55 protein-coding genes (1 of these 55 cut by a window edge) are annotated in these 55453 nt (G+C 73.0%); 34 read left to right on the forward strand and 21 right to left on the reverse strand.

Annotated features, from left to right (window positions below; all coding sequences use genetic code 11):
• Window positions 1-90: 90 nt before the first annotated feature.
• Both ACFYX4_RS38860 and ACFYX4_RS38865 read right to left on the reverse strand, forming a co-directional pair.
• Window positions 91-783, reverse strand: coding sequence for an ABC transporter ATP-binding protein (locus ACFYX4_RS38860; protein WP_389344289.1), 693 nt, complete (start codon window positions 781-783; stop codon window positions 91-93).
• A 151-nt stretch (window positions 784-934) separates the two neighbouring features.
• Window positions 935-1381: an anthrone oxygenase family protein gene (locus ACFYX4_RS38865; RefSeq protein WP_389344291.1), complete on the reverse strand. Its 447-nt coding sequence runs from the start codon at window positions 1379-1381 to the stop codon at window positions 935-937.
• Window positions 1382-1472: 91 nt separating this feature from the next.
• Here ACFYX4_RS38865 and ACFYX4_RS38870 point away from each other — a divergent pair, with 91 nt between their 5' ends.
• The 5 genes from ACFYX4_RS38870 to ACFYX4_RS38890 all read left to right on the forward strand — a co-directional run bounded on the left by ACFYX4_RS38870 (window position 1473) and on the right by ACFYX4_RS38890 (window position 4854).
• On the forward strand, window positions 1473-2051 hold the full coding sequence (locus ACFYX4_RS38870; RefSeq protein ID WP_389344293.1) for a TetR/AcrR family transcriptional regulator: 579 nt from the start codon (window positions 1473-1475) through the stop codon (window positions 2049-2051).
• A 333-nt stretch (window positions 2052-2384) separates the two neighbouring features.
• Window positions 2385-3851, forward strand: a complete 1467-nt coding sequence (locus ACFYX4_RS38875; RefSeq protein ID WP_389344295.1) for an RICIN domain-containing protein — start codon at window positions 2385-2387, stop codon at window positions 3849-3851.
• Between the two features lie 7 nt (window positions 3852-3858).
• Window positions 3859-4110: a hypothetical protein gene (locus tag ACFYX4_RS38880; RefSeq protein WP_389344297.1), complete on the forward strand. Its 252-nt coding sequence runs from the start codon at window positions 3859-3861 to the stop codon at window positions 4108-4110.
• Between the two features lie 306 nt (window positions 4111-4416).
• Window positions 4417-4689 (forward strand): hypothetical protein, encoded by a 273-nt coding sequence (locus tag ACFYX4_RS38885; RefSeq protein ID WP_389344299.1) that lies wholly within the window; start codon window positions 4417-4419, stop codon window positions 4687-4689.
• A 6-nt stretch (window positions 4690-4695) separates the two neighbouring features.
• Window positions 4696-4854 (forward strand): hypothetical protein, encoded by a 159-nt coding sequence (locus ACFYX4_RS38890; protein WP_389344301.1) that lies wholly within the window; start codon window positions 4696-4698, stop codon window positions 4852-4854.
• Window positions 4855-4878: 24 nt separating this feature from the next.
• Here the strand turns inward: ACFYX4_RS38890 and ACFYX4_RS38895 are convergent, their stop codons facing one another.
• Complete coding sequence (locus tag ACFYX4_RS38895; protein WP_389344402.1) at window positions 4879-5418, reverse strand: hypothetical protein; 540 nt, start codon at window positions 5416-5418, stop codon at window positions 4879-4881.
• A gap of 294 nt (window positions 5419-5712) precedes the next feature.
• On the opposite strand from ACFYX4_RS38895, the gene ACFYX4_RS38900 reads away from it, so the two are divergent.
• From ACFYX4_RS38900 to ACFYX4_RS38915, 4 genes are all read left to right on the forward strand, one after another.
• On the forward strand, window positions 5713-7590 hold the full coding sequence (locus ACFYX4_RS38900) for a sensor histidine kinase (protein WP_389344303.1): 1878 nt from the start codon (window positions 5713-5715) through the stop codon (window positions 7588-7590).
• Window positions 7591-7733: 143 nt separating this feature from the next.
• Window positions 7734-8396: a response regulator gene (locus ACFYX4_RS38905; protein WP_389344305.1), complete on the forward strand. Its 663-nt coding sequence runs from the start codon at window positions 7734-7736 to the stop codon at window positions 8394-8396.
• Window positions 8397-8522: 126 nt separating this feature from the next.
• Window positions 8523-9587 carry a cation diffusion facilitator family transporter gene (locus ACFYX4_RS38910; protein ID WP_389344307.1) on the forward strand — a complete coding sequence of 355 codons (1065 nt, stop codon included), beginning with the start codon at window positions 8523-8525 and terminating at the stop codon, window positions 9585-9587.
• Between the two features lie 12 nt (window positions 9588-9599).
• Window positions 9600-10256, forward strand: coding sequence for a class I SAM-dependent methyltransferase (locus ACFYX4_RS38915; RefSeq protein WP_389344309.1), 657 nt, complete (start codon window positions 9600-9602; stop codon window positions 10254-10256).
• Between the two features lie 33 nt (window positions 10257-10289).
• Here ACFYX4_RS38915 and ACFYX4_RS38920 read toward each other — a convergent pair whose 3' ends face one another.
• The 3 genes from ACFYX4_RS38920 to ACFYX4_RS38930 all read right to left on the reverse strand — a co-directional run bounded on the left by ACFYX4_RS38920 (window position 10290) and on the right by ACFYX4_RS38930 (window position 13464).
• Window positions 10290-12167 (reverse strand): SpoIIE family protein phosphatase, encoded by a 1878-nt coding sequence (locus ACFYX4_RS38920; protein WP_389344311.1) that lies wholly within the window; start codon window positions 12165-12167, stop codon window positions 10290-10292.
• Window positions 12168-12231: 64 nt separating this feature from the next.
• On the reverse strand, window positions 12232-12585 hold the full coding sequence (locus ACFYX4_RS38925) for an STAS domain-containing protein (protein WP_389344313.1): 354 nt from the start codon (window positions 12583-12585) through the stop codon (window positions 12232-12234).
• Window positions 12586-12690: 105 nt separating this feature from the next.
• Window positions 12691-13464, reverse strand: coding sequence for a maleylpyruvate isomerase family mycothiol-dependent enzyme (locus ACFYX4_RS38930; RefSeq protein ID WP_389344315.1), 774 nt, complete (start codon window positions 13462-13464; stop codon window positions 12691-12693).
• 89 nt (window positions 13465-13553) lie between these two features.
• On the opposite strand from ACFYX4_RS38930, the gene ACFYX4_RS38935 reads away from it, so the two are divergent.
• Both ACFYX4_RS38935 and ACFYX4_RS38940 read left to right on the forward strand, forming a co-directional pair.
• Window positions 13554-13889 (forward strand): ArsR/SmtB family transcription factor, encoded by a 336-nt coding sequence (locus ACFYX4_RS38935; RefSeq protein ID WP_389344317.1) that lies wholly within the window; start codon window positions 13554-13556, stop codon window positions 13887-13889.
• A complete protein-coding gene (locus ACFYX4_RS38940) occupies window positions 13889-14608 on the forward strand; it encodes a cation transporter (RefSeq protein WP_389344319.1) in 720 nt (239 codons plus the stop codon). The genes ACFYX4_RS38935 and ACFYX4_RS38940 overlap by 1 nt, the downstream gene beginning before the upstream one ends.
• A gap of 18 nt (window positions 14609-14626) precedes the next feature.
• Here the strand turns inward: ACFYX4_RS38940 and ACFYX4_RS38945 are convergent, their stop codons facing one another.
• The gene (locus ACFYX4_RS38945) at window positions 14627-15163 is read right to left on the reverse strand and encodes a hypothetical protein (protein WP_389344321.1); all 537 of its coding nucleotides are present in this window, start codon (window positions 15161-15163) and stop codon (window positions 14627-14629) included.
• Window positions 15164-15525: 362 nt separating this feature from the next.
• Between ACFYX4_RS38945 and ACFYX4_RS38950 the strand changes: the two genes are divergently transcribed.
• The 3 genes from ACFYX4_RS38950 to ACFYX4_RS38960 all read left to right on the forward strand — a co-directional run bounded on the left by ACFYX4_RS38950 (window position 15526) and on the right by ACFYX4_RS38960 (window position 18194).
• Window positions 15526-17025: an APC family permease gene (locus ACFYX4_RS38950; RefSeq protein WP_389344323.1), complete on the forward strand. Its 1500-nt coding sequence runs from the start codon at window positions 15526-15528 to the stop codon at window positions 17023-17025.
• A 1-nt stretch (window position 17026) separates the two neighbouring features.
• Window positions 17027-17443 (forward strand): universal stress protein, encoded by a 417-nt coding sequence (locus tag ACFYX4_RS38955; RefSeq protein ID WP_389344325.1) that lies wholly within the window; start codon window positions 17027-17029, stop codon window positions 17441-17443.
• 70 nt (window positions 17444-17513) lie between these two features.
• Window positions 17514-18194, forward strand: coding sequence for a hypothetical protein (locus ACFYX4_RS38960; RefSeq protein WP_389344328.1), 681 nt, complete (start codon window positions 17514-17516; stop codon window positions 18192-18194).
• Here the strand turns inward: ACFYX4_RS38960 and ACFYX4_RS38965 are convergent.
• Window positions 18183-19592, reverse strand: a complete 1410-nt coding sequence (locus ACFYX4_RS38965; protein ID WP_389344330.1) for a Tat pathway signal sequence domain protein — start codon at window positions 19590-19592, stop codon at window positions 18183-18185. The genes ACFYX4_RS38960 and ACFYX4_RS38965 overlap by 12 nt on opposite strands.
• Window positions 19593-19891: 299 nt before the next feature.
• Here ACFYX4_RS38965 and ACFYX4_RS38970 point away from each other — a divergent pair, with 299 nt between their 5' ends.
• A complete protein-coding gene (locus ACFYX4_RS38970; protein ID WP_389344404.1) occupies window positions 19892-20824 on the forward strand; it encodes a hypothetical protein in 933 nt (310 codons plus the stop codon).
• A gap of 26 nt (window positions 20825-20850) precedes the next feature.
• Here ACFYX4_RS38970 and ACFYX4_RS38975 read toward each other — a convergent pair whose 3' ends face one another.
• The 6 genes from ACFYX4_RS38975 to ACFYX4_RS39000 form a co-directional block, all read right to left on the reverse strand.
• The gene (locus tag ACFYX4_RS38975) at window positions 20851-21450 is read right to left on the reverse strand and encodes a hypothetical protein (RefSeq protein ID WP_389344332.1); all 600 of its coding nucleotides are present in this window, start codon (window positions 21448-21450) and stop codon (window positions 20851-20853) included.
• 122 nt (window positions 21451-21572) lie between these two features.
• Window positions 21573-22322 carry a DUF1775 domain-containing protein gene (locus ACFYX4_RS38980; RefSeq protein ID WP_389344334.1) on the reverse strand — a complete coding sequence of 250 codons (750 nt, stop codon included), beginning with the start codon at window positions 22320-22322 and terminating at the stop codon, window positions 21573-21575.
• A 52-nt stretch (window positions 22323-22374) separates the two neighbouring features.
• The gene (locus tag ACFYX4_RS38985; protein ID WP_389344336.1) at window positions 22375-23070 is read right to left on the reverse strand and encodes a hypothetical protein; all 696 of its coding nucleotides are present in this window, start codon (window positions 23068-23070) and stop codon (window positions 22375-22377) included.
• 168 nt (window positions 23071-23238) lie between these two features.
• On the reverse strand, window positions 23239-23967 hold the full coding sequence (locus ACFYX4_RS38990) for a metallophosphoesterase (protein WP_389344338.1): 729 nt from the start codon (window positions 23965-23967) through the stop codon (window positions 23239-23241).
• Window positions 23964-24179, reverse strand: coding sequence for a BON domain-containing protein (locus tag ACFYX4_RS38995; RefSeq protein ID WP_389344406.1), 216 nt, complete (start codon window positions 24177-24179; stop codon window positions 23964-23966). The genes ACFYX4_RS38990 and ACFYX4_RS38995 overlap by 4 nt, the downstream gene beginning before the upstream one ends.
• Window positions 24180-24310: 131 nt before the next feature.
• A complete protein-coding gene (locus ACFYX4_RS39000) occupies window positions 24311-25003 on the reverse strand; it encodes a nucleotidyltransferase domain-containing protein (RefSeq protein ID WP_389344340.1) in 693 nt (230 codons plus the stop codon).
• Between the two features lie 165 nt (window positions 25004-25168).
• Here ACFYX4_RS39000 and ACFYX4_RS39005 point away from each other — a divergent pair, with 165 nt between their 5' ends.
• Window positions 25169-25477, forward strand: coding sequence for a hypothetical protein (locus ACFYX4_RS39005; RefSeq protein ID WP_389344342.1), 309 nt, complete (start codon window positions 25169-25171; stop codon window positions 25475-25477).
• 43 nt (window positions 25478-25520) lie between these two features.
• Here ACFYX4_RS39005 and ACFYX4_RS39010 read toward each other — a convergent pair whose 3' ends face one another.
• Both ACFYX4_RS39010 and ACFYX4_RS39015 read right to left on the reverse strand, forming a co-directional pair.
• A complete protein-coding gene (locus ACFYX4_RS39010) occupies window positions 25521-26171 on the reverse strand; it encodes a TetR/AcrR family transcriptional regulator (RefSeq protein ID WP_389344344.1) in 651 nt (216 codons plus the stop codon).
• A gap of 85 nt (window positions 26172-26256) precedes the next feature.
• Window positions 26257-27033 carry a hypothetical protein gene (locus ACFYX4_RS39015; RefSeq protein WP_389344346.1) on the reverse strand — a complete coding sequence of 259 codons (777 nt, stop codon included), beginning with the start codon at window positions 27031-27033 and terminating at the stop codon, window positions 26257-26259.
• A 388-nt stretch (window positions 27034-27421) separates the two neighbouring features.
• Here ACFYX4_RS39015 and ACFYX4_RS39020 point away from each other — a divergent pair, with 388 nt between their 5' ends.
• The 5 genes from ACFYX4_RS39020 to ACFYX4_RS39040 all read left to right on the forward strand — a co-directional run bounded on the left by ACFYX4_RS39020 (window position 27422) and on the right by ACFYX4_RS39040 (window position 33690).
• On the forward strand, window positions 27422-28060 hold the full coding sequence (locus ACFYX4_RS39020; protein WP_389344348.1) for a TetR/AcrR family transcriptional regulator: 639 nt from the start codon (window positions 27422-27424) through the stop codon (window positions 28058-28060).
• A 65-nt stretch (window positions 28061-28125) separates the two neighbouring features.
• Entirely contained in the window at window positions 28126-29103 is a 978-nt protein-coding gene (locus tag ACFYX4_RS39025) for a DMT family transporter (protein WP_389344350.1), read from the forward strand.
• A gap of 164 nt (window positions 29104-29267) precedes the next feature.
• Complete coding sequence (locus tag ACFYX4_RS39030; RefSeq protein ID WP_389344352.1) at window positions 29268-29753, forward strand: RpiB/LacA/LacB family sugar-phosphate isomerase; 486 nt, start codon at window positions 29268-29270, stop codon at window positions 29751-29753.
• A 169-nt stretch (window positions 29754-29922) separates the two neighbouring features.
• Entirely contained in the window at window positions 29923-32307 is a 2385-nt protein-coding gene (locus ACFYX4_RS39035; RefSeq protein WP_389344354.1) for a phosphoketolase, read from the forward strand.
• A 354-nt stretch (window positions 32308-32661) separates the two neighbouring features.
• Complete coding sequence (locus tag ACFYX4_RS39040; RefSeq protein ID WP_389344356.1) at window positions 32662-33690, forward strand: RimK family alpha-L-glutamate ligase; 1029 nt, start codon at window positions 32662-32664, stop codon at window positions 33688-33690.
• Here ACFYX4_RS39040 and ACFYX4_RS39045 read toward each other — a convergent pair.
• A complete protein-coding gene (locus tag ACFYX4_RS39045) occupies window positions 33674-35602 on the reverse strand; it encodes a PAS domain S-box protein (protein WP_389344358.1) in 1929 nt (642 codons plus the stop codon). The genes ACFYX4_RS39040 and ACFYX4_RS39045 overlap by 17 nt on opposite strands.
• Before the next feature lie 205 nt (window positions 35603-35807).
• Here ACFYX4_RS39045 and ACFYX4_RS39050 point away from each other — a divergent pair, with 205 nt between their 5' ends.
• A complete protein-coding gene (locus ACFYX4_RS39050; RefSeq protein ID WP_389344360.1) occupies window positions 35808-36680 on the forward strand; it encodes a fructosamine kinase family protein in 873 nt (290 codons plus the stop codon).
• A 26-nt stretch (window positions 36681-36706) separates the two neighbouring features.
• Here the strand turns inward: ACFYX4_RS39050 and ACFYX4_RS39055 are convergent, their stop codons facing one another.
• Window positions 36707-37072 carry a DUF6479 family protein gene (locus ACFYX4_RS39055; protein ID WP_389344362.1) on the reverse strand — a complete coding sequence of 122 codons (366 nt, stop codon included), beginning with the start codon at window positions 37070-37072 and terminating at the stop codon, window positions 36707-36709.
• Window positions 37073-37296: 224 nt separating this feature from the next.
• On the opposite strand from ACFYX4_RS39055, the gene ACFYX4_RS39060 reads away from it, so the two are divergent.
• From ACFYX4_RS39060 to ACFYX4_RS39070, 3 genes are all read left to right on the forward strand, one after another.
• A complete protein-coding gene (locus ACFYX4_RS39060; RefSeq protein WP_389344364.1) occupies window positions 37297-37671 on the forward strand; it encodes a ferredoxin in 375 nt (124 codons plus the stop codon).
• A 103-nt stretch (window positions 37672-37774) separates the two neighbouring features.
• Complete coding sequence (locus ACFYX4_RS39065; RefSeq protein WP_389344366.1) at window positions 37775-38989, forward strand: acyl-CoA dehydrogenase family protein; 1215 nt, start codon at window positions 37775-37777, stop codon at window positions 38987-38989.
• Window positions 38990-38998: 9 nt separating this feature from the next.
• Entirely contained in the window at window positions 38999-39844 is an 846-nt protein-coding gene (locus ACFYX4_RS39070; RefSeq protein ID WP_389344368.1) for an oxygenase MpaB family protein, read from the forward strand.
• Between the two features lie 66 nt (window positions 39845-39910).
• Here the strand turns inward: ACFYX4_RS39070 and ACFYX4_RS39075 are convergent, their stop codons facing one another.
• Window positions 39911-40765 (reverse strand): NUDIX domain-containing protein, encoded by an 855-nt coding sequence (locus ACFYX4_RS39075; RefSeq protein ID WP_389344370.1) that lies wholly within the window; start codon window positions 40763-40765, stop codon window positions 39911-39913.
• Window positions 40766-40981: 216 nt separating this feature from the next.
• Here ACFYX4_RS39075 and ACFYX4_RS39080 point away from each other — a divergent pair, with 216 nt between their 5' ends.
• Genes ACFYX4_RS39080 through ACFYX4_RS39095 form a run of 4 tightly spaced genes read left to right on the forward strand, consistent with a single transcriptional unit; the run spans window position 40982 to window position 46493 of the window.
• Entirely contained in the window at window positions 40982-42628 is a 1647-nt protein-coding gene (locus tag ACFYX4_RS39080) for a phytoene desaturase family protein (protein ID WP_389344372.1), read from the forward strand.
• Entirely contained in the window at window positions 42625-43737 is a 1113-nt protein-coding gene (locus ACFYX4_RS39085) for an ABC transporter substrate-binding protein (RefSeq protein ID WP_389344374.1), read from the forward strand. The genes ACFYX4_RS39080 and ACFYX4_RS39085 overlap by 4 nt, the downstream gene beginning before the upstream one ends.
• A 54-nt stretch (window positions 43738-43791) precedes the next feature.
• Window positions 43792-44916: an NAD(P)H-dependent flavin oxidoreductase gene (locus ACFYX4_RS39090; RefSeq protein ID WP_389344376.1), complete on the forward strand. Its 1125-nt coding sequence runs from the start codon at window positions 43792-43794 to the stop codon at window positions 44914-44916.
• The gene (locus ACFYX4_RS39095; protein ID WP_389344378.1) at window positions 44913-46493 is read left to right on the forward strand and encodes an acyl-CoA synthetase; all 1581 of its coding nucleotides are present in this window, start codon (window positions 44913-44915) and stop codon (window positions 46491-46493) included. Before ACFYX4_RS39090 ends, ACFYX4_RS39095 begins: the two co-directional genes overlap by 4 nt.
• Before the next feature lie 3 nt (window positions 46494-46496).
• Here ACFYX4_RS39095 and ACFYX4_RS39100 read toward each other — a convergent pair whose 3' ends face one another.
• Window positions 46497-48929, reverse strand: a complete 2433-nt coding sequence (locus ACFYX4_RS39100) for a penicillin acylase family protein (protein ID WP_389344380.1) — start codon at window positions 48927-48929, stop codon at window positions 46497-46499.
• 325 nt (window positions 48930-49254) lie between these two features.
• Between ACFYX4_RS39100 and ACFYX4_RS39105 the strand changes: the two genes are divergently transcribed.
• Both ACFYX4_RS39105 and ACFYX4_RS39110 read left to right on the forward strand, forming a co-directional pair.
• Window positions 49255-50760 carry an acyl-CoA synthetase gene (locus ACFYX4_RS39105; RefSeq protein ID WP_389344382.1) on the forward strand — a complete coding sequence of 502 codons (1506 nt, stop codon included), beginning with the start codon at window positions 49255-49257 and terminating at the stop codon, window positions 50758-50760.
• 85 nt (window positions 50761-50845) lie between these two features.
• Complete coding sequence (locus tag ACFYX4_RS39110) at window positions 50846-51709, forward strand: alpha/beta fold hydrolase (RefSeq protein ID WP_389344384.1); 864 nt, start codon at window positions 50846-50848, stop codon at window positions 51707-51709.
• Between the two features lie 61 nt (window positions 51710-51770).
• Here the strand turns inward: ACFYX4_RS39110 and ACFYX4_RS39115 are convergent, their stop codons facing one another.
• Window positions 51771-53381 carry an acyl-CoA synthetase gene (locus tag ACFYX4_RS39115; RefSeq protein ID WP_389344386.1) on the reverse strand — a complete coding sequence of 537 codons (1611 nt, stop codon included), beginning with the start codon at window positions 53379-53381 and terminating at the stop codon, window positions 51771-51773.
• Window positions 53382-53566: 185 nt separating this feature from the next.
• Between ACFYX4_RS39115 and ACFYX4_RS39120 the strand changes: the two genes are divergently transcribed.
• The 3 genes in view from ACFYX4_RS39120 to ACFYX4_RS39130 are tightly spaced (at most 31 nt apart) and all read left to right on the forward strand, a layout consistent with a single transcriptional unit that may run on beyond the window.
• Window positions 53567-54367 carry a crotonase/enoyl-CoA hydratase family protein gene (locus tag ACFYX4_RS39120; RefSeq protein WP_389344388.1) on the forward strand — a complete coding sequence of 267 codons (801 nt, stop codon included), beginning with the start codon at window positions 53567-53569 and terminating at the stop codon, window positions 54365-54367.
• 31 nt (window positions 54368-54398) lie between these two features.
• Window positions 54399-55340: a Zn-ribbon domain-containing OB-fold protein gene (locus tag ACFYX4_RS39125; protein ID WP_389344390.1), complete on the forward strand. Its 942-nt coding sequence runs from the start codon at window positions 54399-54401 to the stop codon at window positions 55338-55340.
• Window positions 55337-55453 carry the 5' end (the start) of a thiolase domain-containing protein gene (locus tag ACFYX4_RS39130; RefSeq protein ID WP_389344392.1) on the forward strand. 945 nt of this gene lie beyond the right edge of the window, so 117 of the gene's 1062 nt are visible here — the first part of the coding sequence; the start codon lies at window positions 55337-55339; its stop codon lies beyond the right edge, outside the window. The genes ACFYX4_RS39125 and ACFYX4_RS39130 overlap by 4 nt, the downstream gene beginning before the upstream one ends.

Consider the following 55453-nt stretch of genomic DNA (forward strand, 5'->3'; position numbering starts at 1 on the left):
AACTACAGACACTCCTCGCCGTCTGGACCGGCGCCTGCCCCACCTGCCATCGCGACATACCCACACCACTACGAACCTGACCAAGCCCTACTAGGACTCGGTGATCTCGCCGTCGCTCAACTCCAGCACCCGGTCGGCGAGATCGAGAAGCGTCGTGTCATGGGTGGCCACGAGAGCCGTGATCTGTTCGCTGCGGACGACCGCGCGCAGCAGTTCCATCACCGAGTGCCCTGTCTCCGCGTCCAGTTGGCCGGTCGGTTCGTCGGCGATGAGGATCGAGGGGCTGTTGGCCAAGGCGCGGGCGATGGCGACGCGTTGGCGCTGCCCGCCCGACAACTCGCCGGGGCGCTGGGCGGCATGGTCCGCGAGACCCACGAGCGACAACAGCAGCTCGACTCGCTCTTGCCGCTCGCGCGGGTCCGCCCTGCGCAACCGCAGGGGTACGCCCACGTTCTCGGCGGCCGTGAGGATGGGGATGAGCCCGAACGACTGGAAGACGAAGCCGATGCGCTCCCGGCGCAGCGCGAGGAGTGCGTCCTCACCCTGGTCCCGAAGGTCCAGCCCGTCGATGGTGACGTGTCCGCTGTCCGGTTCGTCCAGGCCGCCGACGATGTTGAGCAGAGTGGTCTTGCCCGAGCCCGAACGTCCCTTGAGGGCGACGAGTTCACCCCGGGGGACCTCGAAGGAGACGCCGCGCAGGGCATGGACGGCGCCGGCGCCCCGACCGTACGACTTGTGCACGTCCGCCACCCGCAGCATGGCCGCGGTCACCGCCTGGCTCATCACGCCCCCGTATGCTCCGCTGATTCCGCAGCGCGCCAGTATCTCACCCGGCCGAACACCCGGCAAAGCCGTTCGGACGAGCGGGAGTCGATAGCTCGGTTGCCCGGTTGCCCGCTGCACTCTTGCTCTCGCGCGGTCGCGGTCCGTCGACTCAGGCGAGGGCGGCGGCCAGCAGGGCGAAGGCGGCGATGATGACGGCGACGCGGACGTAGTGGAAGCGATCCCAGCGCTTCGTCTGTTGCTTCCAGTCGGCCGGCAGGCTGTCGGCGGTCCACGTCTTGACCCGGTTGTTGATCGGGACGAGCAGCAGGATCGACATGACCACGCTGAGGATCAGCAGCGCGGCGGCGGTGACGACGAGGCCGGCGCCGTCGTGGTGCCGTCCGGCGACGGCCCAGACCGCGACGAGGACGAGCGAGCCGATGTACCAGAACGGCATCACGGCGCCGAGTAACCGGGCGCCGTGAGTACGGCCGCGCAGGCCGTCCTCGCCGGGGAGGCCGGCGAGGATCGCGCTGACGAAGACGGCGACGCAGAACTCCACTCCCACCATCACGCCGACGACCACGGTGGTGAAGACCTCGAGTGCGTTGAGCATGATGACCTCTCCCTGAATCTAGCGTTGCTAGCTGGTAAGGCGACGCTAGTTCTTCTACTGCTCGCTTGTCTAGCAGTGCTAGGGTCGAATCATGTCGGTCCAGCAACGCAAGGAACGCGAACGGGCGGTCCGCGAACGCCTCATCGTGGCGACGGCCCGCGAACTCGCCGAGCAGCAGGGCTGGGACGCGGTCACCACCCGCCGGCTCGCCGAGCGCATCGAGTACAGCCAGCCCGTCCTCTACAGCCACTTCCGCGGCAAACGCGAGATCATCGGCGCCGTCGCACTCCAGGGCGCCGCCGAGATGGCCGTCGCGCTACGGGCCGCGACCTCCGCCGCGGACGGCCCACGTGCCCGGGTCACCGCCCTCGCCCGCGCCTACCTCGACTTCGCCGAGGGCAACCCGGCGGTCTACGACGCCATGTTCCAACTGGACGGCGGCCTGGCGTTCGCGCGGGACGACACCCCGGAGCCGCTGAAGGACGGCTTCGCCGCCCTGCTGGAGACCCTCACCGAGGTCGCCGGCGACGACGTCCACCCGGCGCTGTTCACCGAGCTCTTCTGGGCGTCCCTGCACGGCCTGGCAACCCTGACCCGAGCGGGCCGGCTCCCCCCGGGGGAGGCCGACCGGAGGACGGAACTGCTGGTGGACCGGCTCGCGATGCTCTGACACCCACTTCTTTCCTCTCGATGCCTCTTGTTGCGCGTCTGGCCTGTGTGACAGGGTGGTTCACGATTAAAACGCTCTGCAATCGAACCGTCGGCGCACGGGCCATCGCGTTGTCGGCCACCCCAGAGGTCCTCGCGCGACATCACCCTGGCGGCCCCCACCCCGACGCCGCCTCTCCGCACCGCCACGGCCAGGTCCGCGCTGCCGCTGTACGGCATCGGCCCGGGTCGAGGCTGCCCGGTGCGCCCTGGCAGAAGGGAAGCCCCTGTGTCCTTCGCTCACCCGCTTCCCACAAGCCCCGTTCCCGGACCCGACCCCGAGACCGCTCCGGGGATGTCCGACGACGCCCTCGTCGCCGCGCTGAGGATGTCCCGGACCATCGAGGGCACGACTCCCGTCGCGGCGCTGATCGCACGGCACGGGCCGTCGGTCTCCGACTTCGCGGAGATCTGTGCCCCCGGTTCACCCGCACCGGCGCGAGCGCTCGCCGCCGCGGCGTTCCGTCAAGTGGTGCAGGCCCTGCACAAGGCCGGCTCCACCGGCGCCCTGCGCCCGCGTCTGCTCGTCGCCGTGCGGGACGCCGCGTATCCGCGCCCGCGGGACGGCGTCGACTCGGGGCCGGCGTACGGCCGGGCGGCCGGGACCGCCGACGGCGACGCGCCGCCACCGCATCCGGTCGCCGAGAACCGGCGTCTGGGCCGCGCCGCCTTCCTGCGGCTGCCGAGGACCACGCAGTACGTGCTGTGGCACATGGAAGTGGAAGCCGAACCGTCGGCCGTCCCCGCGGCCCTGCTCGGCGTCGAAGGGGACATCCCGTTCGTCGAGTGGGAACGGGCGCGCGAGCAACTGCGAACAGCCCTCCTGCGCACGCATGTCGAGGGATCGGCCGGCAGGGAGTGCCGCGACTACAGCCGCCTCCTCGACGCGCCCTCGCACCGTGCCGGTTCCACCCTGCCCGAGGTGCAACTGCATCTCGACCGCTGCCCGTACTGCCGGGACGCCGCAGAACAGCTCAGGCTCTGCGCCGCCGAGCCGGGCGTCCTGCTGGCGGAGGCGCTCCTCGGCGAGGGCGCTCACCCGTATCTGGCCGCGTGCCGTGAACGCCCCGCGCGGACGGCATCCGTCGCCACGGCCACCGCTGGAGCCGACGCCCCTGACACGGACGACCCTCAGACGCCACAGGGCTCGGCGAGGAGAAGAAGCCATGGCGCCCGCCGCAGCGGTGGGAAGGTCTTCGCCGTCGCCGGGATCGCCGTCAGTGCGGCCGTGGTCGCGGCAGCGGTCGTCTTGACGGGCGGACCTTCGTCCGACGACGCCGCGCCCTCTCCTGGGACGCAGCCACCCGCGCCGTCCGCCCCGCCGTCCTCCGCCCCCGCCGGGTCGACAGCTCTCCCCGTTCCCCCGGGCAGCGGCAGGCTGCGCAACGCGGCAGCCGACCTGTGCATGGACGTCCGCGGAACGCCGCCCAGGCGCGGCGCGGAGGTCACCCTGTCCACCTGCTCGACCGCCGGCACGCAGCGATGGACCCACCTCGAGAACGGCATGCTGCGCAACTTCGCCCGACAGGACCTGTGCCTCGACGCCGGAGGCGATGACGAGGTGCTGGATCTGGAGTTCTGCGGGTCCTCGGGCGACCTGTCGTTCGGGCTCCGCTTCGAGCTGAGTCCCAAGGGGGAGCTCCTGACCCGCGACGAGGGGAACCTCGCGGTCGCCCCCGCGTCACCCGAGGGCGGCAGCGTCCTGGTGCCCAGCCCCCGGAACGGGGAGTCGGACCAGAGGTGGCTGGTCGAGCCGGTCTAGAAGGCTCATGAAGAATCTCGACCTGGACGACGATCTTCCGCAGCGCGTCCGCGGTGGCCAGGCACTCCGCACTGCTCAACGGGGAGGCGACGAAGGCCTCTTCGGCGTTGAACTCGGGGAACAGGCGCTGCATCAGCGCCTCACCCGCGTCGGTGAGGCCGAGCAGGACCCGGCGGCCGTCCGAGGGATGCTCGATGCGCCGGACGAGCCCCCGGGACTCCAAGGTGCGCGCCACACCGAGGCCAAACGGTTCATTTGAGGCTAAACGGTAGATCCGATCTGTCTGTGCGGCAAGGGCTTGCTCCGGCGCAAGAGGGCTCGGAGATCAACTTGCCGCCGGCCTGCGGGACTTGGTCACGAAGGCCGCGAGGACCGGGACGGGGTCAGCTTCGGGAGTGGTGCTCGGTGATGCGGTCCGGTGCGACATCGATCGCTTCATCCGGGAAGAGTCGCGGCACCGCTCGCCGAAGGCGTCCGGGTCGCGGTCCTCGACCGCGTTCCCCGCCTGGCTGTCCTCGCCGCCGCGGCTTGATGTCGCCTACGTCGCACGGATGTAAGCAACCCGGTGGTGGAAGCGGTCCAGGGCAACCGCGGGCGGGCCTGGTACGAGAACACCCCGAACGGCGGCGATGCGTACTGGTGGGTGGTCTTCAACATGCAGCAGGAGCTGATGGCCAGGTTCGGTCTCAGGTCCCCGGATACGCGATGGCTGTGCGTCGGCGAGATCAGCGCCGAGAAGGCGGGTGTCTCCGGCGGCGGAGGCTGCGGCTGGGTGATCCACAGCGGGCACGACGCCGACGGCGCCGCCGGCGTCAACGGCGCGATGAACCGCTGGTAAGGCGGCATGGTGCACGAGCTGGGCCACGCCCTCGGCCTGCCCGACTCCACGAGCACCGACGGCACACCGATGTCGGGCTCGTTCAACAACTACCCCGACTGGCACTTCAGCCAGCAGCAGAAGGGCAGGATCCGCGACGGCTCCTACCGCAGCTTCCTGGCCTGAGCCCAGGAGGCCGCAGGTTCGCCGTCAGCGCTCCTGGAGAGCGTCGAGCGCCACGGCCTGGGCGATGGCGAGACGGCGGTCGATGCCGGGGGACGCGAGGTCGAGCACGTACCGGTCCCGCAGCCCGAACTTCTTGTCGAACGTCATCGTCCGCTTCCCGCCTTCGCGGAAGTCGAAGTGGTACGGCCACACGAACGGCACCAGGTCGAGGTACGGCAGGAACTCCCAGACGCGGCGCAGTACGGCCACCACGAAGTTGCGCTCACGGCCGGTGAGTTCCGGCGTGCCCGGCTGCTCCATGGCCCACGTCGAGCGCACCAGGGAGGCGATCGGCTTCTCCCGGAAGGAGCCGATGGTGTCGCCCTCGCTGTCCCGCACGTCGTAGACGGCGCCGATGTCGTTGATCTCGCGGGCCTCGAACGTGCACAGGACGCTGGTCCTCGACTCGTCGGTGTAGATGGTCACTTGCTCCTTGAGCGTCATCATCTTCTGCTGGGCGAAGGCGACGACCTCGCCCTCGGAGCCGTCCGGAGCGACCGCCGACACCACGTACTGGTTGGTCATCAGGGCCGTCTTCTGCCGGACGGTGAACCGCGCCTGCCCCTGGAGCTGTGTGTCGTTCACGTGAGGTCTCCCGCTCTTCGTCTCCCGCACGGCCCAGTCGGTGCACTGTCCGGCGCTGTCCCTGCGATGCCGGATCATCGTCGCCCGCGGCGGCGGTCCGGATCAGCTCTCGGAAGTCGCGGCCCGCAGCGACCAACGGCGACTGCGCCGACGCGGTGGAAGTCGACTTTCGTCGTTCGCCGGTACGACCCAGGCATGACGCGGGCAGTCGCGGGAGCTGCCTATCGTCGGCCCGTGGAAGTGGATGAGGCAAACACCGCACGCACCGCTCGCACCGCACGGCAGCTCTGGTCCCGGCTCTTCGCCGAGGTGTCCTGGAGCCGCCGACGCGTCGCCGGGGAGATCGTGCTCACGTCGGTTCTCGCGGGCCTCGCGGGGCTGTACGACGGCGGGGTGGCCGGGTTCGGCTTACGCACCTGCGCTGTCGTCGCGGGCGTCGCCGTGCTGTCGCTGGCCCGGCGCGCGCTGCCGGCGACGGTCCTGGTCCTCTCCGCCGCCGTGGCAGGGGAGTTACTGGCCGCGGCACTGCTGCTGATCTACGTGAGCTGGTCGGCGGGCAGCCGCATCATGAAACCCTGGTGCCTGGCCGGTGCTTTCGTCGCCGCGTTCGTGCTGCACGCCACGCTCTCCCTCCGCCACGAGATCGCCGCGGAAACCACCCTGTCGCTGCCCTTAGCGGGGGCGCTGGTCGCCGGGGCGTTCTTCGTCCAGGCGATCGTGCCGGGGATGATCGCGCGCTACCGGAGTCAACGCAGGCAACTGCTGGACGTGTTGCAGCGGCACAACAGCCAACTCGTCCGTGAGCAGGCGATGGTGGCACGTCAGGCACGTCTGATGGAGCGAGCCCGCGTGGCCCAGGACATGCACGACAGCCTCGGACACCAACTCGCCCTGATCACCGTGCACGTGGGAGCCCTCCAAGTCGATCCGGACCTGACCGAACGCCAGCGGGAGGGAGTCGCGATCCTGCGGGAGGCGGCCGTCACCGCGATGGGGGAGCTGCGGGAGGCCGTGGGCATCCTGCACGAGGACCGGGAGGACCGGGGCCGGCCGGCCGAGCGCACCGAACACGCCGAGCGCGCCGAGGACTTCGGGACGAAGGCACGGCGGATGCCGGGCGCAGCCACCGCTACCAGCACCATCACCGGCACCGATTCCGTCACCGGCGCCGACAGCGACGCGGCATGTCAGGGCTCCCGCACGATCGCGTCCATCGACGGCCTGGTGAAGGCCTCCCGGGCCGCCGGCGCAACCGTGTTACTGCGCCGTTCGGGCGCGGTCCGGCCGCTGGCGCCCGCCGCCGACCACGCGGCGTACCGCATAGCCCAGGAGGGCCTGACCAACGCGCACAAGCACGCCCCCGGCGCCCCGATCACCCTGGCCCTGCGCTACGAGCCGGACAGCCTGGTGGTGGAGGTCGCCAACGGGCCCGTGCCGGCCGGGGCGCCGGACGCGCCGGCGGCGATCAGCGGCGGCCAGGGACTCAGCGGCCTGCGCGAGCGGGCCCGGCTCGTCGGCGGCATGGTGCACACCGGCCCCGGTGCCGACGGCGGGTTCCGTGTCGCGGGGATGCTCCCCTACGACGTGAGGGGCGGTGGGGCCGAGGTCGAGCCGCGACCCGGCCCGGACGGCGCGACTTCCGTCGGTCACGGCGACGACTTTGTGGGGCAGTGGGGGGCGGGCGCGGCGGACGACAGTGGAGCGGTCATCAACCAGGCTGATCCACAAGGGGAGTTCGCCGCCATCATGAGCAGAAAGAAGAACGTCGCCCTCGGCTGCGGCGTAACCGCCGTCGTCCTCGTCGTGAGCGTGATCGCCCTCGGAGTGTGGGGGGTGGTCGCCCTCATGGACGAGACGAAGAAGGCGTTGATCTCGCCGAGCCTGTACGAGTCGGCGAAGGTCGGCGACACCGAGGCCGCCCTGCGGGGGAAGCTGCCCGAAGGTGAGTCGGTGCTGACCGAGGGCCTGGAGGCCCAGGGGCCGCCGACGCCCGCGGGCGCGACCTGCCGCCACTTCATGTCCGACGACCCCGACGACGTCACGACCGTCTTCCGGTTCTGCTTCCGCGACGGAGCCCTGGTCGACAAGCAGACCTTCAAGGAGGGGAGTTGACCTGCCGGACCGGGTGATGACCCGGTGTGCGCCCCGGCGCACCCTGAGTGCGACGTGTCGGACCGGATCAGGGCATGATGGCCTGGCCATGCCATCAGCTGACCGGTCATCAGCTGACCGACCGACACCGCGCAGGAGGCCGTGTGATCCGGGTCCTCGTCGCCGACGACGAGCCGCTCATCCGGGCCGGGATCAGGATGATCCTCACGTCCGCCCCCGACATCGACGTGGTCGCCGAGGCGGGCGACGGCCGTGAGGCGGTGGAGAGCGCCCGGCGCACCGCCGTCGACGTCGCCCTGCTGGACATCCAGATGCCGGTGATGGACGGGCTGACGGCCCTGGCCGAACTGGGCCGCGCCGCGCCGGGCGTACGGGTGCTGATCCTCACCACGTTCGGCGAGCGCGACAACGTGCTGCGCGCGCTCGGCCACGGCAGCGCGGGCTTCCTGCTGAAGGACTCCGCGCCCGACGAACTGATCCACGCCGTGCGGGCGGCGGCGGCCGGGAACGCCTATCTCTCTCCGGCCGCCGCCCGGCACGTGGCGGACGCCCTCTCCGCCCCCGGGGCCACCGCCCGCGCGGAGAAGGCCAGACACCGCATCGGCGGGCTGACCGCACGCGAGCGCGATGTGCTCGCCCTGCTCGGAGAGGGCCTGTCCAACGCGGACACGGGCAGGCGGCTGCACATGAGCGAGGCCACCGTGAAGACCTATGTCAGCCGAATCCTGACGAAGCTCGGGTGCGACAACCGGGTCCAGGCCGCCCTGCTCGCCCGCGACGCCGGCCTGCAACCCGAGGGGACCTGACCGACGGCCTCCTCCGGAGCGGCGACCGGATGCGCTCAGGGTGAGCTGTTGCGAGGGTGTCGCACCTGGTCAGTGGGTGTATGACGGCTGTAGCCGCAATCGGTTCCGTGTGTCACGGTGAGGCGCATGGAGGGGAATCGGCACACTCATGCACACGATCGGCACCACGAGGGGTCGCGGGCGGCCCGGCTGCGGCATCGGCTCGCCCATCTGGCGCGCCCGCACCGCCACGAGGCCGCCGACAAGGTCGACGCGGTGATGGAGACCTCCCGGGAGGGCATGCGCACGCTGTGGATCTCCCTCGCCGTCCTGGGGGCCACCGCCGTCGTCCAGGCGGTGATCGTCGCTCTGTCGGGGTCGGTGGCGCTGCTCGGCGACACCGTCCACAACGCCGCCGACGCGCTGACCGCCGTCCCGCTCGGTATCGCGTTCATGCTCGGGCGCAGGGCGGCGAACCGCCGCTACACCTACGGTTACGGCCGCGCCGAGGACCTGGCCGGCGTCCTCATCGTCGTGACCATCGCGGCGTCCGCGGCGGTCGCCGCCTGGATCGCCGTGGAGCGGCTGCTCAACCCCCGTGACATCACCCACCTTTGGGCCGTCTCGGCGGCAGCGCTGACGGGATGCGTCGGCAACGAGTGGGTCGCGCGCTACCGCATTCGCACGGGCCGGAAGATCGGTTCCGCCGCGCTCGTCGCGGACGGACTGCATGCCCGCACCGACGGCTTCACCTCCCTCGCCGTGCTGCTGGGCGCGGGCGGCGCAGCGCTCGGCGTGCGGCAGGCCGATCCGATCGTCGGCCTGCTGATCACCGCGGCGATCCTGCTGGTCCTCAAGGACGCCGCCCGCGAGGTCTACCGGCGGCTGATGGACTCCGTCGACCCCGCCCTGGTGGACACCGCGGAGCGGACGCTGCGCGGCGTGGAAGGGGTGCTGGACGTGGGGCAGGTGCGGCTGCGGTGGATCGGGCACGCCCTGCGCGCCGAGGCCGACATCGTCGTCGACGCGCGCCTGAACGTCGTGCGCGCCCACGAGTTGGCCGTCGCCGCGGAGCACGCCCTCATCCACGCCGTCCCGCGGCTGACGGCCGCGACCGTCCACACCGACCCTGCCGCCGATGTCGGCCAGGACCCGCACGCGGTCCTGGCCCACCACGGCGATCGGCCACGGGGCGTTGTCAGTGGGGACTGAAAGGATCCCCGGATGACGACCCCCGCTGCCGCCATCACCGCCTACTGGGACGCCGCCGCACCCGACTTCGACGACGAGCCGGACCACGGCCTGAGGGCCGCGGACACCCGCGCCGCCTGGGCGAGCCTGCTGACCGCCTGGCTGCCGTCCGCTCCGGCCGACGTGCTCGACGTGGGCTGCGGCACCGGGTCGCTCGCCGAGCTGATCGCCGCGGCCGGGCACCGGGTGACCGGGGTGGACCTGTCACCGCGGATGATCCAGCGGGCCCGGTCCAAGGTGGCCGCCTCCGGCCTCCGGGGCCGGTTCCTCGTCGGCGACGCCGCCCTGCCGCCCACCGGCGACGAGAAGTTCGACGTCCTGCTCTGCCGCCACCTGGTGTGGACCCTGCCCGACCCGCACGCCGCCCTGCGTGAGTGGACCGGCCGCGTCCGCCCCGGCGGCCTCCTCGTCCTCGTCGAGGGCCGCTGGCGCGAGGCCGGGCAGAGCGGAACGCCCTACGTCGCCGGCGCCGACGCCCTGCCCTGGCACCTCGGCGTCACCGCCGCGGACCTGGCCGACGCGGTGCGTCCGCTCGTCGGCGGCCTGCGTATCGAACGGCTCAGCGCCGACGCCGTCTTGTGGGGCGGACCGGTGACCGACGAACGTTACGCCCTGATCGCACGGGTCTGAGCACGCCGGTCGAGGCCGTGGCCCGGTGTTCTTTCAGCCGGCCGGAGTGCGGGCGGCGATGAGGGTGATGTCGTCGCGGGTGTCGCCGAGGTCTTCGGCGAGCTTGGCGCACAGCTGGGGGAGCGGCAGGTGGTGGTGGGTGGCGGCGTGTTGGCGCAGCCGGGTCATGCCGTCGTCGAGGGAGCGGGTGCGGGACTCGACGAGGCCGTCGGTGTAGAGCAGCAGCGTGGCGCCCTCGGGCAGCCGGGTGTGGGTGGTGGGGCGTTCGGCGGTGGGGCGCAGCCCCAGGAGCATGGAGTGCGCTCCGGTGAGGTAGGTCGTGGCGCCGTCGGCGGTGATCAGCAGGGGCGGCGGGTGGCCCGCGACGGACCAGGACGCCTGCCAGGCGCCGCCGGCGGTCCGGCGCAGCCGGGTGAGGACGGCGGTGGCGGAGTCGGCGAGGGTCAGGCGGGCCTGGGCGGTGTCCAGGCGGCGCAGGATCTGGCCGGGCGTCTCCTCGGGGCGGTCGACGGTCAGGGCGCGGAGCATGTTGCGCAGTTCGCTCATGCGGGAGGCGGCCTGGATGTCGTGTCCGGTGACGTCCCCGATGACGACGGCGAGGTCGCCGTCGTCGAGGAGGAAGGCGTCGTACCAGTCGCCGCCGACTTCCGCCGTGTGCTGGGCCGGCTGGTAGTGGGCGGCCAGCTCGATGCCGTCGACCTCGGGCAGGTCGGTGAGCAGGGCGCGCTGGAGGGCGGTGGCGATGTCGGCCTGGGCGGCGTGCAGGCGGGTGTTGTCAAGACCCAGGCTGATCCGGCGGGCCACCTCCTCCGCCAGGGCGCGGTCGGCCTCGTTGAACGGCGGGCCGGCCGGCGCGCGGGTAAGGGTCAGCGCCCCGAAGGTGGTGGCGCGCAGCCGCAGCGGAATGACGAGGGCTTCCTGGACCTGCGCCGCCGTCGACGGGCCCGCTTCCGGTTCGCGGGATGCGGGCGTCAGGTCCGTCAGATGCTGGGTGCCGCCTCCGCGCACGACGCGGGCGACGGCCGTGCGGTGGTCGGGGTGGGGCGGCAGCGGCTCACCGGACGGGGGCTGTCGGTCACCGTGCGGGGGAAGTGGGTCACCGTGCGGGGACAGCGGCTCACCGGGCGGGGACAGCGGATCACCGTGCGGTGGGCGAGCCTCGCCGAGCGACGGCACGCTCTCCCCGTGCGACGGCAGAGTCCCCTCGTGCGACGGCAGAGTCCCCCCGCGTGGCGGCTGCGCCTCCCCGTGCGGGGAAGCGTCGGTGGAGTGGTGGGCGCCGGCCGCGCGGCGATGGCGGTGACCCTCGGCCAGGTCGATCAGGGCCGAGTCCGCGAGGCGGGGCACCAGCTGGCGCACCAGCCGGTGCAGTGCTTCGTCGGCGTCCAGGGTGCTGGTCATGGCCAGTGTCAGCTCGCCGAGCCAGGTGGTCTCCGCCAGATCGTATTCGGCCTGCTCACGCATGGTCTCGCTGTGCGCGTACCGCGCGGCGCGCCGGCCCTCCCGCTCCCGCGCGGCCGTCGCGTCGTGGAACAGGACCACCGCGCCCTCGTCCCGCCCGGCCGCCGCGGGCAGCGGGGCCACGGTCCACCACACCTGCAACGGCGTGCCGTCCGCGCGCATCAGCACGCCGCGGTCGCCGCTGTTCCGCCGGCCGAGCAGGACGTCCTTGAGGATCGGACCCTGCGCGGGCACGTCGGCCCCCGGGGCCGGCCGGTACAGGGTGCGATGGGCGTCGACGCCGATCAGGGCGCCCGGCTCGTAGCCCAGCAGATGTTCGGCCCACGGGTTGCAGGCGATCACCTTGCCCTCGTCGTCCACGGCGTACACGCCGACGTCCACCGCGGCGAACAGCGCGGACATGAGCGCCTCGTTTTCGCCGACGTCCGTGGCGTCATGTCTTCCCGGCACGCTCTCCACCCGACGTATTCTGCCCGCTCCCGCAGTCATCCCGACGAGCCTCCCTGGCCGGCCGTCACGGCGTCGGGGCCTGGCACGCGGCCGGGACGCCCGGGAACACTTCGACGGCCGTGTCCAGGCCCGTCAGCTCCAGCAGCCGGCGCACCTGCCGGCCCGGGGCCGCCAGCCGCAGCGTCCCGCCGATCTCTCCGGCCTGCCGCATCGCGTACACCAGCACGCTCAGGCCGGACGAGTCCATGAACGACACCTGCTCCAGGTCCAGCACGATCCGTGCCAGACCCTCGACGACGAGCGCGTCCACTGCTTCGCGCAGAGCCGGGGCCGACGCCCGGTCCAACTCGCCGGTGAGGATGACCACCGCCCACCCTCCGCGATCCTCGGAGCGTCGAACGCCAGGCAGCGGAACCATGGAGGTTCCTCCTCACTGTGGAATCCCCTCATCATCGCACCGGGCGGTCGCATCGCCCCTCAGCTGGATCCGGCCAGGGGCCGCGCCCGGCCCGGGGGGAGCGCGTCAGTCCAGGTCGGGCCGGCGCAGGAAGTTCTCCAGGGTGGCGCGGTCGCCCTCGCTGCGAAGGCTGTCCAGTGGCAGGCGGCCGTGCAGGGTGAGCAGCAGATCGCTCGCCGTTCCGTGCAGGTCGGCGGTCGTCTCGCCCTGGCCGTCGACGATGCGTGAGCCCGATGCCGTCAGGTCGAGCAGCCATGACTGGCCCTCGGCGGCGTGCAGGCCGATCCGCGCCCGCTCGTGCGGCCAGGGACCGGCGGTGCCGTGGCTGACGCCGATGAACTCGGAGATGCCGTCGAGTGCGACAACCGCCGGAAGGGGGCGGGGAGTTCCGGTGGCCAGCTGGGCGTCGAAGGCGTGGACGGCGGCCTCCTGGACCTGGTGGCGGGCCACGGCGCCGCTCGTCATCGGGGTGTCGCTGCCGGCCCACCAGGTCCAGCAGCCCACCGCGGGGCCTGCCGCTCGCAGGGCGGTGATCAGTTCGTGGGTCGCCGCGGTCGAACGGGCCAGAAGATCGGCCGACGACGTGTCATCGCCCGATACCTCGCCCGATACCGCGGCCGGTGCCACGGTCGGCGGCTTCTCGCTGGGGCCGGCCGTGACCGACGCCGCCCAGAACCTGTGCACCTCGGTCAGGTGCACGACGAGGTCGCGCAGCGACCAGTCGGGGCAGCTGGGGACGCGGACCTCCAGATCGGGGAAGCCCGCGACGCTGCCGCGCAGGGCGTCGGAGCGGTCCTGGACCAGGGTGAGCAGCTCTTCGAAAGCGGGGGTCTGGGTCATCCCCGCTTCTTACCACCCGGCACTGACAGCAACCCCTCCGTCCATATTTCATGGTTTCCTGAATTCAGGATCGCGTGTACTTTCGTGGCATGCTCACCGTCGCATCCGACGTCGAGGTGCTGGCCCGGTTCGGCCGCGCGCTCGCCGATCCCATCCGCTGCCGCATCCTGCTCGCCCTGCGCGACGCCCCCGCCTACCCGTCCGGCCTCGCCGACGCCCTGGGCATCTCGCGCACCCGGCTGTCGAACCACCTGGCGTGTCTGCGCGACTGCGGCCTGGTCGTCACCGTCCCCGACGGCCGCCGCACCCGCTACGAACTCGCCGACGAGCGCCTGGGCCACGCGTTGGACGACCTGCGCACCGCCGTGGTCGCCGTCGAGACCGACCGCAGCTGCCCGGACGCCGACGAGAAGGGCTGCTGCTGATGGCCGCCGGGACGCCGGTCGCCCTCGGGCTCTCCCCGGCCCGCCGTGACGCGCTCACCCGGCGCATACGCCTGCTGGTCGCCGCGACCATCGCCTACAACGTCGTCGAGGCGGTCGTCGCGGTCACCGCCGGCGCCCTCGCCTCCTCCACCGCCCTGATCGGCTTCGGCCTCGACTCCGTCATCGAGGTGTCCTCCGCCGCCGCGGTCGCCTGGCAGTTCTCCGCCCCCGACCACACCGCCCGCGAGGCCCGCGAGAAGACCGCGCTGCGCGTCATCGCCGTCTCCTTCTTCTCGCTCGCCGCGTACGTCACGGTCGACGCGGTCCGCGCCCTGGCCGGCACCGGGGAAGCCGAGCCGTCCCTGCCGGGCATCGTCATCGCCGCGCTGTCGCTCGCGGTCATGCCGTTCCTGTCGGCCGCCCAGCGCAAGGCGGGGCGCGAGCTCGGCTCCGCTTCCGCGGTCGCCGACTCCCGGCAGACCCTGCTGTGCACGTACCTGTCGGCCGTGCTCCTGGCCGGCCTCGTCCTCAACGCCACCCTTGGCTGGTCCTGGGCCGACCCCATCGCCGCCCTCGTCATCGCCGCCATCGCCGTGAAGGAGGGCCGCGACGCCTGGCGGGGCGAGGGCTGCTGCGCCGCGCCGGCCGCCGCGGGCCCCGCTCGGCGGCAGGAGCCGGACGCCTGCGGCTGCCGCCCCGGCTGCGACTGCTGCGGCTGAGCCGGCCGCCGCGGCTCGTCAGCCCTGCCCCGACCTGGTCAGGACGTCGGTGATCATACGGGTGGCGAAGTCGTGGTCGTCGGCGATGCGGTTGATGCGTTCGGCGAGCAGGACCGCCGTGGCTTCCAGGGCGTTCGTCTCGGCGTCGGTCCACTCGCCGTACTGCGCGCGCCACAGGCTGGGGCTCAGGCCGGTGCCGGCGGCGATGACCAGGCCGGCCATGGTGGGGATGACCTCGGGGCGGAAGGTCTTCGGCATCATGCGCATCGTGGCCACATGGGTGGGCAGCACATACTCGATGACCTCCTCATCGTGGTCCTCGCACACCGTCGCCAGCCACTGCATGAACATGTAGATGAGCGTGCACGTGCCGTCGAGCAGCGCGTCGACTCCGTCGGGCCCCAGGGTCGCGGCGAACTGCTCGACCATCTGCTGCTGTTCGGGATCGGTCCCGGTCCTGCCGTCGTAGATGGCCTTGAGCCGGGAGTCGATCATCATGAGCGCCGCGCTCACATCGCCGGCGGGAGCGTGCTCGGGATCGCAGGGCGAGGACACGGGACTCCTCCTCGTCGTCGTACGGCCGCAGCGGACGGTGCGGCTCGTCCGTACCGTAGACCGCCGATCGGGCGAAGTGCGGGCGAATGCCGATGAAGGACCCCATGGTGGTGAGAAGTCGAGCCTCGGCGGCCGGTATTCGCTCACGGACCGGATCGCGAGGGCCGCACGCGGACGCCGCCCCGACCGGAGGCCGCCCCGACCGGAGGCCGCCCCGACCGGAGGCCGCCCCGACCGGACGCCGACCCTACCGGGCACCGCCCCCCTACCGGGTGACATGTGGCAGCCGACGGCGGACTCCGCGGGGAAAGGCCCGGCCGCCGCTGTTGTATGAGGTCAGGCACGAGCGAAGCGAGGGAGCCATGGCCAACGGCATCGCGGACGCGGACGAGCGTCCACCGGAGGGGTTGAAGGCCGACGCGATCGGGTTCGTCGACGCCCTCGTCATCGGTCTCAACGCCACCTCACCCGCGTACTCGATCGCCGCCGTCATCGGCCCGGTCGTGGTCCTCGTCGGCATCTACGCGCCCGGCGTGATGGTGGCGTCCTTCGTGCCGATGCTGCTGATCGCGTCGGCGTTCTACTACCTCAACCGCGTCGACCAGGACTGCGGCACCACCTTCTCCTGGGTCACCCGCGCCATGGGGCCGTGGGCCGGCTGGCTCGGCGGCTGGGCCATCGCGATGACCGGCGTCCTGGTGGTCGGCTCGCTCGCGGACGTCGCCGTCACCTTCGCCCTGCTCGCCTTCGGCCTCGACAGCTGGGCCGACCACGCCTTCGTACGCCAACTGCTCGCCGTGCTGCTCATCATCGTGATGACGGCCGTCTGCGTCATCGGCACCGAGGTGTCGGCCAAGGTGCAGAACGCCCTCATCCTCGCGCAGGTCGCCTGTCTGCTGGCCTTCGCCGTCGTGGCCCTCTACCGCGTGTACGCCGACACCGGCACCCTCGGCTCCGTCACCCCCTCGATCGGCTGGCTCAACCCCTTCGGAGCGGGAGGCGCGTCCCTGACCGCCGCGCTGCTGCTGGGCGTGTTCATCTACTGGGGCTGGGAGTCGGCGGTCAACCTGACGGAGGAGGTCGAGCACTCCGAGACCGCTCCCGGGAAGGCCGCCGTCTGGTCGACGGTCATCCTGCTGGTCACCTATGTGGCGGTCGCCTTCGCCGTAGTGGCCTACGCCGGCACCACCTTCCTCGCCGAGAACGCCGCCGAGGAGGAGTTCCTCTTCGCCCTCCTCGCCGGCGAGGCCATGGGCGGCTGGGACTGGGTCGTCCTGCTCGCCGTCTCCACCTCCGCCCTCGCCTCCACCCAGACGACGATCATCCCCGCCTCGCGCACCGCCCTGTCCATGGCCCGCCGGCACGCCCTGCCCCACCACTTCGCCCGCATCAACCCCCGCTTCCGCACCCCCGACGTCAGCACCTGGTGGGTCGCCGGCATCGCCATCGTCTGGTACGTCGTCGTCAACCGGATCAGCGCCAACGCCCTCTTCGACTCGCTCACCGCGCTGTCCCTGCTGATCGCGTTCTACTACGCGCTCACCGGCGTCGCCTGCGTCGTCTACTACCGCCGGCATCTCACGGAGAGCGTCCACCACTTCCTGTTCATCGGCCTCGGCCCGCTGATCGGCGCGGCGCTGCTGAGCTGGCTGCTCGTGGAGTCGGTGGGGGACATGTCCGACCCCGCGAACTCCTACAGCGGCGTCTCCTGGTTCGGGCTCGGCCCGCCCCTCGTCATCGGCGTCGGCATCACCCTCACGGGCGTGGTCCTCATGGTCGTCTGGCGGCTGATGGCGCCCGCCTTCTGGGCCGAGCGGCCCGGCGTGGCCGATCCCGACCTCGTGCACGGCAAGGAGTCCTGAGATGTCGGTGGTCCTCGGATACGACGAGTCCCCGGGCGCGGTCCGCGCGCTGCGGGTCGCGATCGAGGTGTCGGCCGCCTTCGACGAGCACCTGGTGCTGGTCTACGGCGCGGCGGCGCCGGGCGGCCCCGGCGAGGAGTACCGGACCCATCACGAGGCTCTGCGGGAGACCGGACGGGCGGCGCTCGACCACGCCGTACGGGCCGCCGACGAGGCCGGCGTGACGACGACCGTCGAGGTCATCGACGAGAAACCGGCGCAGGCCCTGCTCGACGCGGCCCGGCGGCACGGGGCGCGCGTCATCGTCGTGGGCAGCTGGGGGGAGAGCCCCGTGCGCGGGGCGCTGCTCGGCTCGACCCCCCACAAACTGCTCCACCTGTCACCCGTCCCGGTGCTGTGCGTGCCGATGGACGAGTGAGTCGGCCCTGCTCAAGCGGGTGGCCAGGGTCGTCAGGAGGTCGACCAGGGGGTCGGGGCGGGAGCGCGTCATGGCCGTGAGCTCGATCGTCGCCGTCCCGTGGCGCAGCGGGCGGAAGGTGACCGCCGGGCGGGCGACGGACGCCGCGGCGGCGGGGACGACGGTGACGCCGAGGCCGCACTCGACCATGGCGATCTGCGAGGTCACCGACCGCGCCCAGTGCGCCGCGACGGGAAGCCGGCGGCGCGGTACTTTCACTGCGCTCCTGCTCGCCGACCGCGACCCCGCGAGGATCGCGAGCTTCACCGACATCGAGGGCAACGTCGCCCCCGAGGACTGCTTCCTCAGCCGCCAGATCCTCACCCACGCCCACGACGACCCCGACGAGTTCCTGGCCCGGTTCGCCCAACGCGTGGGCGGCTCCCCGTACTTCGGCAGCGGCCTGTACGCCTCCGGCCTCCCCCACAAGGTCAGGGCCGGGGCGGTCAGGGCGATCTTCGAGTCCATGGTCGACCTCTCCGACCACGGCAAGCTGCTCGACCGCTTCCTCGGCCTCCCCACGCCCAGGATGTTCGTGTACGGCGAGCAGAACGGCTCCCTGTCCTACCTCCCGGCCCTGGCCGAGGCCGGCGTCGAACTCGACGGGATCAGCCGCAGCGCCCACTTCCCGATGTACTCCAACGCACCCGAGATGTGGGCCCGTATCACCGACTTCGTGACCCGCGCCGACGCCGCCGGCTCACACCGCTAGCGGGTTGGCGCGGGCCGCCGCCAGCAGGTACCAGGCGGTGGCGCCCGCGTGCCGGTAGGGGTAGTAGCCGAAGCCGAAACCTGTGTCGAGCGGGCTGCTCGCCGACACGACGCCGGAGCCCTCGGCGACCGCCCCGCCCCCGAGGGTCTGACCGCCTCCCAGCAGGTCCTGGGCCCGCTCGACGGAGGCGAGCAGCCGCCGCGCGCGGGTCTCGTCACCGCGCGCGCACCGGATCCGCAGGGCCAGCGCCAGATGCGCCGTCCCCTCGAACCACACGCCGTTGCGGTCGGGTTTGGGCTGCCCGGGGGCGATCGGGGCGTCCTCGTTCGCCACGAGACTGGCGGAGCTGAAGGTGACGCCCGCGTAGGACTGGCCCGCGGGGACCGTGCTGTTGCGCCGGTCCGCCGTGTCCAGCACGGCCAGTCGGGACGCGGCCCAGTCCAGCGAGCGGGCGTGGGCGCGGGAGGCGAGGGCGAGATGGGTCCAGGTCTGGGTGTCCTCGGGGATCGGCGACTTGTTGACCGTCACGCCGTCGTTGGTGCCGGTGTAGAAGAAGCCGCCGGACGGCTCCCACATCTTCTCCACGAACGCGCGGGCCCGCGCCCGCCGTTCGCGCCACACCCGGTCCCCGGTGAGCCGGGCGAGCTGCCCGAACAGGCCGACCAGGTCGGTGTTGTGCTCGGTCGACGTGAACGGCAGCTTCTCGTCGGCCCCGTTGACGCCGAACTTGTAGCCGCCGAGAGGTTCGTCGGTGCGGCCCACCCGCTCGATCCACTCGCCGATCCGCACGGCCGCGTCGAGGAACCGGCGCTCGCCGGTGCGGCGGGCGAGCGCGGCGAGCGCGATGCCCGCCCAGGCCATGTCGCCCACGGCGGTGCCCGTGAAGCCGAACTGCGTTCCCACGTTGGCCGTGCCGTCCGCCCGCACGAACCCGTCCGGCTGCGGCGAACCGTCGTAGAAGGTGTACGGGCCGACGTTGTACGCCTGCCGCAGCCGGCCGTCGTCGTACACCGGGTCGTGGGCCTGGGCGTAGCGGAGCGCGTCGCCGAGCGCCACGGCTCGTGACCGGCCGTCCGCGGTGCCGGAGGCCAGGGCGGCCAGGATCGTCAGCGCGTTGTCGTAGGTGAACGCGGTGCTGAACAGGCCCGCCTGGTCGGTGTAGCTCTGGGCCAGCCGGACGGTTCCGTGGTCGGGGTAGGCGTCCATGGCGGCGGCGAGGAAGGAGTGCGCCCGCCGCCGCGCGGAACCCCGGGCCGCGGCGGGACGTTCCACAGCCGTGGCCGCACCGGAACCGGACGCGGTCAGGGCCGCGGCTCCGACGGCGAGTCCGGACCCGATGAGCGCGCGGCGGCTGAACGCCGGACGGTGGCTGAGCGCCGGACGGGGGCTGCCGGTCATGGGGCTCCTCGAAGACGGGGATGGGTTTGAGAGCGCTCTCAAGGGCGCGCGCTCATTGTGCTGGGGTCCGGGGGGCGGGTCAACGTCTGTGACAGGCGGGCTGGTTGGGCGGGGTGGTGAGGATTCCGGGGGCGTCGGGGGAGGAGGGAGGTCGGGTGGCACCGGCGCGTCGCGTGGGCGGCCTCGATGTGCGTGACGGCCCGGCCCGGTGGAGCCTGGACCTCGTGCGAGACGAGGGCGACGGCGAGGGCGAGAACGACGGCGGGGGCGGCGGTGAGGGCGAGGGCGCGGGCGGCGACGTGGAGTCCGTGCTCGACGCGCTCTACGTCACGCCGCCGCCCCGCTTCGTCTCGCGCCGCGCGGAACTCGCCCTTGCGGCCAAGTCGGACGGCCGCGCCGAGGACGCCCGCCGTATCAGGGCCGCCCGCCGTCCCTCGCTGGCCGCCTGGACGGCGAACCTGCTGCTGCGCTCCCGGCCCGAGGAGAGCCGGCAGTTCCTGGAGCTTGGGCGGGCGTTGCGGGAGGCGTACGGCGCCCTGGACGCCGTAGGGATCAAGGAGCTGTCGGTGCAGCGCCGCCGGGTCGTCTCCGAGCTGACCCGGCAGGCGGCGCTGCTGGCCCTGGAGGCGGGGGAGCGGCTGTCGGGCGGGGTGCAGCGGGGGGTCGAGTCGACCCTGCACGCCGTGCTCGCCGACCCGGAGGCCGCCGACCGGTGGGCCGGCGGTCGGCTGGAGAGCGCCCTCACCCCGCCGTCGGAGTTCGCCCCGGGCGCGACCGCCTCCGCCGTCGGCGCGCGGCCCGCGCCGGCCCGGCCGACGGCTGCGTCGGACGAGTCGGTCGAGTCGGACGCGTCGCCTGCGTCGGCCGCGTCGGCCGCCGAGCGGGCGCGCCTGAAGGACGAGCTGGCCGAGCGCCGTCGGGAGAAGCAGCGGCTGCTCGCCCGGGCCAAGAAGGCGGCCCGGTCCGCCGAACGGCTGCTGAGCGACCGGCGCACGAGCCGAGCCGACGCCGACACTGCGCTGGACCGGGCGCGCGACCGCCATGACGAGGCGCGGCGGCGGGTGTCCGCTGCCGAGGAGCACCTGCGGCAGACGCGCGAGGAGCTGCGGCGGGCCGCCCAGGAGCTCGCGGAGGCCGAAGAGGGGAGCCAGGAGGCCGCGGAGGCGCTCGGACAGGCCGAGCGGGAGGCGCGGGAGGCCGCCGAGGAGGTCGACCGGCTGTCCCCTCGGTGAGCCTGGAGGGCCTCGCATGCCTTCGGTCAGCCGCAGCTCGGGGCCTGGGGCGCGTCCTCGGCGTGCCGGGTCAGCGCGCAGACCGTGCGCAGCGCGACCTTCCACGTGCCGTCCTGCTGGACGGCCGCCCCCGGGCCGTCGGTGGCCAGCCGCCGGCCGTCGCGGGTGAGGGTGTACGCGACGGTCGCGTCCTGGGACGTCGTGTACGCGACCGTGGTCACCTCGGCGCGCAGGCGGCTGCCGAGCCGGTCCGCGAAGAGGTTCTCGATCATCAGCGCGTTCTGCGGGCCGTCCTCGACGACCTCGCTGCGTTCGTCGACGGAGGACTCGGGGTCGAAGAGGACCCGCCAGGCCGCTCGGACGCCCTGCTCGGCCTGCGCCGGCTCCGCGGGGACCGTGCCGGTGAGGGCAGGGGAGGAGGGGGTGGCGGGGGTGGCGGGGGTCGTCGGTGAGGTGGCGCCGACCGTGGCCGGGCCTGTCGAGCCGGTGGTCGGCCTCGCCGTCGTCGACGCGGTCGGGGGAGTGGAGGCCGCCTCACCGCCGCCCTCGCTGTCGCAGCCGACGGTGAGCGCGAGAGCGACGGCGGCGGTGGCCCAGGAGGCCGCTCGGCGTGTCGCAAAGGCCATGGGGGATCCCTCCGGTAGCGGTGTGGCTGGACTACCCGGGACGTGCGGCTTCATCCCGACGAGCCGCGGGGCCGGCCGCGACCGAGACCGCGACCGGACGCCCGTTCACCGTGCGGCGCGGGTCACTGCTCGGCCCCGCCCTTGCGGCGTACGAGGAACACCACGGCCGCCACCGCCACGAGGATCGCGGCGACGATGCCGGTCCACGCGCCCGCCGACAGCCCGCCGTCGTCGTCCTTCTCGGTCGCGGCGGCCTGCGGGGACGCCTCGTCGGCGGTCGGCGTCGGCGACGCCGCGGGCGCGGCGGAGGTCTCCGGCGCGGTGGGGGTCGGGGCCTCCGACTGTGCGCCGGGCGCCGCCGCCTTCAGCTTCAGGACGGGGGCCTCGTTGCCGTGCCCGTGCCCGTCGCCGCCGGACTCGCCCAGCTCGATCCAGCGGTCGACCTTGCCGTCGCTGTACGTCTGGAGCGTCTTGAACACCAGCTCCTTCGCGTCCGGCAACTGCCGTACGACGACGGAGTGTTCGGCGTCGCCGCCGACCTTCACGGCGGGGCCCTTGACCGCGTAGCCGTCGCTGGTGGGGGCGAACGTCCAGCCCTTGGGGCCCTCGCCGTAGACCACGTCGGTGGGGGCTATGCCCTTGGGCAGGACCACCCGCAGCTGGGTGATGCCGGCGGTGGCGGACTCCGACTCGGCGGTGAAGGTGAGCTGGACGTTCTGCGCCAGCGCCTGCGCGGTGTCCGACGTCACCTCCACGTGGGCGGCGGCGGGAACGGCCGTGAGCAGGACGGCGGTGGTCGCGGCGGCGGCGGCGACGGTCAGGCGACGCGCGGTGCGCGACAAGGTGTTGCGGGACAGGGTGTTGCGCGACATGGGTGTCTCCAGGCACAGGCAAAGGCACGGGGGTGGCGGGGGTGGTTCACGTTCACGAGGGATGCCGTGCCGACGGAGGGCCCCGCCGCACCACCGCGTGCGCGAGCACCGGTCCCGCCGTCGGCAGCCGGTCGTCCGGTGCCCGTGGGGACGTCGGCGTTCCGTGTCCCGGCCCGGCCGTCGGCCCCGCGGCCGTCGTCGCGATGCGTGCGGCGGTGTGCAGGCGCGCCCGTACCGTGTCGAGCGCCGCCGTGACCCCGCGGGCCAGCATCCAGCACGCCGCGTCCGCCCGATGCAGGAGGACGGCGGCGAGCACGGCGATCAGCGCGTGGGCCGCCGTCATGGCCAGGGAGTCGTGCAGGCGCGCGTACCAGGCCGCGTGGAGGTGCCCGCCGTGGTGATGACCTGCTGTGGCTGTGGCTGTGGCTGTGGCTGTGGCGGTGAGCGCGGCCGTGTCCAGGGCCGGGGGCCGGGGAACGGTCTGCGGGGTGAGCGTCAGCCACAGGTGCAGCCCGGACTGGGCGACGACGCTGGTGGCGGCGACCGTGACCAGTCGTCGTGGGCGGCGTGCGCCGACCAGGCCCAGCGCGAACAGCGCGACGGCCGCGATGCCGCCCTGGGTCCACGGCACCGGCCCCTCGGCGAGCACACGGTGGGCGCTCGTCCCCAGCACCGTGCCGACGACGGCGAACACCGCGGCCCGCAGGGCGGGCATCGGCGCACGGTGCGTCGGGACGAGTTGGTGCATGGCCCGATCATCATGGGCCATCGCCCGCCCGTTCGGCGGCCGGTGGGGGAAAGATGTCGATACGTCCCGTGCCCGGCCGTCGGGCGGCACCGCGCGCAATCGGTGCACGTCAGGCGGCGATGTGCAGCCTGTGCACATCAGGAAGCGGCGGCGTACAGCCGGTGCGCCTCAGTCGTCGGTGTGCAGCTGGTACACGTTGAACGCCCGTCGGATGACCGGCTGCGCCACGTTCCTGACCCGTACGCCGCCCGCCGTCGTCCCGTGCTCCGTGCCCATGTGGGCGTGGCCGTGGACGGAGAGGTCGGCTCCGGCCGTGTCGATCGCCTCGGCCAGCAGATAGCTGCCGAGGAAGGGATAGATCTCCGGCGGTTCGCCGGCGAGGGTGTCGGCGACGGGGGAGAAGTGGGTGAGCGCGACCCGGGTCTCGCAGCCGTCGCGGCCCAGCTCCTCCAGCGCGGTGTGCAGGGCGTCCGCGCAGCGGCGGGTGTAGCGGACGAACTCCTTCATCAGCGGCTCGCCGAACTCCCCGGCGCAGCGGCCGACGAACCCGCCGCCGAAGCCCTTCGTGCCCGCGATCCCGACCCGGGTCCCGCCGCACTCCACGACGGTGCCCTCGCCCTCCAGGACCGTCACGCCCGCCTCCCGGAGGATGGCGGTGACCTCCTCGGGCCGCTCGTCGTGATGGTCGTGGTTGCCGAGGACGGCCACCACCGGCACCGGCAGCCCCCGTACCTCCTGGGCGACCACCTTCGCCTCCTCGGGCGTGCCGTGGCGCGTGAGGTCGCCCGCGAGGAGCAGCAGGTCGGCGCAGTCGGGCAGGGTGTCGAAGGCGGGCCGCAGCAGGCCCTGGCTGTCGGGGCCCATGTGGATGTCCCCCACGGCGGCGACGCGGATCATGGCAGGTCCTCCGCATGGTCGGGGGAGGCGGTCTCGGCCACCACCACGTCGGTGTGCACGGCGAGCCCGGCCAGTTCCTCGTGGACGGTCCGCAGCACGGTCTCCCGGCACTGGGCGGAGGGGACGGTGCCGGTCACCACGACCGATCCGGCCCGCACCTCGGCCCGGACGCCCAGTTCGCCGAGCTCCTCGGCGGCGAGGCGGTCGTGCAGGTGGGCGACGCGGTACTCGACGTTCTCGTCGGTGTGACCGGTGTGACCGGTGTGACCGGTGCGGTCGGTGCGGTCGGTGCGGTCGGTGCGGTCGTCGTGGCCGTCGTGGCCGTCGCGGTCGGCGAGAGGCCTCATCGCTGTTCCTCCTTCGGCCTCGGTTCGATGACCTCCAGCCGCTCCAGGAAGTAGAAGAACGCGTCGGGCATCGGCTCGTCGCCGCAGGCGCGCTGCACCCTGCCCCAGTCGACCTTCTCGCGCAGCGTCCGGGCGATCGGCAGCACCGCCCCGAAGTCGCAGTGGTGCTCGGAGAAGGCGGCGATCAGACTGTGCACCAGATCGGTCGGCGACAGGACCGGCATGAACACCGAGTCCACCGACAACTCCTGGGCCCGCTCCAGCAGTTCCGTGGTGACCGGCTGATGCGCAAGCTCGAAGATCAGGTCGACCTGCTGTCCGAGACAGCTGGCTTTGAGCAGCCAGTCCTCGGGTGGCGCGTAAACCGGCAGTCCGGCCTCGCGGAGCGTCACGGCGACCGCCTCCGCGTCCTCGGGGCGGAAGCAGAAGTCGACGTCGTGCTGGAGGTTCTGGGTGCCGCCGTGCGCGTACACGGCGACGCTGCCCGCGAGGGCGAAGGCGTGTCCCTTCCGCTTCAGGATCGCGCCGACCTGCTTGGCGGCCTGGAGGATCGCCTGGTTGCGGTCGAGCGGGAGATCCTCCATGAGTACGCCGTTCTGCGGGACGAGATCCGGATCCCCCGTCGCCAGACGCAGCTCGGCGACGCCTGCGTGCGGGTCGAATGCGTTGTCGTCCGCGTGCCCCGTCATCGTTGCCCCCTGTCTGGTAGGTCCCGTCGGCCGCTCCGCGTCCGGCGCGGCGGCTCCGAAGGACCGTTACGTCGGGCCCCGAGTACCCGGCCACGGCGGCTCAGACACGGAACATGAGCGGGCGCGGAGCGGGGCGGCACCCCGGATCAGGGGCACCCGGCTCCCATGAACGGCACGAACGACACACAGGGCGGGAACGAAGCGAGGGCGACCGTCGAACGGCTCGTGGCGGCCTGGCTTGAGGAGGCCGAGCGGCACGACGAGGACGCGGCCCGCGAGGCCCGTGCCGGGTGGGAGCGGGGATCCCTGACCGACCGGTCCGCCGAGGACCTCGCCCACTGGGTCACCGCCAGGGTCACGAACACGGGCTTCAACGAGGACGAGGGCCCCTGGGTGGACGGGCCGACCCGCATCACCCCGGCGGACAAGGACACCGTCCACCGCTGGCTGACGGAGCAGGGCCACACGCTCTGAGACTCGCGTCGGTCCAGATCGATCCAGATCAACCCGGATCAATTCATATCGATCCGGATCGGTCCGGATCAGGCAAGGGTCGCCGGGCGACCTCGCGGGCGTCGGCCGCGGGGAGGCCGAGCATGCGCAGGACCATCTCGGCGAGGTCCGTCGCCGCCTCGTCGCCGTCCAGGTCGGGGCGGGCGAACCGCAGCTCGATCAGGGACAGCAGTGTGCCGCCGACGGCGGACAGGGCGACGGCGGGCTCCACGGGGGTGAAGCGGCCCGAGGCGACGCCCAGTTCGAGGTCGCGCAGCGCGCGGGGGGCGAGCCCCCGGTCGGAGTGGAGGTGCTCCAGCCCGCGCCGGCGCAGCACCTGCATCAGCTCGGGGTGGGAGCCGGTCATGCGGGCGCTGAGGCGGAAGCCCGCCGCGACGAGTTCCGCCGGGTCGTCGATGCCGGTCAGTCGCTCGTCGAAGGTCCGGCCGAACTCCTCCAGCGCGTCCGCCACCGCCGCGTCGAACAGCTCCGTCTTCGACTCGAAGTGGTTGTAGAACGAGCCGAATCCCACGTCCGCGCGCTCCGCGATCGCCTGGATGCTCACGGCGGTGTCCCCCGTCTCGGCCAGGATCCGCCGGGCCGCGCGCACGAGCGCCTGACGGGTCTCGGCGCGGCGGCGTTCGAAACGGTTGCGGGGCGGAGCTGACGACGGCATGCGGGCAGTCTAGCGGCGGCTTCCAGCGCATCGGCAGTTCTGATGATTCCATCATTCAATGCTGTCTCTCGGAGGGCGCCCGGTCTCACGCCCGGTCGGCCGGGCCCGTCCAAGTGACCGACTCGGGCTCGGGGTTGAACTTCGGGTGGAAGCTCTCCGGCGGGGCCAGATACGCCGGAGGCGGACCGCCCGTGTCGATGACGATCTGGTCGACGGCGATCGCGGGATCGACCATGAACAGGCGCAGCAGGTGCTCGCCCGGTTCGGCGACGGTCACGGTGGCCGTCAGCTTCTCCACGCCCTCCTCGACGTTGCGGGCCCAGGCGTCGCCCCGGTTGCCGGTGGCGACCGCCTGGCCCGACAGCACGGTGGCCGGCCCGGCGTCGAGGGCGACCGCCAGCCGACGCTGACCCCGCTCGTCGAGGGAGGGCAGCCGGAAGACGGTCACGGGGAAGACGCCGGTGCTGAAGAAGCGCACCCGGTACGTCAACTCCGGTGCACAGGAAGGCAGGTCGCCCGTGATCGGCGGCGCGGTCGACGGTGCCGTCTCCATGGCCGCGGTACGGCGGCCGAGTCCGCGTACCGTCCTCCAGTGTGCGCCGCCGCGCGCCGTCCGGCGGTCGGCGTGCGCGGCGTCGATCGACACATACCCGTGCGCCTCGACGAACCCACGGGCCCGCCGCCGCGCCCGCTCCCCGTCGTTGCGCACCAGCAGCGGCACCTCCACGCGCTGCCCGGCACCCGTGACGGTGACGGTCACGTCGTGGACGCCCTCGGGCGCCCGCGCCCAGTCGACCTCCACCCACAGCCGCCGCTGCGGCACGGTCTCGCCGAGGGAGCCGCCCGTCGCGCTGAGCAGCACCCCATGGGCGGCTGCTCGCCGCCGCCCAGTCCACCCGCAGTGAAGTCCTCGCCGCCCGTCGTCGCGGCCCGGGCGGTCGCAGGGAGCATGCCGGGCGCCAGCGGGGCCAGCCCGGCGGCGGCCGCTCCGCGCAGGAACGCCTTACGGGTCCATCCCCGGGGTGTCCCGGGCTCCGACCGCGCGTCCTGGGGTGCGGTGTGCGGCATGGATCGCTTCCTCTCCGGACCGGACCGAGATACGGGGATGGCATGGGCATGCTAGAAAGCGCTTTCCCTCGCAGTCTAGGACGCGGTCGGTCGCGGCGTCCAGAGCCCTGTAGGCGACTTCTCGCGATGATTAGGTAGACTGACCTACCTAATTCCGCCGCATCACATCGAAGGGACATGCGATGAGCGAGCCCGCCGCGCCGCGCCCCGGAAAGCGCCCTGGCAAGCGCCCCGGCCAACAGCAGGGCGAACGGCGGGGCAGCGCCCGCGAGCGGCTGCTCGCCGCCGCCGCGCGCCGCTTCTACGCGGACGGCGTGTCGGCCACGGGCATCGACGCCATCACCGCCGAGGCGGGCGTGGCGAAGATGAGCCTGTACAACAACTTCTCCTCCAAGGCCGACCTGGTGATGGCCTACCTCGACGCACGCCACGAGGAGTGGCTGGGCCTGTACCGGCGGCGGCTTGAGGAGGCCGCGGACGCCCGGGGCGGCGTGCTGGCGGTCTTCGACGCCTACGCCGACCACGCCGCGTTCGCCTACGAGCGCGGCTTCCGCGGCTGCGGTCTGCTGAACGCCGCCGCCGAACTGCCCGCCGGGGACGAGGGGCGGGCCGTGGTGCGCCGGCACAAGGAGGAGGTCGAGTCCCTGCTCGCCGGACATGTGGAGCGACTGCTGCCGGGGCGGCCGGAGGAGGCCCGCGCGCTGGCCGAGCACCTGGCGTTCCTGCTGGAGGGCGCGATGGCGCGCGCCGGCCTGGAAGGCGCGGGCACACGGCTGGAGCACGCGCGCACGATGGCGGCCGACCTGATGGACCGACTGTGACGCGGCCCGCGGGACACACGGCCGGCTCGACGGCCAAGGCCTCTGTGGGTGTGGGTTCGTTGTGCGTGCTCGTGGCGTCGGTGCTGTGGGGTACGACGGGTACCGCCGCGACCTTCGCCCCGGGCGTGGGGCCCCTCGCGATCGGGGCCGTCGCCATGGGGCTGGGCGGACTGCTCCAGGCCCTGATAGCCGCCCCCCGCATCCGCCGGGAAGCGCCCGCGCTGCGCCTGCGGCGGGCGGTAGTGCTGCTCGGCGCGGTCGCGGTGGGGGCCTACCCGCTGGCCTTCTACAGCTCCATGCACCTGGCCGGGGTCGCCGCCGGGACGGTGGTGTCTATCGGCTCGGCCCCGCTCGCCTCCGCCGTGATCGAGCGCGTCGTGGACGGACGCCGTCTGACGCGCCGCTGGACGACCGGCGCCGCTCTCGGATTGACCGGGACGGCGCTGCTGTGCGCGGCCGAAGCATCCCAGGCGCACTCCGGCTCCGGGGGCCGGTCCGTCGGCGCGACCGTGCTCGGGGTGGGGCTCGGCCTGGTGGCCGGCTTCACCTACGCCCTGTACTCCTGGGCGGCTCACCGCCTGATCAGCGGCGGGATCAGCTCCGGTGCGGCCATGGGCGTCGTCTTCGGCCTCGGTGGGCTGCTGCTCCTGCCCGTCCTGCTGGTCACCGGCGCCCCGCTGCTCGACTCCTGGTCCAACGCGGCCGTCGGCGCGTACATGGCCCTGGTGCCCATGTTCGTCGGCTACGTCCTCTTCGGCTGGGGCCTGGCCCATGTCCCGGCGAGCACCGCGACCACGCTGTCCCTGCTGGAGCCCGCGGTCGCCGCCGTGCTCGCGGTGCTGGTCGTCGGCGAACGCCTGCCTTCGCTCGGCTGGCTGGGGATCGCGCTGGTCGTCGGCTGCCTCGCGGTGCTCACGGCTCCGTCCGGCGGAACGCGTGGCTCTCGACGAAAGGCGGCGACGCCGGACCCGCCTCGCCCCGCACCCGACTCCGATCCCGCACTTGATGCCGACCCCGCTTCCGAGCAGGTCTCGGCGAGGTGACCGGGTCGGCGCGGCAGCACGGCCCTCCGCACCTGGCGTCGCGTCGGCTCCCGGCGTCGCGCCCGACATCGAGCAGGCCCCCGAGCAGGCCTCCGCGAGCTGAGCCGTCGGCGAGACGACCGTCGGCGCGACAGCGCCCCCCTCCGCTCAGTAGGCTCCCAAGCATGCGGATCTCCGTTTCCTCGGACATGGACGAACCCGTGGCCCGCGCGCTGGTCGCGGAGTTGCGCGGACGTGGGCACGACGTCGTGACGCACGGCGCGCTGCGCCCCGGCGCCGACCCGCAATGGGCGGTGTGCTCGGAGGCGGCGGCGCGGGACGTGGCCGACGGGGTGTCGGAGCAGGCGGTGGTGTGCTGCTGGACCGGCACCGGCGCGTCGATCGCCGCGAACAAGGTGCCCGGCGTCCGCGCGGCCCTGTGCACCGACGCCTACACGGCCGACGGCGCCCGCCGCTGGAACGACGCCAACGTCCTCGCGCTCGGGCTGCGGCTCACCTCCGAGCCGCTGCTCAAGGAGATCCTCGACGCCTGGTTCGGCGGCGAGCCCAGCGAGGACGTGGAGGACCGGCGCAACGTCACCCATGTGGCACGGCTGGACGCGGGGCGGGCGGCGTCCGCCGCCGGGACGGAGACCGTTCGGCGCGGCTGAACGGCCAAGACCCGTAAGCGTCCCCTAGCGCGTCCGACGGCTCACCGGGGACCGGGTGCCGATCAGGACGGGTCGTTCGGCCCTGGCGGGTACCCGGCGGCCGGGAGAGGGTGGGGAGGTGCGGACCGGCATGCACCTCCCGCCGACCCGATCCGGAAGGGAACCCGAGATGTCCGTCGACACCCAGCAGGCGTCCACCCCGCTCACCGACGACGAGCTGAGGACACTGGACGCACACTGGCGCGCCGCGAACTATCTGTCCGTGGGCCAGATCTACCTCATGGCCAACCCCCTGCTCACCGAGCCGCTGCGCCCGGAGCACATCAAGCCGAGACTGCTCGGCCACTGGGGCACCTCGCCCGGCCTCAACCTCGTCCACACCCACCTCAACCGCGTCATCCGCGGCCGTGACCTGGACGCGCTGTGCGTGTGGGGCCCCGGGCACGGCGGTCCCGCCGTGGTGGCCAACTCCTGGCTGGAGGGCTCGTACACCGAGATCTACCCCGACGTCACCCGGGACGCGGCCGGCATGGCCCGGCTGTTCAAGCAGTTCTCGTTCCCCGGCGGCATCCCCAGCCACGTCGCCCCCGAGACGCCCGGCTCCATCCACGAGGGCGGCGAACTGGGCTACTCGCTCTCCCACGCCTACGGCGCCGCCTACGACAACCCCGGCCTGCTCGTGGCCTGCGTGATCGGCGACGGCGAGGCCGAGACGGGCCCGCTGGCCGCGTCCTGGCACTCCAACAAGTTCCTCGACCCCGTCCACGACGGCGCGGTCCTGCCGATCCTCCATCTCAACGGCTACAAGATCGCCAACCCGACGGTCCTCGCCCGCCTTCCCGAGCCCGAGCTCGACGAACTGCTGCGCGGCTACGGCCACGACCCGGTCCATGTCACCGGCGACGACCCGGCCGCCGTCCACCGCGCGATGGCCGAGGCCCTGGACACCGCGCTGGACCGCATCGCCGCGATCCAGCGCGCCGCCCGCGAGGACGGCGCCGTCGAGCGCCCCCGCTGGCCGGTGATCGTCCTGCGCACCCCCAAGGGCTGGACCGGCCCCGCGGAGGTCGACGGGCTCCCGGTGGAGGGCACCTGGCGCTCCCACCAGGTGCCGCTGGCCGCCGTCCGGGAGGACCCCGGGCATCTGCGCCGGCTGGAGACGTGGCTGCGCTCCTACCGGCCGGAGGAACTCTTCGACGACGACGGCACGCCCCGGCCCGACGTGCTGGCCTGCGTCCCCGACGGCGACCGCCGCCTCGGCGCCACCCCGCACGCCAACGGCGGTCTGCTGATGCGCGAACTGCCCATGCCCGAACTGGAGTCGTACGCCGTCGCCGTCGACAAACCCGGTGCCACCCAGCACGAACCCACCGCCGTGCTGGGCGAGTTGCTGGAAGACCTGATGCGCGCCACCGCCGAGCGGCGCGACTTCCGGCTGGTCGGACCCGACGAGACCGCCTCCAACCGGCTCCAGGCCGTCTACGGCGCCAGCGGCAAGGCGTGGCAGGCGCAGACCCTCCAGGTCGACGAACACCTCGACCGCCACGGCCGGGTGATGGAGATCCTCTCCGAACACACCTGCCAGGGCTGGCTGGAGGGATACCTGCTCACCGGGCGGCACGGACTGTTCTCCTGCTACGAGGCGTTCGTGCACATCGTCGACTCCATGGTCAACCAGCACGTCAAGTGGCTGCGGGTCACCCGGCGGCTGCCCTGGCGCGCGCCCATCGCCTCCCTCAACTACCTGCTCACCTCGCACGTCTGGCGTCAGGACCACAACGGCTTCTCCCACCAGGACCCCGGCTTCGTCGACCACATCCTCAACAAGAGCCCCGAAGCCGTCCGGGTGTATCTGCCGCCGGACGCCAACACCCTGCTGTCGGTGGCCGACCACGCCCTGCGCAGCCGCGACTACGTCAACGTCGTCGTGGCCGGCAAGCAGCCCTGCTTCGACTGGCTGACCCTGGACCAGGCCCGCGTCCACTGCGCGCGCGGCGCCGGCGTCTGGGAGTGGGCCGGCACCGAGAACGGCAACCGCGAACCGGACGTCGTCCTCGCCTGCGCGGGCGACGTCCCCACCCAGGAGGTGCTGGCCGCTGCCCAGTTGCTGCGCCGGCACCTGCCCGAGCTCGCCGTGCGGGTCGTCAACGTCGTCGACATCGCCCGTCTGATGCCGAGCGGCGAACACCCGCACGGCATGAACGACTTCGAGTTCGACGGCCTGTTCACCGCCGACAGGCCGGTCGTGTTCGCCTACCACGGCTACCCCTGGCTGATCCACCGCCTCGCCTACAGCCGCAACGGGCACGCCAACCTGCATGTGCGCGGCTACAAGGAGATCGGCACCACGACCACCCCGTTCGACATGGTCGTGCGCAACGACCTAGACCGATACCGCCTCGTCATGGACGTCATCGACCGCGTCCCCGGCCTCGCGGTGCGCGCGGCGGCGGTACGCCAACGGATGGAGGACACCCGCCTGCGCCACCACGACTGGATCCGCGTCCACGGCACCGATCTCCCGGAGGTCGCCGACTGGTCCTGGGACGGCTGAACGCGGCCTGGGCCGACCGGAACTGACGGCAACTCATGGGAACGTGGGCAGGGCGCACGGGCGGGGGCGGGCGGCGCAGGGGAAGGGGCAGGGGAGCGGGGCGCGTGCGCCCTGTTCCGGCTTCCCGGGTGGCGATTACAGTGTTCGGCCAGCCCTGCGGCGCGGACGCGGCGGGGCCCAGCCCCAGCACCCCCGTGGTCACCGGCCGTCCCGGTCCGGCCCGCACACCGGCGCGGTTTCCAGGGCGACGGGTGCGACGACCACCCGCGCGCCAGGCACCACCCCGTGACGCCGTTCGGGCCGCAACCGGGTACCCGCGGTACGAGCGCGTGTCGTGAGCCACTGGAGGCCGCTGTGTCCCGACCGTGCATCGCCCTGCTCGCCGACCCGACATCGCCCGAAGGGTGCCGGGAGTACCTCGCCCGGGCGGTGGAACTCCTCACCGGCGCCCCGCCCGTCCGCGTCGACTCCCGGCACTTCGCGACCGGCGGGACCGGCCGCGGCGTCCGCGACGGAGGCCGGTTACGGCTCCGGGTCCCGCGCGAGGGGATCGACCTCGCGCCGGACGTCGTCGTCCTCTACGAGATCCCGCCGCACCGCCGCCGCGCCTACGCCCCCTTCCAGGACCTGCTGGAACGCCACGGCGCGGTGACGCTCGCCGCCGGCCCGGACGCCTGGCGCGCCGCGACGGAGAAGAACCTCACCGTCGAGCGCTTCCGGCGCGACGGCGTCGCCCAGATGGAGACCGTCGTCCTGTCCCGCCCCTCACCGGGGGAGACGGCGACCGTGTTCGAACGGCTCGGCCGCGACGCCTGGGCCCGTCCCGTGGTCGGCACCGGCGGCAACGACACCTTCCACGTCACCACCCCCGCCGCCCTCGCCGACGCCAGGGCCTACTACGCCGAACGCGGCACCGACTGGATGCTCTCCCGCGACGCCGGCAACGTCACCGCCGACGGCCTGCGCCACCAGTTCCGCGTCTTCGTCCTCGGCGGGCGGGTCGTGCACGCCCGCGAGCACCTCCAGCCCGATCCCGACATCCCCTGCAACACCTGCCAGGGCGCCACCGCCGTCCACATCGCCCCGCCCGACCTGCCGCCCCGTCTCACCGAACTGGCCGTCGCCGCGACGGCGTCGGTCGGGCTGCCCTTCGCCGGGGTCGACCTGGCCGTGGAGAACGGCGGCGTCGTCTTCGAGGTCAACGTGCAGCCCGCGTTCGTCGACGGCGACGTCGAGGTCGCCGCCGTGGCCGTGCCCTACATCCAGGCCCACCTCGACGCCTGGGCCCTGGCCGGCGGCGCCGCCCGCGCGGCACACCGGCCGTCGTACCCGCCCCAGGCGGTCGTCGGGACCCGCCCCGAAGGGTTCACAGCCTCAGCGTGAACCACGTCGTCTTGCCCTCGTCGGTCGGCCGCACACCCCAGTCGTCGGCGAGGGCCCGGACCAGGATCAGACCGCGCCCGGACTCCTCGTGCTCCGACGCCGGGCGCGGCTGCGGCAGTTGGGGACTGTGGTCGCCGACCTCGATCGTGAGGTCGGTGGCCGTGCGGTGCAGCCGCAGGGAGATCGGGCCCTCCGCGTGCAGGACGGCGTTGGTGAGCGTCTCCGACAGCAGCAGCAGGGCGTCGTCGGCGTGCCCCGTGCAGTTCCACGAGGTCAGCGCCTTGTGGAGGAAGGCGCGCCCCTCCCGCACGGAGGCCGCGACGGCCGGGAGTTCGGTCGTGACGGCCGCCAGCGGCGCCGCCGGGAGCTGCGCCAGCAGCAGCGTGACGTCGTCGTTGTGGCTGTCGGGGTCCGGCAGCAGACCCGCCAGCACCTGGTCCGCCGCCTCCTCCAGACAGGGCGCGCCGAGGAACAACTTCTCCAGCAGCACGGTGAGTTCGTCGATGCGCAGCCCGATGTCGCTGCCCGGCGTCTCGATCAGGCCGTCGGTGTACAGCACCAGGGTGGCGCCCGGCGCTATCTCCGAACTGGACTGCTCGTACAGCACGTCGCCGACGCCGAGAGGCGCGTTGACGGGGCAGGACAGGGCGCGGATCCCCTCGCCCGCGCCGGCGACGAGGACCGGCAGATGGCCCGCCGAGCAGACGGTCACCGTGCCGGCGTCCGGCGCGATCACCAGGTAGCAGCAGGTGACCAGTTGGTCCGGCACGTCGAGATCGGTGACGCAGGTGTCCAGCGCCCGCATCAACTGCCGCGGCTGCATACCGGTCTTCGCCAACGCGTGGGCCGCAGAACGCAGTTGGCCCATCACGGCGGCGGCCTCCAGACCGCGGCCCATCACATCGCCTATCAGCACGCCGACCCGGTCGCCGCCCAGCGGGATGAGGTCGAACCAGTCGCCGCCCACACCGGCGCCCTGGGTGGCGGGCCGGTAGCGGCTGGCGGTAGCCAGGCCGGGCAGCGCGGGCGGGGTGCCCATCAGGCTGCGCTGGAGGGTCAGCGCGATGTGCCGCTGCTGCTCGTACAGGGCGGTGAGCTCGGCCTCCGCGCGCTTGCGGTCGCTGATGTCCCGCACGATCGCACACGCCCCGACCACCGTGCCGTGGGCGTCCGACGTCGGCCACAGCGTCACGTCCACGTCGAGCAGCGCGCCCGTGCGGGTGACCCGCAGCGTCTCGAAGTGCTCCACCTTGCGGCCCCGCCGCAGCCGTTTGAGCAGCGCTCTCACCTCACCGCGCAGCTCCGGCGGCGCCAGCAGCGAGACGTGCCGGCCGATGGCCTCCTCGGCCGTGTAGCCGTACAGGCGCTGCGCGGCGGCGTTCCAGTAGGTGATGCGGCCGTCGAGGGTGTGGGCGAGGATCGCGTCCTGGGAGGACTCCACGAGCGCGGCCAGCTCGTTGATGCGGGCCTCGGCCGCCTTGCGGTCGCTGACGTCCCGCACGGCCGCCGACACCAGCAGGCCGTCCGCCGTCTCCAGCGGGCTCAGACTGATCTCGACGGGGAACTCGGTGCCGTCCTTGCGCAGCCCGTGCAGTTCGAGACCGGCGCCCATGGGGCGGACCTGGCGGTTGGCGGCGTAGCCGTCGCGGTGCTCGGTGTGCTGGTCGCGGAACCGGTGCGGCATCAGCAACTCGACCGGGCGGCCGAGGAGTTCCTCGCGGCCGTACCCGAACAGCGCCTCCGTCTGGGCGTTGACCAGTCTGATCACGCCCGTGTCGTCGACGATGACCATCGCGTCCGGCGCGGCCTCCAGCAGGCCCCGGAACCGCTCCTCCGCCCCGGCCTCCCGCACCGGGGTGTCGCAGTCGCACCGTTGTCGTACCACCGGGTCCGCCTGCATCAAGTCGGCCATGTTCCACCTCACCTTGCGCGACGATGAGGGACATCACAGCGCTTTCCCACCGCCCCCGCCTGGCGATGTCGCTTACTGACCGTTCACGCCCGAAGCTGGCCACAGGCGTCCCGTACGCGTCACAGGTTCGCCGCGTGATCGGGGACATAAATCTGAAGGTCGCGGGCGGCGGCGGCATGCGAACGTCGCACCGTAGGCTGTGGGCGTGGACGGGTCCGGTGAAGCCGCTGGGAGCGTGGCCGCACGGTTCGCCGGGGCGGACGCGGTGCGGGAACGGGTGCTGTCAGGACAGCTCGTCGAGGTGGTCCTCGGCGACGGGCGGACCGTGATGGTCAAGGCCGGTGACGATCCGAGCGCGGTGCGGGCCGAGGCCGCGGGGCTGCGCTGGCTGGCCGACGCCGGTGCGGTCCGGGTGCCGGTCGTGCACGGTCACGACGCACACCGGCTGGTCATCGACCGGGTCCCGGCCGGCCGGCCGAGCCCCGGGGCCGCCCGTCGCTTCGGCCGCGACCTGGCCGTCCTGCACGCGTCCGGCGCGCCCGCCTTCGGCGCCCCGCCGCCCGACGGGCCGGTGGACGCCTGGATCGGGCTCGCCCCCATGCGCAACGTCACGGGCGACGACTGGCCGGCCTGGTACGCCGAGCACCGGGTGCTGGCGTACCTGCGCCGCGCCGTCGACGACGGCATCGTGCGCCGGGCGGAGGCGGCCGTCGTCGAGCGCGTCTGCGAGCGGCTCCCCGCGCTGTCCGGCCCCGCCGAGCCGCCCGCGCGCCTCCACGGCGATCTGTGGAACGGCAACGTCCTGTGGGGCGAGGACGGACACGTCTGGCTCATCGACCCCGCCGCGCACGGCGGCCACCGCGAGACCGACCTCGCGATGCTCGACCTGTTCGGCTGCCCGCACCTGGAGGAGGTCCTCGACGGCTATCACGAGACCGCGCCCCTCGCCGACGGATGGCGGGGGCGCGTGGGGCTCCATCAGCTCTTCCCGCTCCTCGTCCACGCGGTGCTCTTCGGCCGTGAGTACGCGGAGCAGGCGCTGAGGGTGGTGGCGCGAGCGGAGTCGGAGTCGGAGTGAGGGGGGCGGGGGCCGGGGCCGGGGCGTTAGTGGCCGCCCAGGCCGCCGCCGCCGAACGAGCCGCTGCTGCCCTTGCTCCAGCGTGGCCGGGACTTCGAGCCGCTCGGCCGGGTCCGCATGTTGGTGAGTTCGTAGGGGGTGAGGGGGCGATCGCCTTTGGAGATCACCGGCACGTCGTCCGGCTCCCGGTTCTCGCGGATCTCGTGCACCGCCCCTTCCGGCGGCAGGTGCGGCTGCTCGTCGGGACGCGGCCGGGGCGGCTCACTCCGTTTGACGCGCGCGCCCAGCCAGAAGCTGCCGGCCAGTACGGCCAGGAGGGCGATACCGACCAGGAACATCGCCAGACTGAGCAGACCGCTCGACGCGGCCAGCTGCGAGGTTGCGGTACTCATATCGTGCGAATACCCCTGTAATCGGACATGAACCCCAGGTCGGCGCACGTCGCTCTCCGTGCCCACGGGGTCGCGACGGGGGCCGGCGGGCCGCTGTGCGCGCGGCCGGGCGGGCGGCCGTCTACGCGGCTGTCTGCGAGGCCGGACGGGCGGCCGTCTGCGCGGCTGTGCGCGCGGCCGGTCCCGTCTGGTTTGGCGCGGCCCGTCCCGGCAACCCGCGAGTTGTGACTACGACAGCATCCCAACAGGAACTCTTCCGGTTCCTGGAGGATCGTTTCGCTTGTGCGCAGGCCTGCACCGAGTGTGCCCGTGCCTGTGCGCTGCGAGCGAGCCTCGTGGATCCGGACGGGACGGAACAGCAGGAACTCGTACGACGCAAGGGCATCATGTGCGCGGAGGTCTGCGACGCGACCTGCCGTGTGCTGTGCGAGGACAACCGGATGGACGAGGCGGGCATCCGCGTCCAGCTGGAATGGTGCCGGACCGTCTGCCTGGAAACCGCCCATGTCTTCGACAAGCAGCCCGGCGCCGAGGAGGGGGCGGCCGCGTGCCGCGCCTGCGCCCAGGCCTGCACCGACTTCCTCGCGACCCTGAACTGAAGCGCGACACCCAGCGGGGCGCCGCGCGCCCATTCCCAATTTCTGGAACACGTTCTACGGTGTGCGCCGTCAGGACACCGGCCTTGGGAAGCCAGGAGGCGCCGTGCACCTCGACCACACGCCCGAGCAGTTGCGGCTGCGCACCGAACTGCGCGCCTACTTCGCCGAGTTGGTACCGGACAACGCCTACGCCCGGCACGCCGACCCGGTCGCCGCCAAGCGCTTCTACCGGGCGACCATCCGCCGGCTCGGCGCGGACGGCTGGCTCGGCGTCGGCTGGCCCGAGGAGTACGGCGGCCGCGGACTGACCCCGATCGAGCAGTTCGTCTTCTTCGACGAGGCGGCCCAGGCGGGCGTACCGCTGCCCCTGATGGCGCTCAACACCGTCGGCCCGACGATCATGCGGTACGGCACCGACGAGCAGAAGGCGTACTTCCTGCCGAAGATCCTCTCCGGCGAGATCGACTTCGCCATCGGCTACAGCGAGCCCGACGCGGGCACGGATCTGGCCGCGCTGAAGACGCGCGCGGTGCGCGAGGATGGGGGCACCTCCCGCTCGAGCGAAGCCGAGAGCGGGGGAGAGTACGTCGTCAACGGGCAGAAGATCTGGACGACCAACGGCGACACCGCCGACTGGGTCTGGCTCGCGGTGCGCACCGACCCCGACGCCCCGCCGCACAAGGGCATCAGCATGCTGCTCGTCCCGACCACCGCCCCCGGATACTCCTGCACCCTCATCCGCACCCTCGCCTCCCACGACACCACCGCCAGCTACTACGAGAACGTCCGCGTCCCGGTCGCCCACCGCGTCGGCGCCGAGAACCAGGGCTGGCGACTGATCACCAACCAGCTCAACCATGAACGCGTCACCCTCGCCGCCCACGGCACCATGGCCATCCGTGCCCTGCACGACGTGCAGCGCTGGGCGACGGAGACCAAGCTCGCCGACGGCCGCCGGGTCGTCGACCTGCCCTGGGTGCGCCGCCGGCTCGCCCAGACGCACGTCAAGCTCGACGCCCTCAAGCTCCTCAACTGGCAGATGGTGGGGGCGTTGCAGAACGGCACCCTCACCCCGCAGGACGCCTCCGCCGTCAAGGTCTACGGCTCCGAGGCGCGCCGGGACGCCTACGCCTGGCTGATGGAGATCGTCGCCGCCCCCGGCGCCCTCCAGGAGGGCTCGGCCGGCGCCGTCCTGCACGGCGAACTCGAACGCGGCTACCGCTCCGCCGTCATCTTCACCTTCGGCGGCGGCAACAACGAGATCCAACGGGAGATCATCTCCTGGATCGGCCTGGGGATGCCGAGGGTCCGGCGTTAGCCTGCCCGTATGACGGCCGACCCGGGGTTGTTCACCCCCGCGAGCGTGACCTGGCAGGTGCACGGCGACCCCATGATGTGGGTCGCCGGGATCCGTGCGCTGTACCTCCAGGCCCTGCACCCCCGTGCCGTGCGCGGTGTCATGGAGAACTCCGACTTCCGCAAGGACGCCTGGGGCCGGCTCATGCGCACCGCGAGCTTCGTCGGCACCACGACCTACGGCACGAGCGAGGCCGCCGAGAAGGCCGGGGCGCGCGTTCGCAAGATCCACCGCATGCTCTCCGCGACCGACCCGGACACCGGGGAGCGCTACGGCGTCGACGAACCCGAACTGCTCCTTTGGGTGCACTGCGCCGAGATCGACTCCTACCTGCGCGTCCTGCGCCGCTCGGGCTACCCCCTCAGCGACGCCGCCGCCGACCGCTATCTGGCCGAACACCGCGTCAGCGCACGCCTGGTGGGGCTCGACCCCGACGCAGTACCGGGCAACACCGCTGACATGGAAGCGTACTTCGAGAAGGTGCGCCCCGAACTCGCCGCCGGGGACGACGCGCGCGCCGTCGACGACTTCCTGCTCCGCCCGCCGACGCACCCCCTGCTCGTCCCGGCCCGTGCCCTGCTGTGGCGGCACGTCGCACAACTGGCCTACGGCTCCCTGCCGTCGTACGCGCACGAGCTGTACGGCAGACGCGCCCCGCACCCGGCCGTCGTCACCCGGAGGCTGCGCGCGACCGGCGCCCTTCTGCGCGCGATTCCGGCACGGGTGCGGTGGCAGCTGCCGCCCAAGCACATCCTGCGGGCCATGGCGCGGCTCGGGCCCGAGGTGCGTCCCGCGCCGTACAAGGTGAACCTGTAGACCGCGCCGCCGTCACGCCTGCCGCCGCCGTCACATCCACCGCCGCCGTCGCACCCGCCGCCGCTGTCACTCCCACCCCAGCTCCGTGTACGGCCTCCCGGCCCGGATGCCGTCGAGGGCCGCCCGGGTGTACGGGACCAGCGGTTCCGGCAGTGCGTCCAGGGGCCACCAGTCCCAGCCGACGCATTTGTCCGGCTCCAGCACGCTCGGCTCGCCCTCCCATTTCCTCGCCCGGAAGACGAGTTGGAGGCGCGGCCGGGTGCCCTGGGTGTGGATGAGGTGGATCGCGTGCACGAACTCGACGTCCTCGGGCTCGATCAGCAGCCCGGCCTCCTCCCGGGCCTCCCGGATCAGACAGGCCACGGCCGACTCCCGTTCGCAGTGGCCGGCCAGGAAGTGGTGCTCCAGGGGTGCGAAGACCGAGTCGGGGTGGCGCAGCCCCAGCAGGATCCTGCCGTCGCGCTCCAGATAGAGGTGCACGCCGACGACGTTCGGCACGGCTCCCGCGCCGTGCCGACGCGGCGGAAGCGGGACCGCCGTCCCGTCGGCACGGTGGCGGGCGAGGACCTCCGCCGCCCACGGCGCCATCGTCAAGTGGGCGGTCGTCGCGAGGTCGAAGAAGGCGAGCATGATGCCCTCGGTCACCGCCAGCCGCGACGGATCGCCGTCCCAACTACCGAGAAAGACAAGCGTGTTGTCGATGACGGTGAAGCGGACCAGCCCGTCGACGACGATCCCCGCCTCCTCCATCAGCTCCCGCGCGACGCACTCCTCCGGGGTCTCGTCCCCCTCCATGGCCCCGCCCGGCAGCGACCACGCGCCCGGATCGAAGATCGGCTTGTGGGCGTCCCGCAGATGCAGCAGGTACTGCCCGCGCCGGTTGACCAGAAGCGCGGCGGTGTGGGTGGGCTCGGCGTCCATGCTGGGTCCCCTTCGTCTCCGAACACACGGGACTGGCACGCAACGCACATGTCCCGGAGGGCACTTGAGGCCACGGTGATCGTATGCGAGCCGGGCCCGCGCACCGGGGAGAACCGGGCGGGCTCGTCGCCGCCCGGGTGACGGCCCGGGGCCCCGCGCGGTGCGGCCGGGCACGCACCCCTGGCCGACCTTGATCACCTCGTGTTACCAAGAACCATGCCTGCACACGAGGGACACCAGCGACACCAGGGACATCAAAAACTCCAAGGCCGGGGACCCGGCCATGAGCGGCACCCCGGCGACCGCGCCTACGACGCCGTCATCGTCGGCGGCGGCCACAACGGCCTGGTCGCCGCCGCCTACCTGGCGCGGGCCGGACGGTCCGTGCTGGTGCTGGAACGGCTGGACCACACCGGCGGCGCCGCCGTCTCCACCCGCCCGTTCGCCGGCGTGGACGCCCGGCTGTCGCGCTACTCGTACCTGGTCAGCCTGCTGCCGCGGAAGATCGTGCGGGACCTCGGCCTGGACTTCCGCGTCCTAGGGCGCACGGTCTCCTCGTACACGCCCGTGGAGCGCGGCGGACGACCGACCGGGCTGCTCGTCGGCGGCGGCGAGGAGCGCACCCGCGAGGCCTTCGCGCGGCTGACCGGCGGCGAACAAGAGTACGAGGCCTGGCAGCGCTTCTACGGCATGACCGGCCGCGTCGCCGAACGGGTCTTCCCGACGCTCACCGAGCCGCTGCCCACCCGCGAGGAGCTGCGCCGGCGCGTCGACGACGAGGAGGCGTGGCGGACCCTCTTCGAGGAGCCGGTCGGCGTGGCGATCGAGGAGCGCTTCACGGACGACCTGGTGCGGGGCGTGGTCCTGACCGACGCGCTGATCGGCACCTTCGCCGACGCCCACGACCCCTCCCTCAAGCAGAACCGCTGCTTCCTCTACCACGTGATCGGCGGCGGCACCGGCGCCTGGGACGTGCCCGTCGGCGGCATGGGCGGCCTCACCGACGCCCTCGCGGCAGCCGCCCGGGAGGCGGGCGCCGTCATCGCCACCGGCCACGAGGCCGTACGGATCGCCACCGACGGCCACGCCGCCGAGGTCGCCTACCGGTCCGCCGACGGCGAGGGCGTCGTCGCCGCCCGGCACGTCCTCGTCAACGCCTCCCCGCAGGCGCTCGCGGCCCTCACCGGCGACGAGCCGCCCGCCCCCGCCGAGGGCGCCCAGCTCAAGGTGAACATGCTGCTCGAGCGGCTGCCCCGGCTCCGGGACACCTCCGTGGACCCGCGCGAGGCCTTCGCCGGCACCTTCCACATCGCCGAGGGCTACGAGCAGCTCGCCGCCGCCCACGCCCAGGCCGCCGCAGGGGAGCTGCCGGCCGCCCCGCCGTCCGAGATCTACTGCCACTCCCTGACCGACCCGAGCATCCTCGGCCCCGACCTCGTCGCGCGGGGCTACCAGACGCTGACCTTGTTCGGGCTGCACACCCCGGCCCGTCTCTTCGCCCGCGACAACGACGCCGTCCGCGAGGAACTGCTGAGGGCCACCCTCGCCCAGCTCGACGCCCATCTCGCCGAACCCCTCGCCGACTGCCTCGCCACCGACGCCGAGGGCCGCCCCTGCATCGAGGCGAAGACCCCGCTCGACCTGGAACGCGACCTCGGCCTGCCCGGCGGCAACATCTTCCACCGCGACCTCGCCTGGCCGTACGCCCAGGAGGGCGCCGGCCGCTGGGGCGTGCAGACCCGGCACGCCAACGTCCTGCTGTGCGGCGCGGGCGCGGTCCGCGGGGGAGGGGTGAGCGGGGTGCCGGGGCACAACGCGGCGATGGCGGTGCTGGACCGGCACGAGGGAGACGCCGACGCATGAGCACCTCACCAGGAGCGGGGCGGACCGACGGATCACCCGTCCGCGTCGGCGCCCTCGCCCCGCTGACCCGGCCGGGGTGGGACGAGGCCGGCCGGCATCTGCTCGCCGGGCTCGAACTGGCCGCTGGCGAAGTCAACGACGCCGGCGGGATCGGAGGGAGACCCCTCGAACTGCTGGTCCGGGACACCGCGGCCGACCCGCTCAGGGCCGCGGCGGCCGTGGACGAACTGGCCCGCCTGGGCGTGGCCGCGCTGGCGGGGGAGTACCACAGCGTCGTCGCGCGCTCCGCCGCCGCCCGCGCCGACGCCCTCGGCCTGCCGTTCCTGTGCTCGTCGGCGGTGCTCGACACGCTCACCGAACAGCCGACGGAATGGGTCGCACGGCTCTCCCCGCCGCAGTCCCGCGGCTGGCGGGTCTACGCGGACTTCCTCATCGGCGCGGGCCACAGCCGCATCGCCGTGGCAGCGCAGCCGAGTGTCTACTGGGCATCCGGCGCCCGCATCCTGCGGGACCACCTCGCTCCGCGCGGCGGGGCCGTCGTCGAACTCGACATGGGCGCGCTCGCCCCGGAAGCCGTGTGCGACGCACTCGGCGCCCATCGCGCCACGGCCCTCCTCCTGCTGGTCGGCGCCCCGGAGCCGGCCGTGTCGATCGTCCGGGCCGTCCGCCGCGACCAGCGCCTCGCCGGCCTGATGATCGGCGCTCCGGCCGGGCAGCCCGAGTTCACCGAATGGGCGACGCTGCTGGGCGACGACGGCACGGCGATCCCCTTCCTGCGCTACCTGCCCGAGCGCCTCACCCCGCTCGGCGCGCGCGTCGCCGTGGCCCTGCGCGAGCGGCTCGCCGGAGCGCCGTCCTTCGTCGCCTTCGAGGGCTACGACACGATCGCCGTCCTCGCCGACATGCTGCGCGCTCACGGCGTGGACCGGGCGAGCATCGCCGCTTCCTGGCCGGGTGTCGCCGTCGAAGGCACCCGGGGGCCGATCCGGTTCTCCCGCGTGCCGGGCATCGGCGTCTGGCAGTGGGCCCGTCCGCCGGTCCAGGTCGTCGACCGGGATCCGAAGGAGCCCGACCGCTTCCGGGTCCTCCACACCGGAACAGAAATCTGACGGAGCATCAGAAAACCTCTTCCGTCGGCATGTCCGCTGCGGCATCCTGCGCCCATGCAGACGGAGCTGAGCAACCAACTGGGAGTCGAGCACGCCGTCTTCGGCTTCACGCCGTTCCCCGCCGTGGCCGCGGCCATCAGCCGCGCCGGCGGGTTCGGCGTGCTCGGCGCGGTCCGCTACACCGCCCCCGACGACCTCAAACGCGACCTCGACTGGATCGAGGCGCACGTCGAGGGCCGCCCCTACGGCCTGGACGTCGTCATGCCCGCGAAGAAGGTGGAGGCCCCACAGAATCAGACACTGAGCGAGGCCGACGTCGAGGCGATGATCCCCGAGGGGCACCGGCAGTTCGTGCGGGACACCCTCGCCAAGTACGGCGTGCCCGAACTGGCCGAGGGCGAGGCGTCCGGGTGGCGCATCACCGGCTGGATGGAACAGGTCGCCCGCGGTCAGCTCGACGTCGCCTTCGACTACCCGATCCGGCTGCTCGCCAACGCCCTCGGCTCCCCGCCCGCCGACGTCGTGGCCCGCGCCCACGAACGGAACGTGCTGGTCGCCGCGCTCGCGGGCAGCGCCCGGCACGCGGAGAAGCACAAGGACGCCGGCATCGACATCGTCGTCGCCCAGGGCTACGAGGCCGGCGGGCACACCGGCGAGATCGCCTCCATGGTGCTCACCCCCGAGGTCGTCGACGCCGTCGCCCCGCTGCCCGTGCTCGCCGCCGGAGGCATCGGCAGCGGACGGCAGATCGCCGCCGCCCTCGCCCTCGGCGCGCAGGGCGTCTGGCTCGGCTCGCTCTGGCTGACCACCGCCGAGGCCGACCTGCACTCGCCCGCCCTCACCCGCAAGCTCCTCGCGGCCGGCTCCGGCGACACCGTCCGCTCCCGCGCCCTCACCGGCAAACCCGCACGGCAGCTCCGCACCGACTGGACCGACGCCTGGGACGACCCGGACGGGCCCGGCACCCTCCCGATGCCCCTCCAGGGACTGCTGGTCGCCGAGGCCGTCTCCCGGATCCAGAAGTACGAGGTCGACCCGCTGCTCGGCACCCCGGTCGGCCAGATCGTCGGCCGCATGAACGACGTCCGCAGCGTCCGGGCCGTCTTCGACGACCTCACCCGCGGCTTCGAGCAGGCCGTGGACCGCGTCAACCGCATCGCCGGAAGGAGCGGCCAGTGACGAGCACGCCCAGCGCCCAGAACGCGCGGAACACACCCCCCGCCGGATTCTGGGCCCAGGCCACCGCCGACCCCGACCGCGCCGTCATGATCGCGCCGGACGGCGAGGAGTGGAGCGCCGGGCGGCTGCACTCCGCCGCCAACCGCCTCGTCCACGGGCTGCGCGCGGCCGGCCTCGAACGCGGCGACGCCTTCGCCGTCGTGCTGCCCAACTCGGCCGAGTTCCTCACCGCCTACCTCGCCGCCAGCCAGGCCGGTTTCTACCTCGTCCCCGTCAACCACCACCTCGTGGGCCCCGAGATCGCCTGGATCGTCTCCGACTCCGGTGCCAAAGTCCTTCTCGCGCACGAGCGTTACGGCGACCAGGCGGCCCGCGCGGCTGACGAGGCCGGCCTCCCCGCCACCCACCGCTACGCCGTCGGCGAGGTCGACGGCTTCCGCCCGTACGCCGAACTCCTCGACGGACAGCCGGAGTCGGCGCCCGCCGACCGCACCCTCGGCTGGGTCATGAACTACACCTCGGGCACCACCGGCCGCCCGCGCGGCATCCGCCGCCCGCTGCCCGGCAAGCCCCCGGAGGAGGCCTACCTCGGCGGCTTCCTCGGCATCTTCGGCATCCGGCCCTTCGACGACAACACGCACCTCGTGTGCTCGCCGCTCTACCACACGGCCGTCCTCCAGTTCGCGGGCGCGTCCCTGCACATCGGCCACCGTCTGGTCCTCATGGACAAGTGGACGCCCGAGGAGATGCTCCGCCTCATCGACGCCCACCGCTGCACCCACACCCATATGGTTCCCACCCAGTTCCACCGCCTCCTCGCCCTCCCGGACGACGTCCGCGCCCGCTACGACGTGTCCTCGATGCGGCACGCCATCCACGGCGCCGCGCCCTGCCCGGACCATGTGAAACGGGCGATGATCGACTGGTGGGGGAACTGCGTCGAGGAGTACTACGCGGCCAGCGAGGGCGGCGGCGCGTTCGCCACCGCGCAGGACTGGCTGAAGAAGCCGGGAACGGTCGGCAAGGCGTGGCCCATCAGCGAGCTCGCGGTCTTCGACGACGACGGCGAGCGGCTGCCGCCCGGTGAACTCGGCACCGTCTACATGAAGATGACCACCGGCGGCTTCAGCTACCACAAGGACGAGGACAAGACCCGCAAGAACCGCATCGGCGACTTCTTCACCGTCGGCGACCTCGGCTGCCTCGACGAGGACGGCTACCTCTTCCTCCGCGACCGCAAGATCGACCTGATCATCTCGGGCGGCGTCAACATCTACCCCGCCGAGATCGAGTCCGCCCTCCTCGCCCACCCCGCCGTCGCCGACGCCGCCGCCTTCGGCATCCCGCACGACGACTGGGGCGAGGAGGTCAAGGCGGTCGTCGAACCGGCCCCCGGCCATGAGCCCGGTCCCGGTCTCGCCGCCGCCCTCCTCGCCCACTGCGCCGAACGGCTCGCCGGCTACAAGCGGCCCAAGAGCGTCGAATTCATCGTTGACATGCCCCGCGACCCCAACGGCAAGCTGTACAAACGCCGGCTGCGGGAGCCGTACTGGGAGGGCCGCAGCAAGCCCCTGTGAGAGTCACCGGCGCTCGCCCGCCCGAACCACCTTCAGGGCGGGCGAGTTGAGGATGTCCTTCTCGCAGAACCGGGACGTCACCCATTTTTCTCCGGAGAACAGCCGCGTCTGGTCGGCGTGGTGACGCGAGCCGGGGTCCGACGACTGGGAGTACGTCAGCAGCGTCCGGGCCACCGGGCAGCGGCTGCCGTCCCAGCCGACGGCCTGCATATAGCTGGAGCCGGTCGACACCTCGGTGTAGCCGCCGCCCGCCGGATTCCACATGGCCTCGACCTTGTTCCACACGCCGAGCGCCTCGGTGCCGCCCGGCACAGGGATGCGCTGTCCGCCGCGTACGACGAACTGGTGGTCGCCGAGCGGGGCGTCGAGCGGGATGCCGGCCGCGCGCAGCTCGGCGACCGCGTCCGCGAGAGCCGAAGTGAAGGCGGGCGAACCGGTGTTCAGCGTGTTCGGGGTGCGGACCGGGTCGGACGCGGAGAACGGGACCTTCCACTGCTGGGCGGCCGGGAACTTCCGCCAGAAGCGGTCGAAGAGCAGCGCGCCCCGGCTGCCGGTGTCGGTCGTGCGGTCCCAGGCGGCCAGCACCGCGCACGCCTCGCCCACGTCGACCGTCTTGCCGTCGCTGCCCGTCGCCGTCCCGCCCGGCAGCGCCGCGCACGCCTTCGCCGCGTCGGCCGCGGCCAGATCGGCGGCCGGCACCCGGTTGGCGTACTGCTGTCGTTGCAGGTCCCGTACGGTGAGGCCGCCCCGACCGGCCAGCGCCGCCACGTCCTCGATCGCGCCCCGCGTCCGCAGCGAGCGGACGGTGCCGATCGTGCCGAAGACGCGCTCGTAGCCCGTGAGCGGCCGGTCGGCGTTGGCCAGCCAGGCGCTGTCGTTGGAGTTCTCCGCGTACGGGGCGTCCTGGAGCGTGGGCAGCTTCGCCGGCCCGAAGATGCCCGGCTCGACGGCGTCGGCGTCGCGGCCGAGGGCGCAGTCGCCGCGCGAGCCGTCCAGGACCGCCACCCCGGACGCCGGATAGGTCACCCTGCCGAGCGGGGTGGAGCAGCGCTGGGCCAGCTCGTCGGTGATGCGGGGGAGCACCTGGGACTGGGTGAACAGGGTGCGGCCGCGCGCATCGGCGGCGACGGTGTTCACCCACGGCAGGCCCTGCGTGCGGCGCAGGGCGGCCAGGACGTCGGCCGTGCCGCGCGCCGTGCCGAAGCCGAGGGCGGTGTCGGAGGCGCGCAGGTTGGTGGCGTTGGGGTCGTTGACGGCGTAGGCCGTGGTCGCGGTCCAGGGCAGCGGCAGGGAGGCGCCGAGGCCGGTGACCACCGGGCCGTACCGGGTCCACCACTGGGTGCGGGTGACCGGCGCGCCGCCCTGGACGGGGACGGTCACCGTCCGGCGCGTCATGCGCTCGGGCTTGCCGTCCACCAGGTACGCCGTCGGGTCGGCCGGGTCCAACGTCAGCTGGTGCAGGTTGAGGGGGACGCCGGTGGCCACGGTGTGGCTCCAGGCGACACGGTCGTTGTGCCCGATGGACACGGTGGGCGTGCCGAGCAGCGAGCCGCCCGCCACGTTCAGCCGGCCCGGGATGGTCTGCTGCGACTGCCAGAAACGGCGGCCGCCCTGCCAGGGGTAGTGCGGGTTGCCGAGCAGCAGACCGCGGCCGTTCGCCGTGGTGGCCCCGCTGAAGGCGACCGCGTTGGAGCCCATGTCGGCGGAGTCGGCGGCGAACAGCTCGGCGGCGGCGCGGGCGGTGGCCTGGGCGTCGGGCGTCTCGGCGGCAACTTTGGCGGCGGACACGGCGGGAGAGGTCGCCGTGGGCGGCTGGGCGGCCGTGATGCCGTCGACGGCGCGGCCCTGGCCGCCGAGGACGGCGAGCGCGTAGCCGCGCGCGGCCACGTCCAGCGTCGTGATCGGGCGCACCCACGCGGCGCCCTTGCACGTCGGGTCGGTGATCCGGTTCTGCCGCAGCCAGGCGTTGTACCCGGCGGCGAAGCCCCGCATCAGCTCCTTCGCGGCACGGCTCGGACCGGCGGGCGCGGGCCGCGCGAGCAGGCGCTCCACCGTGCCCGCCTCCCGCACCCCGCGGAAGTACAGGTCGCTGGAGAGGTTGCGGGTCGCCGAGGAGACGGAGAAGTCCGGTGCCGCGTCCGGCCCGAAGTACCGTGACCGCTCCCCGCGCACGGTCACGAAACCGTCGGCGAGCACGCACACCTGGTCGGCGGCCTGCGCCCAGCCGGTGCCGAAACCGAGGTTCGCGTGGTCGCGCGCGAGGATGTGCGGGATGCCGTACTCGGTGTAGCGGATGACGGCGGACAGCCCGCCGGCGGAGTGACGCTCCTGCCGGTCCGGCCGGGCCTGCCGCTCGGCCGCGGACGCCGGCAGGGTCGCCGTGGCGGTGAGCAGGGCGACGGCGGCGACGGCCAGCCGTCTCATACGGGTGCGCATAGTGCCTCCCAACTGCGGTGAGGGAAGGGGCGGTTGAGCGTACCAGCGGGTATGTGCGGGGCGTGGGGCTTGTGTTGAGGTGCGGGGGGTGTGCCGACGTGCGCGGGGGGCGGGGCTGGGGGCGTGCCCGGGGACGGGGGTAGCGTCGGCGGGGACGGGGCACGCGTGGGGACGGGGCGGCGTCGGCGGAGACCGGGGCGCGCGCGGGGACGAGGGCGGCGTCGGCGGGGACCGGGGCGGCGTCGGCGGGGATCGGCGGCCGGCGTGCGCGGCTTGCGTGCGGTCGACTTGACCTGTTCCGGTCGCCGCCCGAGGATCATGTGCCATGACGCCCGGACACGGCAGTACCGGCAGTACCGTTGACGGGGTGCTGCGGCGCAGCGCCCGTCGCACCCCGGCACGCGTCGCGGTCGAGTACCGCGACCGCACCTGGACCTACGAGGAGCTCGACGAGGCCGTCTCCCGCGCCGCGAGCGTCCTGCTCGACCAGGGCCTCGCCCCCGGCGACCGGGTCGGCGCCTACGGCCACAACTCCGACGCCTACCTCGTCGCCTTCCTGGCCTGCGCCCGCGCCGGGCTGGTGCACGTCCCCGTCAACCAGAACCTCACCGGCGACGACCTCGCCTACATCCTCGGCCAGTCGGGCAGCGCCCTGGTCCTCACCGACCCGGACCTCGCCGGCCGGCTCCCCGACGGCGTACGGACGCTGCCCCTGCGCGACGCCGACGACTCGCTGCTCGCCCGGCTCGCCGGGGCCGCCCCGTACGACGGCCCCGAGCCGCGCACCGAGGACCTGGTCCAGCTCCTGTACACCTCCGGCACGACGGCCCTGCCCAAGGGCGCGATGATGACCCACCGCGCCCTGGTGCACGAGTACCTGAGCGCGATCTCCGCCCTCGACCTGAGCGCCGGCGACCGCCCCGCGCACGCGCTGCCGCTGTACCACTCGGCGCAGATGCACGTGTTCCTGCTGCCCTACCTCGCCGCCGGCGCGACGAACGTCATCATCGACGCGCCGGACGGCGACACGCTCCTCGACCTGGTCGAGGCGGGCCGCGTCGACAGCCTCTTCGCCCCGCCCACCGTGTGGATCGGCCTCACCAACCGCCCCGACTTCGCCGACCGCGAGCTCACCGGGCTGCGCAAGGCCTACTACGGCGCGTCGGTCATGCCGGTCCCGGTGCTGGAGCGGCTGCGCGAACGCCTCCCGAAGCTCGCCCTCTACAACTGCTTCGGCCAGAGCGAGATCGGCCCGCTCGCCACCGTCCTCGCCCCCGAGGAGCACAAGGGCCGCCTGGACTCCTGCGGACGCACCGTGCTCTTCGTCGACGCGCGCGTGGTCGACGAGAACGGCGAGGACGTCCCCGACGGAACGCCCGGTGAAATCGTCTACCGCTCCCCGCAGTTGTGCGAGGGCTACTGGGACAAGCCCGAGGAGACCGCCGAGGCCTTCCGCGACGGCTGGTTCCGCTCCGGGGACCTCGCCGTCCGCGACGCCCACGGCTTCTTCACGATCGTCGACCGGGTGAAGGACGTCATCAACTCCGGTGGTGTGCTGGTCGCTTCACGCCAGGTCGAGGACGCGCTGTACACGCACGAGGCGGTCGCCGAGGCCGCCGTGATCGGGCTGCCCGACGAGAAGTGGATCGAGGCGGTCACGGCGGTCGTCGTCGCGCGCGGCGAGGTCACCGAGGACGAACTCCTCGCCCACGCCCGCGAGAAGCTCGCGGCGTTCAAGGCGCCCAAGCGGGTGCTGTTCGTGGACGAACTGCCGCGCAACGCCAGCGGCAAGATCCTCAAGCGTGAACTCCGGGCGCGCTTCATCGAGTAGACGCGGAACCGCCCGGCCACGCGGACGCGTCGTCGCGGAAGGGAACCGCGTTGCACACGGACGCCGTCCCGTCCAAGATCGGCGCATGCCGACCTTCACCGCACCCGACGGAACCGAAGTGGCCTATCACGTCAGGGGCGAGGGCGATCCGCTCGTCGTCCTGCCCGGCGGGCCCATGCAGGCCTCCGTGTACCTGGGGGACCTGGGCGGACTCACCGCCCACCGCCGGCTGATCCTGCTCGACCTGCGCGGCACCGGCGACTCGGCCGTCCCGGCGGACCCGGCGACCTACCGCTGCGACCGGCAGATCGACGACGTGGAGGCGCTCCGCGTCCATCTGGGCCTCGACCGGATGGACCTGCTCGCCCACTCGGCGGGCGGCAGCCTCGCGATGCTGTACGCGGCCCGGTACCCCCGCCGGGTGGCGCGGCTGGCGCTCGTCACCGTGATCCCCTGGGCGCTGGGCCGGCCGGCCACGCCCGAGGAGCGGCTGACGGCGGCCCGGCTGCGGAAGGACGAGCCGTGGTTCGCGGACGCCTACCCCGCGTTGCGGGCCTGGCTGGCGGGCGAGGAGGTCACCGACGCCGAGTTCGCCGCCCTGACCGGCTTCTTCTACGGCCGCTGGGACGACACCGCCCGCGCCCACGCCGCCGGCATGGAGGAACGGGCGGTCGTCGAGGCGGAGGAGGCCTTCCACGGGCCCGGCGCCTACGATCCGCCCGCGCTGCGTTCCGCCCTCGCGGACGTCACCGCCCCGGTGCTGGTCCTCGCCGGCGAGGCGGACGGCGGCCCGTGCCCCGGCCTCGCCCGGCTCGTCGCCGACGCCTTCCCGCACGCCGAGTTCGCCGTCCAGCCCGGTGCCGGGCACTACCCGTGGCTGGACGACCCGAAGCGGTTCACCGACCGCACGGCCGCCTTCCTCGCCGCCGAGGGCTCGCCGCAGCCGTAAGCCGCCGCGGGCTCGCCTCGGCCGTAGGGCGTGCCCCACACGTCCCGTCCGCGGGCCCGCCTCAGGCGTCCGCCTCCGCCGCCACCTCCCTGGCCCAGCGGTAGTCCGCCTTACCGCTCGGTGAGCGGCGGATGGCGTCCGCGATCACCAGCTGGCGGGGGATCTTGTAGCCGGCGAGACGGCTGCGGCAGTGGGTCTGGATGTCCTCCAGCGAGGGAGAGGCCGCGCCGCCGCGCAACTGCACCACGGCCGCCACATGGTTGCCCCAGGTCGCGTCCGGCACGCCGGCCACCAGGGCGTCGTACACGTCCGGGTGCGCCTTGAGAGCCTGCTCGACCTCCTCCGGATACACCTTCTCGCCACCGGTGTTGATGCACTGCGAACCCCGGCCCAGGACGACGACCACGCCGTCCTCGTCGACCGTGGCCATGTCGCCGAGCAGCACCCAGCGCTCGCCGTCCTTCTCGAAGAACGTCTCGGCCGTCTTCGCCGGGTCGTTGTAGTAGCCCAGCGGCACGTGACCGCGCTGCGCGACCCGGCCCACCTCACCGGCCGCGACCGGCTCGTGGGTCACCGGATCGACCACCTGCGTACGGGAGTTGACGCGGACGCGGAAGCCGCGCTCGGGGCCGGAGTCGTCCGTCGCCGTACCGTTGAAGCCGGACTCCGATGAGCCGAAGTTGTTCAGCAGCAGCGCGCCCGGCAGCAGCGCCCGGAACTGGCGGCGGACCGTGTCCGACATGATCGCCCCGGAGGAGGAGACGCTGAAGACCGACGAGCAGTCGGTGCCCTTCATCGGCCCCTCCAGCGCGTCGATCAGCGGCCGCAGCATGGCGTCGCCCACCAGGGAGATGCTGGTGACCTTCTCTTTCTCGATGGTCCGCAGCACCTCCTCGGGCACGAACTTGCGGTGGATGACCACGCGTTGCCCGAAGTGGAAGCCGATGAACGCGGTCAGCGTGGAGGTGCCGTGCATCAGCGGGGGAGTGGGGAAGAACGTGATCCCGGACCCGCCGGCCGCCACCCGTTCGGCGAGCTCCTCCGGCTTCTTCACCGGCTCACCGGTCGGCGCGCCCCCGCCCAACCCGGCGAAGAACAAGTCCTCCTGACGCCACATCACACCCTTGGGCAGCCCGGTCGTGCCTCCGGTGTAGATGATGAACTGGTCGTCCCCGGAGCGGTCCGGGAACCCGCGCTCGGGCGAGCCGCCCGCCTCGGCCTCCGTGAACGACACGGCGGAGACGCCCTCCGCTTCGCCGCCCACCCGGATCAGATGCCGCAGCGCCGGAGCCTGGGGCAGCGCCCCCGCCACCCGGCCGGAGAACTCCGCGTCGAAGACGAGCGCGACCAGGTCCGCGTCCCGATAGAGGTAAACCAACTCCTCTGCCACATATCGGTAATTGACGTTGACGGGCACGATCCGTGCCTTCAGGCAGCCGAGCACCGTCTGGAGGTACTCGACGCCGTTGTACAGGTGCAGCCCGACGTGTTCGCCCGGGCGGATACCGCTGTCGAGGAGGTGATGCCCGATGCGGTTGGCCGCCGCGTCCAGCTCCGCGTACGTCAGCCGGCGCTCCGCCCCGGTACCCGGGTGGTCCGCGTGGACGAGGGCCTCGCGGTCCGGCACCACGTCGACCACCGACTCGAACAGGTCGGCAAGGTTGTACTCCACCGTTCCTCCTGACCCAGGACGGCCTGGCGCTCGGACGTTCTGTGACGGTTCGCCGGTCATCAGAGCAAAGGGCGCGGCAAGTGGGAAGGGTCCGCGCCAAGAAATCTGACTACCTGTCAGAAAACCCTTGAAGTGCCTCCCCGCCTCCTGCAACCTGTTCTCGTTCTGTCAGAGGGGAGATGGCGATGGGCGGGACCGAACACCTCACCGTGCAGCGCGAGGGCGCGACACTGGTGCTCACGCTCAACCGGCCCGAAGCGAAGAACGCGCTGTCGCTGCCGATGCTCGTCGGCCTGTACGACGGCTGGATCGAGGCCGACGAGGACGACGCGGTCCGCTCCGTCGTCCTGACCGGCGCGGGCGGCGCGTTCTGCGCCGGCATGGACCTCAAGGCACTGGCCGGCAAGGGCATGGAAGGACAGCAGTACCGCGCCCGGCTGGACGCGGACCCCGACCTGCACTGGAAGGCGATGCTGCGCCACCACCGCCCCCGCAAGCCGGTGATCGCCGCCGTCGAGGGCTACTGCGTCGCCGGCGGCACCGAGATCCTCCAGGGCACCGACATCCGCGTCGCCGGCGAGTCCGCCACCTTCGGCCTCTTCGAGGTCAAACGCGGCCTCTTCCCGATCGGCGGCTCCACCGTGCGCCTCCAGCGCCAGATCCCGCGCACCCACGCCCTGGAGATGCTCCTCACCGGACGCCCGTACAGCGCGACGGAAGCCGCCGCCGTCGGACTCGTCGGCCATGTCGTCCCCGACGGCTCCGCCCTGGACAAGGCGCTCGAGATCGCCGAACGCGTCAACGCCTGCGGCCCGCTCGCCGTCGAAGCGGTCAAGGCGTCGGTGTACGACACCGCCGAGATGACCGAGACCGACGGCCTCGCCGCCGAACTCGCCCGCGGCTGGCCCGTCTTCGACACCGCCGACGCCAAGGAGGGCGCCCGCGCCTTCGCCGAGAAACGCCCGCCCGTCTACCGGCGCGCGTGACGGCGCCGGTCCTCGAAGGAGGCAAGCCCCGATGCCCGAAGTCCTCAAAGCGCCCCTCGTCGTCGAGTTCCCCTTCACCCGCTCCCTCGGCCCCGTCCAGAGCGCCTTCCTCACCGGCCTGCGCGAACGCGTCGTCCTCGGCGTCCGCACCGGCGACGACCGGGTGCTCGTCCCGCCCGTCGAGTACGACCCCGTCACCGCCGAGGAGATCCGCGACCTCGTGGAAGTCGCCCCGACCGGCACCGTCACCACCTGGGCCTGGAACCACGCCCCCCGGCGCGGCCAGCCCCTCGACACCCCCTTCGCCTGGGTCCTCGTCCGGCTCGACGGCGCCGACACCGCCCTGCTGCACGCCCTCGACGCCCCCGGCCCCGACGCCGTCCGCACCGGCATGCGTGTCCGCGTCCGCTGGGCCGAGGAGCGCACCGGAGCCATCACCGACATCGCCTGTTTCGAGCCGTACGACGGCGAACCCGCCGAACCCGGCGGCCACACCGGCGAGTTCGAGGACCGGGTGACCGGCATCGTCGCCCACGCCCGCCTCGACTACACCTACTCCCCGGGCCGCGCCCAGTCCGCCTACATCGCCGCGCTCTCCGAGCGCCGCACCGTCGGCGAACGCTGCCCGTCCTGCCGCAAGGTGTACGTCCCGCCCCGCGGCGCGTGCCCCGCGTGCGGTGTCCCCACCGCGGAACAGGTCGAGGTCGGCCCCCGCGGCACCGTCACCACCTTCTGCATCGTCAACATCAAGGCGAAGAACCTGGACATCGAAGTCCCCTACGTCTACGCCCACATCGCCCTCGACGGCGCGGACCTCGCCCTGCACGGACGCATCGGCGGCATCCCCTACGACCAGGTGCGCATGGGCCTGCGCGTCGAACCCGTGTGGACGGACGACGCCCGCTACCCCGACCACTACCGGCCCACCGGCGAGCCCGACGCGGACTACGACGCCTACAAGGAGCTCCTGTGACCCCAGAGCCCGTCCGTGACATCGCCGTCGTCGCCTTCGCGCAGACCGACGTCCTGCGCTCCACCGACGAGCTCTCCGAGGTCGAGATGCTCATGCCGGTCCTGCACCAGGTC

It is taken from the genome of Streptomyces sp. NPDC002328 (assembly GCF_042890065.1).
In the GTDB taxonomy this organism is placed as follows: domain Bacteria; phylum Actinomycetota; class Actinomycetes; order Streptomycetales; family Streptomycetaceae; genus Streptomyces.

Bases quoted from the DNA above. Each gene is read 5' to 3' on its own strand.
- ACFYX4_RS38860 (WP_389344289.1), bottom strand. From the start codon at position 783: ATGAGCCAGGCGGTGACCGCGGCCATGCTGCGGGTGGCGGACGTGCAC.
- ACFYX4_RS38865 (WP_389344291.1), bottom strand. From the start codon at position 1,381: ATGCTCAACGCACTCGAGGTCTTCACCACCGTGGTCGTCGGCGTGATG.
- ACFYX4_RS38870 (WP_389344293.1), top strand. From the start codon at position 1,473: ATGTCGGTCCAGCAACGCAAGGAACGCGAACGGGCGGTCCGCGAACGC.
- ACFYX4_RS38875 (WP_389344295.1), top strand. From the start codon at position 2,385: ATGTCCGACGACGCCCTCGTCGCCGCGCTGAGGATGTCCCGGACCATC.
- ACFYX4_RS38880 (WP_389344297.1), top strand. From the start codon at position 3,859: ATGAAGAATCTCGACCTGGACGACGATCTTCCGCAGCGCGTCCGCGGT.
- ACFYX4_RS38890 (WP_389344301.1), top strand. From the start codon at position 4,696: ATGGTGCACGAGCTGGGCCACGCCCTCGGCCTGCCCGACTCCACGAGC.
- ACFYX4_RS38895 (WP_389344402.1), bottom strand. From the start codon at position 5,418: ATGACCAACCAGTACGTGGTGTCGGCGGTCGCTCCGGACGGCTCCGAG.
- ACFYX4_RS38910 (WP_389344307.1), top strand. From the start codon at position 8,523: ATGGAGGGGAATCGGCACACTCATGCACACGATCGGCACCACGAGGGG.
- ACFYX4_RS38915 (WP_389344309.1), top strand. From the start codon at position 9,600: ATGACGACCCCCGCTGCCGCCATCACCGCCTACTGGGACGCCGCCGCA.
- ACFYX4_RS38925 (WP_389344313.1), bottom strand. From the start codon at position 12,585: ATGGTTCCGCTGCCTGGCGTTCGACGCTCCGAGGATCGCGGAGGGTGG.
- ACFYX4_RS38930 (WP_389344315.1), bottom strand. From the start codon at position 13,464: ATGACCCAGACCCCCGCTTTCGAAGAGCTGCTCACCCTGGTCCAGGAC.
- ACFYX4_RS38935 (WP_389344317.1), top strand. From the start codon at position 13,554: ATGCTCACCGTCGCATCCGACGTCGAGGTGCTGGCCCGGTTCGGCCGC.
- ACFYX4_RS38940 (WP_389344319.1), top strand. From the start codon at position 13,889: ATGGCCGCCGGGACGCCGGTCGCCCTCGGGCTCTCCCCGGCCCGCCGT.
- ACFYX4_RS38950 (WP_389344323.1), top strand. From the start codon at position 15,526: ATGGCCAACGGCATCGCGGACGCGGACGAGCGTCCACCGGAGGGGTTG.
- ACFYX4_RS38955 (WP_389344325.1), top strand. From the start codon at position 17,027: ATGTCGGTGGTCCTCGGATACGACGAGTCCCCGGGCGCGGTCCGCGCG.
- ACFYX4_RS38960 (WP_389344328.1), top strand. From the start codon at position 17,514: ATGGCCGTGAGCTCGATCGTCGCCGTCCCGTGGCGCAGCGGGCGGAAG.
- ACFYX4_RS38965 (WP_389344330.1), bottom strand. From the start codon at position 19,592: ATGACCGGCAGCCCCCGTCCGGCGCTCAGCCACCGTCCGGCGTTCAGC.
- ACFYX4_RS38975 (WP_389344332.1), bottom strand. From the start codon at position 21,450: ATGGCCTTTGCGACACGCCGAGCGGCCTCCTGGGCCACCGCCGCCGTC.
- ACFYX4_RS38980 (WP_389344334.1), bottom strand. From the start codon at position 22,322: ATGTCGCGCAACACCCTGTCCCGCAACACCTTGTCGCGCACCGCGCGT.
- ACFYX4_RS38985 (WP_389344336.1), bottom strand. From the start codon at position 23,070: ATGCACCAACTCGTCCCGACGCACCGTGCGCCGATGCCCGCCCTGCGG.
- ACFYX4_RS38990 (WP_389344338.1), bottom strand. From the start codon at position 23,967: ATGATCCGCGTCGCCGCCGTGGGGGACATCCACATGGGCCCCGACAGC.
- ACFYX4_RS39000 (WP_389344340.1), bottom strand. From the start codon at position 25,003: ATGACGGGGCACGCGGACGACAACGCATTCGACCCGCACGCAGGCGTC.
- ACFYX4_RS39005 (WP_389344342.1), top strand. From the start codon at position 25,169: ATGAACGGCACGAACGACACACAGGGCGGGAACGAAGCGAGGGCGACC.
- ACFYX4_RS39010 (WP_389344344.1), bottom strand. From the start codon at position 26,171: ATGCCGTCGTCAGCTCCGCCCCGCAACCGTTTCGAACGCCGCCGCGCC.
- ACFYX4_RS39020 (WP_389344348.1), top strand. From the start codon at position 27,422: ATGAGCGAGCCCGCCGCGCCGCGCCCCGGAAAGCGCCCTGGCAAGCGC.
- ACFYX4_RS39030 (WP_389344352.1), top strand. From the start codon at position 29,268: ATGCGGATCTCCGTTTCCTCGGACATGGACGAACCCGTGGCCCGCGCG.
- ACFYX4_RS39035 (WP_389344354.1), top strand. From the start codon at position 29,923: ATGTCCGTCGACACCCAGCAGGCGTCCACCCCGCTCACCGACGACGAG.
- ACFYX4_RS39045 (WP_389344358.1), bottom strand. From the start codon at position 35,602: ATGGCCGACTTGATGCAGGCGGACCCGGTGGTACGACAACGGTGCGAC.
- ACFYX4_RS39055 (WP_389344362.1), bottom strand. From the start codon at position 37,072: ATGAGTACCGCAACCTCGCAGCTGGCCGCGTCGAGCGGTCTGCTCAGT.
- ACFYX4_RS39070 (WP_389344368.1), top strand. From the start codon at position 38,999: ATGACGGCCGACCCGGGGTTGTTCACCCCCGCGAGCGTGACCTGGCAG.
- ACFYX4_RS39075 (WP_389344370.1), bottom strand. From the start codon at position 40,765: ATGGACGCCGAGCCCACCCACACCGCCGCGCTTCTGGTCAACCGGCGC.
- ACFYX4_RS39080 (WP_389344372.1), top strand. From the start codon at position 40,982: ATGCCTGCACACGAGGGACACCAGCGACACCAGGGACATCAAAAACTC.
- ACFYX4_RS39085 (WP_389344374.1), top strand. From the start codon at position 42,625: ATGAGCACCTCACCAGGAGCGGGGCGGACCGACGGATCACCCGTCCGC.
- ACFYX4_RS39090 (WP_389344376.1), top strand. From the start codon at position 43,792: ATGCAGACGGAGCTGAGCAACCAACTGGGAGTCGAGCACGCCGTCTTC.
- ACFYX4_RS39100 (WP_389344380.1), bottom strand. From the start codon at position 48,929: ATGCGCACCCGTATGAGACGGCTGGCCGTCGCCGCCGTCGCCCTGCTC.
- ACFYX4_RS39105 (WP_389344382.1), top strand. From the start codon at position 49,255: ATGACGCCCGGACACGGCAGTACCGGCAGTACCGTTGACGGGGTGCTG.
- ACFYX4_RS39110 (WP_389344384.1), top strand. From the start codon at position 50,846: ATGCCGACCTTCACCGCACCCGACGGAACCGAAGTGGCCTATCACGTC.
- ACFYX4_RS39120 (WP_389344388.1), top strand. From the start codon at position 53,567: ATGGGCGGGACCGAACACCTCACCGTGCAGCGCGAGGGCGCGACACTG.
- ACFYX4_RS39125 (WP_389344390.1), top strand. From the start codon at position 54,399: ATGCCCGAAGTCCTCAAAGCGCCCCTCGTCGTCGAGTTCCCCTTCACC.